The 57009-nt window shown below is 70.1% G+C and carries 50 protein-coding genes and 1 pseudogene (2 of these 51 running past the window's edge); 31 read left to right on the top strand and 20 right to left on the bottom strand.

Going from position 1 to position 57009, the window contains the following annotated elements; translation table 11 throughout:
• The 3 genes in view from G407_RS0113320 to G407_RS27640 are tightly spaced (at most 37 nt apart) and all read right to left on the bottom strand, a layout consistent with a single transcriptional unit that may run on beyond the window.
• Window positions 1–393, bottom strand: the 5' portion of a protein-coding gene (locus G407_RS0113320; protein WP_043539741.1) for a DUF6065 family protein. It extends 315 nt beyond the left edge of the window; the window shows 393 of its 708 coding nt (coding positions 1–393); it begins with the start codon at window positions 391–393; its stop codon lies off the left edge, out of view.
• A gap of 37 nt (window positions 394–430) precedes the next feature.
• Window positions 431–1213, bottom strand: coding sequence for a hypothetical protein (locus tag G407_RS30500; protein ID WP_052341334.1), 783 nt, complete (start codon window positions 1211–1213; stop codon window positions 431–433).
• Window positions 1210–1779 (bottom strand): RNA polymerase sigma factor, encoded by a 570-nt coding sequence (locus G407_RS27640; protein ID WP_245259085.1) that lies wholly within the window; start codon window positions 1777–1779, stop codon window positions 1210–1212. The genes G407_RS30500 and G407_RS27640 overlap by 4 nt, the downstream gene beginning before the upstream one ends.
• A 185-nt stretch (window positions 1780–1964) precedes the next feature.
• On the opposite strand from G407_RS27640, the gene G407_RS27635 reads away from it, so the two are divergent.
• The 6 genes from G407_RS27635 (at window position 1965) to G407_RS27630 (ending at window position 9287) form a co-directional block, all read left to right on the top strand.
• Complete coding sequence (locus G407_RS27635) at window positions 1965–3434, top strand: S8 family serine peptidase (RefSeq protein WP_052341333.1); 1470 nt, start codon at window positions 1965–1967, stop codon at window positions 3432–3434.
• Window positions 3435–3738: 304 nt separating this feature from the next.
• Window positions 3739–4038, top strand: coding sequence for a hypothetical protein (locus tag G407_RS0113300; protein ID WP_029031188.1), 300 nt, complete (start codon window positions 3739–3741; stop codon window positions 4036–4038).
• 71 nt (window positions 4039–4109) lie between these two features.
• Entirely contained in the window at window positions 4110–4391 is a 282-nt protein-coding gene (locus G407_RS0113295) for a hypothetical protein (RefSeq protein ID WP_029031187.1), read from the top strand.
• Window positions 4392–4479: 88 nt separating this feature from the next.
• Entirely contained in the window at window positions 4480–4818 is a 339-nt protein-coding gene (locus tag G407_RS0113290; RefSeq protein ID WP_029031186.1) for a GPW/gp25 family protein, read from the top strand.
• Window positions 4819–5152: 334 nt separating this feature from the next.
• Window positions 5153–6817 (top strand): methyl-accepting chemotaxis protein, encoded by a 1665-nt coding sequence (locus G407_RS0113285; protein WP_043539740.1) that lies wholly within the window; start codon window positions 5153–5155, stop codon window positions 6815–6817.
• 1063 nt (window positions 6818–7880) lie between these two features.
• A complete protein-coding gene (locus G407_RS27630) occupies window positions 7881–9287 on the top strand; it encodes a pilus assembly protein TadG-related protein (RefSeq protein ID WP_052341332.1) in 1407 nt (468 codons plus the stop codon).
• Window positions 9288–9408: 121 nt separating this feature from the next.
• Here the strand turns inward: G407_RS27630 and G407_RS0113270 are convergent, their stop codons facing one another.
• Window positions 9409–9675, bottom strand: a complete 267-nt coding sequence (locus G407_RS0113270; protein WP_029031183.1) for a hypothetical protein — start codon at window positions 9673–9675, stop codon at window positions 9409–9411.
• Between the two features lie 182 nt (window positions 9676–9857).
• On the opposite strand from G407_RS0113270, the gene G407_RS31185 reads away from it, so the two are divergent.
• The 5 genes from G407_RS31185 (at window position 9858) to G407_RS30495 (ending at window position 14207) form a co-directional block, all read left to right on the top strand.
• Entirely contained in the window at window positions 9858–10268 is a 411-nt protein-coding gene (locus G407_RS31185) for a helix-turn-helix domain-containing protein (RefSeq protein ID WP_169728786.1), read from the top strand.
• A 372-nt stretch (window positions 10269–10640) separates the two neighbouring features.
• Window positions 10641–10997, top strand: coding sequence for a response regulator (locus tag G407_RS31180; RefSeq protein ID WP_084327516.1), 357 nt, complete (start codon window positions 10641–10643; stop codon window positions 10995–10997).
• Between the two features lie 195 nt (window positions 10998–11192).
• On the top strand, window positions 11193–11684 hold the full coding sequence (locus G407_RS0113260; protein WP_029031181.1) for an AAA family ATPase: 492 nt from the start codon (window positions 11193–11195) through the stop codon (window positions 11682–11684).
• Between the two features lie 258 nt (window positions 11685–11942).
• Window positions 11943–12287, top strand: coding sequence for a response regulator (locus G407_RS27620; protein WP_052341331.1), 345 nt, complete (start codon window positions 11943–11945; stop codon window positions 12285–12287).
• Between the two features lie 366 nt (window positions 12288–12653).
• Window positions 12654–14207, top strand: a complete 1554-nt coding sequence (locus G407_RS30495; RefSeq protein WP_210163113.1) for a sensor histidine kinase — start codon at window positions 12654–12656, stop codon at window positions 14205–14207.
• A 117-nt stretch (window positions 14208–14324) separates the two neighbouring features.
• Here the strand turns inward: G407_RS30495 and tnpC are convergent.
• The 5 genes and pseudogenes from tnpC to G407_RS0113230 all read right to left on the bottom strand — a co-directional run.
• Window positions 14325–15514 (bottom strand): annotated as a pseudogene (gene tnpC / locus G407_RS31175) (IS66 family transposase); the annotation flags it as partial.
• Window positions 15515–15518: 4 nt separating this feature from the next.
• On the bottom strand, window positions 15519–16106 hold the full coding sequence (gene tnpA, locus G407_RS32880; RefSeq protein ID WP_425337498.1) for an IS66-like element accessory protein TnpA: 588 nt from the start codon (window positions 16104–16106) through the stop codon (window positions 15519–15521).
• Window positions 16107–16420: 314 nt separating this feature from the next.
• Window positions 16421–16813 (bottom strand): YbaN family protein, encoded by a 393-nt coding sequence (locus G407_RS0113240; RefSeq protein WP_029031180.1) that lies wholly within the window; start codon window positions 16811–16813, stop codon window positions 16421–16423.
• A gap of 362 nt (window positions 16814–17175) precedes the next feature.
• A complete protein-coding gene (locus tag G407_RS27605; protein WP_084327514.1) occupies window positions 17176–17667 on the bottom strand; it encodes a DUF2155 domain-containing protein in 492 nt (163 codons plus the stop codon).
• A gap of 117 nt (window positions 17668–17784) precedes the next feature.
• Window positions 17785–18198: an NADH:ubiquinone oxidoreductase subunit NDUFA12 gene (locus G407_RS0113230; protein WP_043539762.1), complete on the bottom strand. Its 414-nt coding sequence runs from the start codon at window positions 18196–18198 to the stop codon at window positions 17785–17787.
• A gap of 223 nt (window positions 18199–18421) precedes the next feature.
• Between G407_RS0113230 and G407_RS27600 the strand changes: the two genes are divergently transcribed.
• From G407_RS27600 to G407_RS31165, 6 genes are all read left to right on the top strand, one after another.
• Window positions 18422–23683 (top strand): alpha-2-macroglobulin family protein, encoded by a 5262-nt coding sequence (locus G407_RS27600; protein WP_043539738.1) that lies wholly within the window; start codon window positions 18422–18424, stop codon window positions 23681–23683.
• 13 nt (window positions 23684–23696) lie between these two features.
• Window positions 23697–25817 carry a penicillin-binding protein 1C gene (pbpC, locus tag G407_RS0113220; protein WP_029031178.1) on the top strand — a complete coding sequence of 707 codons (2121 nt, stop codon included), beginning with the start codon at window positions 23697–23699 and terminating at the stop codon, window positions 25815–25817.
• A 216-nt stretch (window positions 25818–26033) separates the two neighbouring features.
• The gene (rplM, locus tag G407_RS0113215; RefSeq protein ID WP_029031177.1) at window positions 26034–26495 is read left to right on the top strand and encodes a 50S ribosomal protein L13; all 462 of its coding nucleotides are present in this window, start codon (window positions 26034–26036) and stop codon (window positions 26493–26495) included.
• 2 nt (window positions 26496–26497) lie between these two features.
• Entirely contained in the window at window positions 26498–26977 is a 480-nt protein-coding gene (rpsI, locus tag G407_RS0113210; RefSeq protein ID WP_029031176.1) for a 30S ribosomal protein S9, read from the top strand.
• Window positions 26978–27126: 149 nt separating this feature from the next.
• Complete coding sequence (locus G407_RS31765) at window positions 27127–28176, top strand: AbiJ-related protein (protein ID WP_156917582.1); 1050 nt, start codon at window positions 27127–27129, stop codon at window positions 28174–28176.
• A 4-nt stretch (window positions 28177–28180) separates the two neighbouring features.
• Window positions 28181–28477, top strand: a complete 297-nt coding sequence (locus tag G407_RS31165; RefSeq protein ID WP_084327513.1) for an abortive infection family protein — start codon at window positions 28181–28183, stop codon at window positions 28475–28477.
• Window positions 28478–28492: 15 nt separating this feature from the next.
• On the opposite strand, the gene G407_RS27595 is transcribed toward G407_RS31165, so the two are convergent.
• On the bottom strand, window positions 28493–28732 hold the full coding sequence (locus G407_RS27595) for a type II toxin-antitoxin system Phd/YefM family antitoxin (protein WP_043539737.1): 240 nt from the start codon (window positions 28730–28732) through the stop codon (window positions 28493–28495).
• Between the two features lie 84 nt (window positions 28733–28816).
• Window positions 28817–30010, bottom strand: a complete 1194-nt coding sequence (locus G407_RS27590; RefSeq protein WP_052341327.1) for a YbfB/YjiJ family MFS transporter — start codon at window positions 30008–30010, stop codon at window positions 28817–28819.
• 221 nt (window positions 30011–30231) lie between these two features.
• Between G407_RS27590 and G407_RS0113195 the strand changes: the two genes are divergently transcribed.
• From G407_RS0113195 to G407_RS0113185, 3 genes are all read left to right on the top strand, one after another.
• Complete coding sequence (locus G407_RS0113195) at window positions 30232–32004, top strand: SLC13 family permease (RefSeq protein WP_029031175.1); 1773 nt, start codon at window positions 30232–30234, stop codon at window positions 32002–32004.
• 61 nt (window positions 32005–32065) lie between these two features.
• Complete coding sequence (locus tag G407_RS0113190; RefSeq protein WP_245259084.1) at window positions 32066–33757, top strand: bifunctional GNAT family N-acetyltransferase/carbon-nitrogen hydrolase family protein; 1692 nt, start codon at window positions 32066–32068, stop codon at window positions 33755–33757.
• A 179-nt stretch (window positions 33758–33936) separates the two neighbouring features.
• Window positions 33937–36684: an HAD-IC family P-type ATPase gene (locus G407_RS0113185; protein ID WP_029031173.1), complete on the top strand. Its 2748-nt coding sequence runs from the start codon at window positions 33937–33939 to the stop codon at window positions 36682–36684.
• Window positions 36685–36741: 57 nt separating this feature from the next.
• On the opposite strand, the gene G407_RS0113180 is transcribed toward G407_RS0113185, so the two are convergent.
• Window positions 36742–39156: a transketolase gene (locus tag G407_RS0113180; RefSeq protein WP_043539736.1), complete on the bottom strand. Its 2415-nt coding sequence runs from the start codon at window positions 39154–39156 to the stop codon at window positions 36742–36744.
• 87 nt (window positions 39157–39243) lie between these two features.
• Entirely contained in the window at window positions 39244–40026 is a 783-nt protein-coding gene (pcaD, locus tag G407_RS0113175; protein ID WP_029031171.1) for a 3-oxoadipate enol-lactonase, read from the bottom strand.
• A gap of 113 nt (window positions 40027–40139) precedes the next feature.
• Here pcaD and G407_RS0113170 point away from each other — a divergent pair, with 113 nt between their 5' ends.
• The 10 genes from G407_RS0113170 to G407_RS32565 all read left to right on the top strand — a co-directional run bounded on the left by G407_RS0113170 (window position 40140) and on the right by G407_RS32565 (window position 50403).
• A complete protein-coding gene (locus tag G407_RS0113170; RefSeq protein ID WP_052341326.1) occupies window positions 40140–40694 on the top strand; it encodes a GNAT family N-acetyltransferase in 555 nt (184 codons plus the stop codon).
• A 230-nt stretch (window positions 40695–40924) separates the two neighbouring features.
• Window positions 40925–41419, top strand: a complete 495-nt coding sequence (locus tag G407_RS0113165) for a (2Fe-2S)-binding protein (protein ID WP_029031169.1) — start codon at window positions 40925–40927, stop codon at window positions 41417–41419.
• 127 nt (window positions 41420–41546) lie between these two features.
• Window positions 41547–43910, top strand: a complete 2364-nt coding sequence (locus G407_RS0113160; RefSeq protein WP_029031168.1) for a xanthine dehydrogenase family protein molybdopterin-binding subunit — start codon at window positions 41547–41549, stop codon at window positions 43908–43910.
• Between the two features lie 69 nt (window positions 43911–43979).
• Window positions 43980–44783 (top strand): FAD binding domain-containing protein, encoded by an 804-nt coding sequence (locus G407_RS0113155; RefSeq protein ID WP_029031167.1) that lies wholly within the window; start codon window positions 43980–43982, stop codon window positions 44781–44783.
• Window positions 44784–45053: 270 nt separating this feature from the next.
• Window positions 45054–45962 (top strand): AAA family ATPase, encoded by a 909-nt coding sequence (locus G407_RS0113150; protein WP_029031166.1) that lies wholly within the window; start codon window positions 45054–45056, stop codon window positions 45960–45962.
• A 193-nt stretch (window positions 45963–46155) separates the two neighbouring features.
• Entirely contained in the window at window positions 46156–47376 is a 1221-nt protein-coding gene (locus tag G407_RS0113145) for a vWA domain-containing protein (RefSeq protein WP_029031165.1), read from the top strand.
• A 19-nt stretch (window positions 47377–47395) separates the two neighbouring features.
• Window positions 47396–47737, top strand: a complete 342-nt coding sequence (locus G407_RS0113140; protein WP_029031164.1) for an XdhC family protein — start codon at window positions 47396–47398, stop codon at window positions 47735–47737.
• Window positions 47738–48086: 349 nt separating this feature from the next.
• Entirely contained in the window at window positions 48087–48779 is a 693-nt protein-coding gene (locus G407_RS0113135) for an XdhC family protein (RefSeq protein ID WP_029031163.1), read from the top strand.
• A complete protein-coding gene (locus G407_RS32570) occupies window positions 48776–49813 on the top strand; it encodes a molybdopterin-binding protein (RefSeq protein WP_029031162.1) in 1038 nt (345 codons plus the stop codon). Before G407_RS0113135 ends, G407_RS32570 begins: the two co-directional genes overlap by 4 nt.
• Complete coding sequence (locus G407_RS32565) at window positions 49810–50403, top strand: nucleotidyltransferase family protein (protein WP_029031161.1); 594 nt, start codon at window positions 49810–49812, stop codon at window positions 50401–50403. The genes G407_RS32570 and G407_RS32565 overlap by 4 nt, the downstream gene beginning before the upstream one ends.
• Here the strand turns inward: G407_RS32565 and G407_RS27585 are convergent.
• The 5 genes from G407_RS27585 to G407_RS30480 form a co-directional block, all read right to left on the bottom strand.
• Entirely contained in the window at window positions 50389–51027 is a 639-nt protein-coding gene (locus tag G407_RS27585) for a pyroglutamyl-peptidase I (RefSeq protein WP_043539733.1), read from the bottom strand. The two genes, G407_RS32565 and G407_RS27585, sit on opposite strands and share 15 nt — an antisense overlap.
• Window positions 51024–51566: a metallophosphoesterase gene (locus G407_RS0113115; RefSeq protein ID WP_029031160.1), complete on the bottom strand. Its 543-nt coding sequence runs from the start codon at window positions 51564–51566 to the stop codon at window positions 51024–51026. The genes G407_RS27585 and G407_RS0113115 overlap by 4 nt, the downstream gene beginning before the upstream one ends.
• Window positions 51567–51594: 28 nt before the next feature.
• On the bottom strand, window positions 51595–53997 hold the full coding sequence (locus tag G407_RS0113110) for an ATP-dependent helicase (RefSeq protein WP_043539732.1): 2403 nt from the start codon (window positions 53995–53997) through the stop codon (window positions 51595–51597).
• 46 nt (window positions 53998–54043) lie between these two features.
• Entirely contained in the window at window positions 54044–54829 is a 786-nt protein-coding gene (locus G407_RS0113105) for a DUF3750 domain-containing protein (RefSeq protein ID WP_043539759.1), read from the bottom strand.
• 138 nt (window positions 54830–54967) lie between these two features.
• Window positions 54968–55591 carry a YcbK family protein gene (locus G407_RS30480; RefSeq protein ID WP_052341325.1) on the bottom strand — a complete coding sequence of 208 codons (624 nt, stop codon included), beginning with the start codon at window positions 55589–55591 and terminating at the stop codon, window positions 54968–54970.
• Window positions 55592–55828: 237 nt separating this feature from the next.
• Between G407_RS30480 and G407_RS0113095 the strand changes: the two genes are divergently transcribed.
• Window positions 55829–56143 carry a hypothetical protein gene (locus tag G407_RS0113095; protein WP_029031157.1) on the top strand — a complete coding sequence of 105 codons (315 nt, stop codon included), beginning with the start codon at window positions 55829–55831 and terminating at the stop codon, window positions 56141–56143.
• Here the strand turns inward: G407_RS0113095 and G407_RS0113090 are convergent.
• The gene (locus G407_RS0113090) at window positions 56124–56888 is read right to left on the bottom strand and encodes an ABC transporter ATP-binding protein (RefSeq protein WP_029031156.1); all 765 of its coding nucleotides are present in this window, start codon (window positions 56886–56888) and stop codon (window positions 56124–56126) included. The two genes, G407_RS0113095 and G407_RS0113090, sit on opposite strands and share 20 nt — an antisense overlap.
• A 25-nt stretch (window positions 56889–56913) precedes the next feature.
• Window positions 56914–57009 carry the 3' end of an ABC transporter permease gene (locus G407_RS27575; protein WP_043539729.1) on the bottom strand. Its footprint extends 645 nt past the window's final position, so 96 of the gene's 741 nt are visible here — the last part of the coding sequence; its start codon lies beyond the right edge, outside the window — the gene reads right to left on this strand; its stop codon occupies window positions 56914–56916.

Raw genomic sequence — 57009 nt, 5'->3', positions numbered from 1 at the left:
CGGAGGCGTGACGATCGTCCAGTAGTTGTGGAACTTACACGGCGGCCTCGGGGAAGACGGATGCCCCGCCACCTGGTGCGGGCCGTGATTGCTCACGAGCGTCCGGTCCAGGTCCCAGCCCGCACGGACGCTGCGCCCGCCCTCTGCGATCTCGAGCCGCACCGTGCCCGCCAGCGGGAGGATCCAGCCGGTCGTCATCGCATCGAGAAACGGCATGCATCGCTTGACCGTGAGACCGGTGTCGCCGGTGGAGAGCCGGCTCTCGTCGATCGCTGGGAGCTTTCGAAACCACTCCGGCAGGTAGGCCTTCGCCGGCACCGGAGGCGGGAGGACGCCCTCGTCCTCCGGCCGGCACAGGAAGCGGATCGAGCCCACGCGCTTTCGGAACACCATGATCCGATCTCCTTTGGATGGATGTGGTAAGCCGTGCTCAGCCTCCGCCCGGCGCCGCGAGCGCCGCGCGCTCCGCGTCGGCGTCCAGCGGCTCGCCGGCGTCGATGTCGGCGAGGAAGGCATCGAGCGTCTCGAGGCTGCCTGCGGGAACGTAGCCCGCTCCGGACGCGGGCACCGTCATCGAGAAGCGCACCGACCAGGTTTCGTCCCGTCGGCAGGCGACCGCGAGGACCGCATCGCCGTCGCTCGCGCCGTCGATCTCGAGCTCCCGGCAGACATCGCCGCGGCGATCACGGAACGTGGCGACAGCCCTCAGCGCGCGCCCGTCGGCGAGGGAGGCCATGCCGCCGGACGGCGTCGTGGTGAGGACGCTCGCGAGGTCATCCCCAATCGTGCCGGCAAGAACGATCGCAGACGCCTCCTCGCCGCCGCCGCGCGCCCCGAGCCCGAACCCGATGGCGCTGCCGACGAGAAGCGCGAGCACCACGGATGCCGCCATCGGGAGATGGAGGCGCTGCCGGAAGGCGCGCGCGCGCCGTGCCGGCAAGAAAGGATCCGGGCGGTCAACAGTGCGTGCGAGCGTCTTCGGCGCCGGGGCCGCCTCTCGGACGAGGCGCGCGATCCGCTCCTGGAGGTCGTCGCCCTCGGCGTCGAGCTTGGCGTCACGCGCGACCCGCGCCGTGTCGCGATAGGTCGCGATCCGGTCGGCAAGATGCGGATCGGCGGCCGCGGCCTGCGCGACCGCCTCGGCGCGTTCCGGATCCAGCTCCCCGTCGGCATAGGCCATCAGGATCTCATCGTCGAAACCGGCCCGGTTCATGACCCTGCTTCCTTCGTTGCGTGGGGACGGCTCGCCGCCGCATTCAGGCCGAGATCGTCCGCGAGCCGGCTCCGCGCGCGGGCGAGGCGGCTCATCACGGTTCCGATCGGGATGTCGAGAAGCGCCGACGCCTCGCGATAGGACAGTTCCTCGACGCAGACGAGGAGAAGCACCTCGCGCTGCTCTTCCGGAAGCCGCATGATCGCGCGCCCGGCCGCATCGAGGAGCAGGCGGCTCTCCCCCGTGCGCACGCGGTCCTCCCCCGCGACCTCGCTTGCCGCGTCGATGTCGACGACGACGCCCTCGGCGCGGGTCCGGCGAAACCCGTCGATCCAGGCGTTCCGCAGGATACGAAAGAGCCAGGCGTCCATGCGCGTGCCGGGCTCGAAACCCTGCTGCCCCGCAAGCGCGCGCTCGCAGGTCGCCTGCACGAGATCGTCGGCCACATCGCGCGAGCGGCATAGGGCAAGGGCGTAGCGGCGCAGGTTCGGGACGAGGGCGACGAGCGCGCGCGCGAAGCGATCGCGATCGTCGGGCGTCGAATCAGGCGCAGCCGCTGGCATCATCTCGAGCCCTCATGTCCATACGCTCTCCCATGCGACCGCGCGCATCGTGCGTAACGGCGGCGGCGCAGCCTTATTCCCGAGCGCCACGAAAAAATGCCCATGCGCCGCGCGCGCCGGAATAAGCACGCGCGCTCGCCGTTGTCGTCGCGCGTGCGAGACGCCAGGATGGGTGTGGAGGTTGAAACATGGCTGTGAGCCCCATCGTCGCCCTGCTTGGTCTCGTCCTCGGTCTGCTCGCGCTGGAACCGCGCCTCGTGCGCGATCCGCATAATCCGCACGCACGTGCCGAGATGGCGATCCTCGCCTCCGCGCTCGCCGACGATGATGACGACGATGACGGAGGGTCCGCAGGACTCGGAGGCCCGTCCTCGGACGCCTCGTCCTCGCGAGGCTCCTCGGACGGCACGGCGGCGCCAGCTTGGCGACCGCCGCAGGGCGAGGGGCTGCGCCCCTTGATGCGCCTTCTCGGCGTGGAGCCGCGACGTCCCGCCCGCCCCGCGCCACCGCGCGCGCCGCTGCCGCTTGCCGCAGACCGCGAGATAATCGCCGTCGGGCTGTCGGAGCCGCTTCTGAGCGCTCTCGTCGCCGAGGGATACGTCCTGCTCGAATCGGTGCTGCTCGAGCGCCTGGGCGCGCGCCTCGTGCGGCTTCGCCTGCCGGAGGGCGTCGGGCCCGAGGAGGCGCGGGACGGCATCGCGGCGCGTGCGCCCGCCGCGCGGGTGGATCTCGAGCATTTCTACCGCCGGGGCAGCGCACCTGCCGTCCACTCGCCCCGATCGAGCGTCTGCGCTGGGCCGGCTTGCGCCGCGCCCCGCCTCGTCGCCTGGCCGGAGCGGCCGGGCGTCCAGCCCGCGTGCGCGCGCGACCTGCGGATCGGCATGATCGACAGCGGCATCAACGTGGCGCACGAATCGTTGCGAGACGCGCGCATCGCGACCGTTGTGCTCGACCCGGACGCGGAGGGATCGGACGCGGTCCACGGGACGTCCGTCGCCGCGCTCCTCGTCGGTGCCCCGGAGAGCCGAACCCCGGGCCTCCTCCCGAAGGCGCAACTCCTTGCGGTCGACATCTTCCAGGGCGCACCGGAAGACGATCTGCGCGCCGGCGCCTTCGCCTTCGCCCGCGGGCTCGACCGTTTCGTCGGGGCGGACGTGCCGGTCGTCAATCTCAGCCTTGCGGGGCCGCCCAACGCCGTCGTCGAGCGGCTCGTCGCGCGGCTGGTCGCCGACGGCGTCGCGCTGGTCGCCGCGAGCGGGAATGCCGGGCCGCGCGCGGCGCCGGCCTATCCGGCCGCCTACGAGGGCGTGGTCGCGGTGACGGCCGTCGACGGATCGGTGCGCGTCTACCGCCGCGCCGGCCGAGGGGCGCATATCGACGTCGCCGCGCCCGGCGTCGATGTCTGGGCGGCCGCGTCGATCCGCGGCGCGCGTCCGCGAACGGGAACCTCCTTCGCCGCGCCGTTCGCCACCGCCGCGATCGCCCTCGCCCTCGAGGCCGGCGTCGCCTCCGACGCACAGGCCGCGCGTGCGCTTCTCGCCGCGAACGCGCGCGATCTCGGCGATCCCGGGCATGACGAGGTCTTCGGCGCGGGCCTCCTGCAGGTGGGGCGGCTCTGCGATGGCGCGCGCATGACGCAGGACGCCGGGTCGCCCTGATTGCGCCGTGCGGGCGTCGCCGCGAGACGTCCTCCTCGTCCGCTACCGATGGATGAACGGCGTACAGGCCGCATTACTCCCAGCGACGCACAATGGGTCCGGCGGAAGACGCCGGCCACGGGCACTGGTGCGGCAGCGTCGTGCGAGAGATCCGCACGAACGTGCGGGCTTCGGCCCATGCCTCGGGCCAGCCTGTGGGCCAGTCCGAACCGTTACGCTCCATCGACACTTCACAAGTGAAATCCGCTATGATGGCGACAACATTGGGAACGCGCCCTAACTCCCAAGCTTGTCGGTAGGTACGATGTCAGACCTCAGTGATAGCGATCGCATCCAGCTTGAGCGGCTGCTGTTCGGCGCGCGAGAGCGCCTGGACACATGCCGGACGGCCCTGCTCGGCATGCGCCTTGACGCGGCTCGCCTGGAGGAAGAGGCGCAGACGCGCGCGGCCGAGCACGAGAGCAAGGACGTTGCGCTCTTCGGCAAGCACCATGTCAAGCGGTCACTTGCCTCCGTGCAAGAAAATATTATTCGAATGGAACATATGGTTGCCCAATTCGAGGCGCTAGTCGACGAAGCGGAGCGCCGGCTGCGGGCATTGTGAGGAGAGCATCACTGGCCCGCGTTGGGCGGTTCCGTGCCTGTTCTTTCGATGTCCGCAGGACGGGAGGCCAGATGACGGCCGTCTGGGAAGACTGGATCGAGTTCTGGGCCGCGGACGCTGCCAGTTGCATGCACCGGGGCAAGATGCTCTCTGCGCGAGCTGCGCTCAACAACCTGGTCGCAGTTGCAAGGAACACCGCTGACGTCCGGTGGGAGCACGATGCGCTCACCCGACGGCTTCTGGATTTCTCCGGACGCCCGCGGGCTGACATCGTCACGGCAATGCAGCCGCTCATCGCGGCGATTCATGCAGCGGGCCCGAGCCAAGAGGCGCGCGCGCTTCTGCCCGACTGACGTGCGATCATGTTCTGGATTACCGCCTCTTGATGTCTTCCGCGAGACCAGATGGGCCGGAATAGGTTGCCCATGAGAGGAGACGACGATGGCCGGCACCGACAGGAGGACCGGGAAGTGTGCGGAGAGAATGCCGCGCCTTCGCGAGTCGATCGAGACCCTCCTGAAAGTTCCGCTCGGCGCTCACGTCATGCGCCATGGGTTCGGCTTCGCGGCGCTCGCCGCTGACGGCTCACCGAAGCGAGAGCTGCGACCCTCTGAAGTGGACGACATGGTGCGATGCGCGGTCGCCTCGCACGAACCTCGAGTCGTGGTCGCCTGCGTCTCGTCCATCTTCGAGAAGGATGGGCGGCTTTGTTCGGTCCAGGTGCGCTACGAGGATCGCGAGAGCGGCGTATCAGACGTCGTGACTGTCTCCTATTCCTGATCCAATTTGTCGCAGCCACCCGATCCAAGCCTTGGTCTGGCCGCCATTACGATTATTTATCATTCGATAAATATTGGAGATAGTATTGATCACAATATTCTCATGAGCGGTTCACAAGATAGATAATTTAGGTTGTGCAAGTAACCATCGACGAATGGGATAATTATAAAATCGAGAAATGTAGATTGCGTAGAAGCATGTATTCGGAGAATAGATTCACTTTTGATAAATCTGAATGGCTTAAATGACGAGGACCGATAGGACGACCGCGCAAGCGCCGGGGTAGCTGACGTGGTCTTGAGGTCGCGGTGGGGCGACGACCAGGAGCACACCCATGATCACGTCTTTCTCCAAAGCCTCGATCAAGCTGAAGATCGCAGCTGGTTTTGCGCTCATCCTCACAGTTATGGCCTTTGTCGCTGGAAAGGCGACTTGGGATCTGAATGCCGCAGGGGATCTCTTTCACGGGTATCGGGAAACTGCGGAAGTTGCAGGCGCGGTCGACGAGATGCGTTCGGGCATCTACAATCTGCGTCTCGTAGGTGAAACCTATCAGCTCACCGGCGATGCATCGCTGGTCGACGCCTTCGAAACTCACCTCTCTCATATCGAAGCCGCGCTCGCGCATGCCCGTGCTGGGGCAAGGGAGCCTACCGTGCGGGAGGTTCTCGCGCCGCTCGCAGGTGTCCACGGCGCTTACGTTCGCCAATTCGAGGCCCTTCGCACGACTGGCGAGCGCGGTGTGACGAGCGAATACGAGGATCTCGTGCGCTTGGGCCGGGAGGCGTCTGCCACCGTGGTAAGCGTCGCAGAAGCCCTCGATGCGCGTCGCGCCGAAGTCGGCCCCGTCATCGAGGCCAAGATTGATCTCTCGGCACAGATCGCCATCGTTGCAACGGGCTTCGCGGTCGTGTTGGGCGGCGCACTCGCGTTTGTGTTCGGCCGGATTATTGCCAAGCCGCTCGTTGGCATGACCGGCGCCATGCAGCGGATCGCCGACGGCGACCTAGAGGCCGACATTCCCGGCCGCGGTCGCGGCGACGAGATTGGCGCTATGGCGGGCGCGCTCTCCGTCTTTCGCGACGCCTTGGCGCGCAACCGTCGCATGGAGGACGAGGCCCGCGAGCGCGACGCACGCGCCGCCGTGGAAAAGCGTCGGGCGATGGCAGCTCTCGCCGATGAGTTTGAGAGCAAGGTCGGAATCCTCGTGCGCAGCCTCGGAGCGTCCGCGACGGAGATGGAGGCGACTGCGCGTTCGATGTCGGCGACTGCCGAGGAGACGAACGCCCAATCGACGGCCGTCGCCTCGGCCGCCAGCCAGACGTCGTCAAATGTCCAGGCTGTCGCGACCGCGACCGAGGAACTCGCTGCCTCTGCCGGCGAGATCGGCGGCCAGGTCGGCCTGACCGCTACCAGGTCCAGCGAGGCCATGGAGGCGGCACGCATTACGAACGCCTCGGTCCAAGACCTCTCGGACGCCGCTCGTTCGATCGGAGAAGTCATCGACCTGATCCGGACGATCGCCGAGCAGACCAATCTGCTCGCGCTCAACGCCACGATCGAGGCGGCGCGCGCCGGCGAGGCGGGCAAGGGCTTCGCCGTCGTCGCCGCCGAGGTGAAGGCCTTGGCAGGGCAGACTGGCAAGGCGACCGACGAAATTGCTGCCCAGATCGCCCGTGTTCAGGGAACGACCGACCAGGTCGTGACCGCAATCGCCGACATCGCCAAGACGATCGAGGACATGAACGGCGTTGCGATCCAGGTCGCCTCGGCGGTCGAAGAGCAGCAGGCAGCGACCCGCGAGATCGCCCGCAACGTGAACGAGGCCGCGCGCGGCACCGAGCACGTCACAGGCAACATCGTCCAGGTCCGCGAGGCGGCTACGGCGACCGGCAGCGCCGCCGCGCAGGTCCTCGCCTCTGCCAATGAACTTGCCCAAGCGGCGGACATGCTCTCGGGCGAGATGAACACGTTCCTCGCGACCGTTCGTGCAGCATGAGGAGACAGGATGTCGGATGGGCCATTCGGCTCATCCGACCGCCGCTTTCCGGGCATCCGTTGGCTCTGCATCTCGACGGCAACGCGGCGCGCGGCTATACTTCGGTTGTTATGTTTGGCGAGCTATGCCATCCTTCGGCTGAGCAGCATCTGCCGGACAAAAGCAAAGCTTGCAATTTTCTGAATTTGGATTAAGACTGACGAAAGATACTCCCGCTGAATTATGATCAACTAGGAACGCCCCTATGCGCTTGGTTGGGTCCAATGATGATACGGCCAGCGAAGCGCGACGTACGGCGTTCACCTGGGAAGCCGTGCTTCTGGGAGCGACGGCCGCCACCGAGGCGCTCGTCTACCTGGCACGAAGCGATGACGAGCGTGAGAAGGCGCTGAACGCCTTTCAGCTGCTCGCCAGCATGACCAAGGCCGCACGGGTTCAGATCGCCCGCGAGACAACCCAAGCGTACCTACGGGACCACCAGAGGCACGCTGCTGACAACCCTGCGAGCGCCCAACCTGCGGCAGGTCATGATGTTCACGATCCCCGTTCCTAGCTGGCTGGGGCCGACGGGGGTACTTTATCGCGCTGAGATCGCTCCTCTTGCCGCACCACCGCGCCTGCCAATAGCGGGCGGGTTTCTGGTGGTACGCCTGCAGGAGAGTGGATCTTCGTCTGTGGTGTACGGGGGGGTACGCGCACGATCTCGGCCACCATTCTCGCGCATGACGCCCAGGACGTGCTGAGACGCGCCCGCGCTCTCGGAGCATCCGAACTGCATTACCACCTCGTGCACGGCAACACATGGCCCAGGACTATACAGGAGGCGTTACTCTGGAGCGTCCATGCCGACTTAGGCAGCGCACCAACCGCCCTTGAATGCGCCGACCGGGCACAGCAGCGGTTAAGGCGCAAGCGGCGACGGGTTCGCTGTTATTGAGTTCATGAACGAAGATCCTCACACACACTAACAAACGCTAAGCTAAGCCTTACGCGCGGGTTTAGTAATGCTTAGGAACTTTTCGCCAGCAATCATGTCATGAAGCACACATTTGGGTTTGCTGTCATGGCTGCCTTGCTCCGGGCCTTCGCGTGTGATCGGCGCGGCGCCCTCGGCCTCGCCTTGGCACTCGCCGCGCCGCTCCTCTTCGGCGTAGCCGGCGTCGCGATCGACTACACCTCCCTGAGCGCACAGCGCACGCGCATGCAGTCGCTGGCCGATACCGCTGCCCTTGCCGGCGCGGTCGAGCTGCAGATCGGCGCGGACGAGCGCCAGATCCGGGCCCTCATCACCCGCATGGTGGAAGCGAGCGAGCTGGCACGCGAAGGCCCCATCGTCGCCGAGAGCACGCTTGTCGAGAGCAGCTCCGGCGTGCGCGTCGAGCTGGCTCGGCCGGTGACGGAGAGCTTCTTCGCGGGGCTCTTCACGCCGGAGGACTTCACGCTCCGGACCTCGGCGACCGCGATGCGCAGCGGCACCTTGATGCTCTGCGTCCTGAGCATCGACGAGGCCCGGGCGGCGTCGCTCGACCTCGACACTGAGGCTAAGCTGGAGGCGCGCGAGTGCTCCATCCACGCCAACTCGCGCTCGCCCGCCGCGATCCGCGCTCAGGACCGGGCCAGCGTCGTCGCCCTGAGGACCTGCACCGCGGGTGGGTTCGAGCAAGGCGCTGCGCGCAACTTCGATCCTCGCCCGTTCACCGACTGCCCCCCGGCCGCGGATCCGCTGCTCAGCCGCATCCCGCCGAGCGTCGGCCCCTGCACCCACACGAACCTGCACCTCACGAACACGCGGCGCACGCTCTACCCCGGCACCTATTGCGGCGGGCTCATCGTCGACAAGGGCGCTGACGTGACCCTCCAGCCGGGCGTCTACGTGATGAAAGACGGGCCGCTCATCATCGGCCCTGGCTGGCAAGAGGCGCGGCTGCCGGGCGGCCGGCGCGGCGATGATGACGACGACGATGATGACGACGACGACGATGACGATGATGACGATGATGACGATGATGACGATGATGACGACACCTCCGCAGCCCGTTTCCGTGGCCGGCTGGTCGGCGAGGGCGTCGGCTTCTACTTCACCGGCCACGTGCCGGCGGGGCCCGATGGCCGCACGCTCGCCATGCACATCATGCCGAACTCGCTCGTGGAGCTGACGGCGCCGCGGGATGGTGCCATGGCGGGGCTGCTGCTGTTCGAGGATCGCGCCGCCGCGACCGATCGCGTCTTCCGGATCGAGAGCAACGATGCCCGCCGGCTCGTCGGGACGATCTACGTCTCGCGCGGCGTGCTGGAGATCGACTCCGACCGGACCATCGCCGACCGCTCCGAGTTCACGGCGATCGTCATGCGCCGCCTCGACATGACCGGGCGCTCGCGCCTGGTGATCAACGCCGATTACGGCGCGTCCACGGTGCCGGTGCCGTTCGGCATCGGGCCAACGGCGGGCGAGGTCCGAGTCGTCGACTAGATGAAAACGGCGCTCTGCCGTTCAAGCAGAGCGCCGAAGGGACTGGAAACAGCTCGAAGACACCGCCAGGCGATTCTACAAGACCTTGAGCCCACCTGGTGGTGCGGAGCCTATCACGTCATCAGCGCAGCGCCGAGAGCGTCTCCTCGCTCAAGCAGAGCGGCACCACGTCCGGCTCTCCGTGCAGCAGCTCGAGATGAAGGCGCTTGATCGTGCCCTCCAGGACCAGTTCGCTGACGCCCGTGCGCCTTGCTGCGCTCGCGACGATGCGCTGCCGCTCGCGTGGTGCAAGCGTAGGCCAATGACGGATCATCGCTTCGGCAAGCACGGTCATCATCAGCTGGCGGTTGTTACCTTCGAGGGGTGAAGAGACCATCGACGCACTCATCTGATCTCCCTTCAGCACGCGACACACGAACAGATCTAGGCAGGTCTCGGCCCGATCCGACGTGCGGTAAGCACGCTGTGGGGGCCAGTCGAGCGAACCGGGCCGAGATCCTCAAGATCTACGATGTTCGCTAAGCTTTGATGAAGCGTGGCTGCCCAAACCGTCTTTTGCGTGTATGCTTCATGCGGCTCAAGCAAAAGGGGCAAGCCATGCGAACGCCACACGATGATCCCCGCTCTCCGAACCAGATCGATCGGCTCCTGGGCCAACGGCTCAAGGTCGCGCGCAAACGCAGGAAGCTTTCGCAGTCAGAGCTGGGCCGCGCGATCGGCGTAACCTATCAACAGGTTCAGAAGTACGAGAACGGCATGGATCGGATTGCCGTCTCGCGCCTGGTGCGCGTTGCGGAGGCGCTTGAGGTCTCGCTCGCCGAGCTGCTCGACGAACCTGCAGAGGGCTGCGCACCGCTTCTTAGTGAGGACGCTCTCGACCTAGTAGCGAGGTTCGCGCAGCTTGAACGCCCGCACCTTCGTGAGACGGCAGTGAACCTCGTGCGCATCTTATCGCAGGCGGATTATAGCCTTGCAAGATAAAGGCTCTGAGAAGTCTGCCTCCAGATTAAGAGCGAAGGGCGGGGTACCTTCGCCCCGCGCAGCCTGAGGCCCGGTAGCCGCCGTGACCGAATTAATTCTACTCTGGAAGCGCGTATGACTACGCGCAACGTACACACCTTGTCCAAAATTTGTACGACTGATATTCTCTTATGTCGTGTAACGTAAGGAATAGGTTTCCCTATACGTTCTCACGCACCAAAACTGTTATTTGAATGCGTGATCTTGGCGGTCTTAGTATGTGCATTGGTGCAGATCCACCTCTGAGTCGCCACACGGGAGCCTCAGCTTCGTCTCATTGCTCCGCTTGACAAGTTGATGTTTAAGATTGCTCTAGCTCCATAGGATTCGGCTATGGCGACCATCTTGATTGTAGAAGACGAAGGTGTGATCGCCCTCGACCTCGAATGCCTCTGCATCGAGGCTGGATGGTCCGTCGCTGGACCATTTTCTAAGCGAACTCAAGCCCTTGCATGGCTTGAACAAAATGCGCCAGATGCTGCAATTCTCGATACAGGCTTGGCTGATGGGTCATGTGCTGAGATCGCACGGCTTCTGGAGGAGCGAGGCGTTCCCTGGGTGATCTTCTCTGGCTCTGCGTCTGATCACGCGCCTGATATGCCGCGCGGGACAGTATGGATAGAGAAGCCGGCAACAGACGACGTAATCCGCGACGCGCTCAGCTCCCTGTTGAAGGCAGATAAGAGCTGAATCGGGCCCACCTCTAGCGCTTGCGGTCCTCGCATGGGATGGGGTCGCCTTGATTTTCGGCCACTCTGCAACCTCTGACCATCTGTCACCGCCCGACCGTTCTGCTATACATTCCGCGGAATCTCTCGCGATGCTCAGGGTAGAATTGAAGATGGAGAAGGTGGCACGCAGCACCCGCACGCCTACCCTGGCGGCATGAAGGTGCTTATCACGGGCATGTCTGGCTCCGGCAAGTCGACCGCGATAGCGACGCTGCGGAAGATGAGGTACCGGGCGATCGACCTCGACGATGACGGATGGTCGAGCTGGCAGCCCTGCACCGGCGATCCGACGGGCGCGAATCCGGGGCACGACTGGCTTTGGGACGAAGGCCGTCTTTCGGCACTTCTCGACGATATCGGCGACGAAATGCTCTTCCTCGCAGGCTGCGCGCCGAACATGGGCCGCTTCGCTGCGCGTTTCGACCGGATCGTGCTTCTCACCGCTCCGATCGAGGTCTTGCTCGACAGGGTTTTACGGCGCTCGGGCAATGATTATGGGAAGTCTCCAACGGAGGCCGAGCGGATTGCGGAGAACGCACGCGAGATCGAACCGATCCTTCGGCGGATCGCAACCGATGAAGTCAATACGAATAGGCCTGCCAACAACGTGCTTATGACTGTCTTGCAGATCGCTAATTGTTACTAAAGAGGGCTACCCGAATAATTTCTGCGGCGCCGATGTTCGATGATGTACATTTTCTGAATTTGACAATGGCCTATCTGTAAAAACTCGGTCTAAAGGGCAGCTCCACTACTAAAAGTTCGCATCATCAGCCATAGCAATCTTCCTATACGTATGAACACGTACTATTTGGAACCAAAATTTTCTATGACGGTTTCAGTGTTCTGCGCTGGCAAGTAGCGCCATTGGAGGGCGCCTGTGCCGCACTGCGTGAGTCCGTCGATGCGCGTGATGATTTGTGAGGACCAGCCTTTGATTGCTTTTGATTTGCAAGAGATCCTCGAAGCGGAAGGGCATGAAGTGATCGGCGTCTACGATCGGGCCGCCGACGCCGAAGCTTGTCTGGATGACGTTGAATTCGCGCTGCTCGACGTCGATCTCGCCGACGGCCCGAGCTACGCCTTCGCCCAGACGCTCGAAGATCGCGGCGTACCTTTCGCCTTCGTCACCGCCTCTCGGCTATCCGATATTCCGGTTCCTCTGCGGGGCGCGCAGGTTGTCGCCAAACCTTACCGCCACGATGCGATCCTCGCCCTGTTTCCACGTGGAGAGGGATCAAAGAGATAGGAATTTAAGTCCAATTCTTTGTGTTACCAATGAGACACGAAGGCGCCGACGCGATAACAGCACTGCCGCGCCGCGAATAATTTTCCCTTGCAGCGCATTAGGAATTAGCTATGGCTTGATAAGCATAAGTACATACACTCGGAACGGTCACGTATGAGGGGGCGCGCGACGGCCGTGCTTGTGTTCACAAGTGCGCTGTATCCACGGCCGCGAACGTGTACCGCTTGACGCATCAGCGAACCGTGCTTTTCGTCGTAGGCTGCCGACGGACTAGGGGTGAGAATGGACGTCGTCTCTGCGCGGTCGCGTGCGCCATCGGGGAGCTTGCGCGGAAATCGGGCTGCCCGCACCATCGCGACTGTTGCCGTGGCAGCCTCTCTGGCGCTTGCAGGGGCAGTCGTCGGGTTCGGTCTCCAGGCTCGTCATGCGGCCCTGTCTGCCGCTGAAGAAAGCGTGTCGGCACTGTCGATCGTCCTTTCTGACTATGTCGATCGCCTCGTCGAGATCACGGATCTCGTACGCCGCGAGACAGCGGCGGCGCTCCCGGCCGGCGAATCGCCGGTGGAAACGCGCGCGCTTCACGATCTCCTCGTCGGTTTGGTCGCCTCGTCCCCGAACATCGCGGACATTTGGATTGGCAATGCATTCGCCGACGCTGTCGCGACGTCCCGCGTCTATCCGGCGCCAGGGCTGAATGCGGCCGATCGCGACTATTTTAAAGCCGTACGTGACGATCCGACGGCCCTCCACATCGGCATTCTCCCCGACAACCGCTTCATCGACGAGGTGACGATCACGACGAGCCGTGCGCTTGTCGCGCCGGACGGGCGCTTCTTGGGCTTCATTCAGGTCTCCCTGCGGGCCGACGCGGTCAGAGACCTCATGACCCGGCTCCGCGGACAACAACAGCTCACCCTCTGGCTGTTCGATGGCCAGGGCCAAAGCCTCCTTCGCGCGCCGAACGCTCCCGGTGGCGTCCAGGACGTGACGGCCGGAGACTTTCTCGACCTCTCCGTTGCCTCCGGCTTGGGGGGCGCGGTCTCACCGATCGACGGGAAAGATTACGTCTACGGCTGGGTCCGCTCCTCGCGCCACGACCTGGTGACCGCAGTTGGGATCTCGCTCGATGCCGCACTCGCCGGATGGCGCGGCGATATGCTGGCGGTCGGCACGGCCGCCGGCAGCATGATCATTGCGATTGGTATCGCCGGCTTCGCCGGCGTCCGTGCTGCCAAGCGGGAAGAAGAGCACACCCGTGCTCTTCAAGCGACCGTCACCGAACGAACGGCAGGGCTCACGGAGGCTTTGGCCGAAAAAGACCTCTTGCTGGCGGAGATGCGCCACCGGGTGAAGAACGCTTTCGCCACCGTGCAGGCGATCCACCGCCAAAGCGCACGTCACGCGACGGATCTGGCGAGCTATTCCGCCGAATTCGACCAGCGCCTGCAATCCCTCAGCACAGTTCAGATCCTCCTCGCCGAAGCTGGCGCCGTCGAGGCCGTGCAGCTGCATGATCTTGTAGGGGCGGAACTCTCGCCTTACGTCGACGCCAGCCGCTGCGATGTCGACGGCGATCCGATCCGTCTCAGCGGGAAGGCCGCTCTCGCCCTCACCCTCGTCATTCACGAGCTGACGACGAATGCCGTGAAGCACGGCGCCCTGTCGGCGGAGTGGGGCATGCTGTACGTCGATTGGATCGTGGATCGGAAGGTCGAGCCGGCCTTGCTGCGCCTCACCTGGCGCGAAGTGGGCGGTCCGCCCGTCCGCCAGCCCGATCGGCACGGCTTCGGCATGCGCATTTTGGAACGGGCGCTACGGAACTTCAGAGGCGGCGTCACCATCCGCTTTGAAGAGTACGGCCTTGTCGCGGATGTGACGCTACCGATCACCGACGACGTCGCGCCATCCCGGAGCGTTTAACCGTCGACGGCGATCGCAAGATCACTGAATTACCCGAACGATGCGCACCGCCCCCGTATCTGTCTTCTGGAGGCAGGTCGACGACGTCCTGGGTTGGGGCAGTGGTAAGCGATGTTCTCAGGCCGCATCGGCCAAGGTGCGGCCGACAGAAGCCCACGGCAGCAAGTCATCCAGCGCGCGGTTGGGATGGCCGTTGACGATGCGGGTGATGATGTCGGCTAGATAGGCGTGCGGATCGACGCCGTTCAGCTTGCAGGTCTCCACGAGCGAGGCGACGACGGCCCAGTGCTCGCCGCCGCCATCGGAGCCGGCGAAGAGCGCGTTCTTCCTAATGAGGGCGAGAGGCCTGATCGCACGCTCGACGACGTTAGAGTCGAGCTCGACGCGCCCGTCATCAAGGAAGCGGGAGAGACCTTCCCCGCGTGCGAGGGCATAGCGGATCGCCTCGGCGAGCCTGGTCTTCCCGCTGATGCGGTCGAGCTGGGCGCGCAGGAAGGCGCCGAGTGCCTCGACGAGCGGTCTCGACGTGGCCTGCCGGGCGGCGCGGCGCTCGTCGGGTGAGAGGCCGCGGATCTCGCTCTCGACGGCGTAGACGGCTCCGATGCGCTGGAGCGCCTCGCTGGCGATCGGCGCCGGGCCGGCGGCGGCGAGCTCGTAGAAGCGGCGGCGCACGTGTGCTCAGCAGAAGGCGAGCGTCACGCCGCGCTCGGCGAGCGCGTTGTAGCCGGCATAGCCGTCGACCTGGAGGACGCCGCAAAAGCCGTCGAGATGGGCGAGCGGGCGCTCGCTCGTCTGGTCGGGCGCGCAGACGAAGACAACGGCCGGCGGGTCCGTTCCCGCCCAGGGCCGGTCGTCACGGGCATAGGCCCAGAGCTGGTCGGTCTTGGTGCGGCCACGCCCGGGATCGAGCACCGGCGCCGTGGTCTCGTCGGCGAAGAGCCTGAGCGAGGCCTTCAGCGCCGCCAGCATGCGCGCATGGACGGGCCTGAGCAGGAAGGCCGCCCGGCCGACCCAGTCCGCCAGCGTCGACCGGTCGAGCGCGATCCCCTGGCGTCGGTAGATCTGCGCCTGGCGGTAGAGCGGCAGACGATCGGCGTACTTCGCCACGAGAACGTGGGCGACGGTCGCCTCCGTCGGCAGGCCGCCCTCGATCAGGCGGGCCGGCGCGGGGGCCTGCCTCACACCGTCCCCGCAGGTCCGGCAGGCGTATTTGGGCCGGCGGACGCAAGCACCCGGAGCTGGGCGGGGATGGCGTCGAGCCGCTCGGAGACGTCCTCGCCGATCCGGTGAAGCGCGCCCCGGCAGCAGGTGTCAAGCGTCAGCCGGAACTGACCCCCTTTCCTCACGAGGACCTGACCCCCTCGCTGGTTGATGTGGTGTTTTGAGGCGCCGGAGCGGCCTTCTGAAGAAGGCCGCTCCGGCGCTTTTCGCGCCGCCGCGCGCGTCGCCTGTTCGGCCGGCGCCTGATCCTCGGCCCGCGCGCTCGCCTCCGCTTCGGCCTGCTCGATCTCCTCGAGCCCGAGATGCAGCTACCGCAGCGACCGTCGCGGCGTCCGCACCGCGCCCAATCCTCACGACCACCCCGTCGATCTCCAGCTCGATCGGCACGGCGCCCCGTCCGGCCCGAGGCGCCCGAGCTCTGCGGTCGCCCGGCTTCGTCGGCTCGGGCGACGTGGCTTCCAGGACCGCCGGCACGAAGGCGGGCCGATCGTCGCCCTCAGCGACGCCGGCCTCGGTCGCCAGGCGCGCCTCGCGGCGCCACGTGAACACCTGCTGCGGGGTTAGGCCATGCCGGCGCGCGACCTCGGACACGACCGCGCCCGGCTCGAGCGTCTCGGCGACGATCCCGGCCTTCTCGTCCGCGCTCCAGCGCCGGCGGCCACCCGCGCCGTTGATCACCTCCAGCCGGCGCACCACGCGCTCCGGCTAGAGCGTAGGCTCAAGTCCAGACACGAAACGATCTCCAATCCACCATTGGACGGGGAGACTCGCCCATCAGCTCTCGGCAAGGAAGGTGCGCCGGAGACACCGCTTACGGGGCATCCACATAAGGCGCGGTTCAGTCGTCCAAACTTTATTTTTCTTGATTGGCGGGCCAGCGCCATGTCGAAGGGCTTACCGTCCAAACTTTCGTTATCCGCTCCGCGTTCCATTATGCGCGAACCTATTGTTTTGTCTCAGGCTCGAGTCCAACCATTATTTTACGCGGATAGTCACCCCGCCCGCGGCGCGTCCGGCCGGCCGAGGATGTAGGCCGCGCAGGCGAGCATCACGACGGCCACGGGAACGATCGCGATCGTCGGCGCGCCGGCGATCGCCATCACCAGGAGCGAGGCGCCCATGCCGAGCACCGCGGCCGCCTTGGCATGGCGCGGGATCGCGCCGGTGCGCCGCCAGGTGACGACCGGCGGGCCGAGCCGCGGGTGCCCCAGGAGCCAGCGCTCGAAGCGCGGCGAGGAGCGCGCGAAGCAGGCCGCGGCGGCGAGCAGGAAGACGACGCCGGGCAGGAGCGGGAGCACGACCCCGAGCGCGCCGATCCCGACGAAGACGAAGCCGAGCAGGAAGAGCGTCCAGCGCGCCCAGGAGGGGAGCGTCAGGCTCTCCATCGCTTCCTCGACGGGCGTGTGCGCTTCGCGCGTCCGCGCGAGCGGAGCATCGGGCTCGCGCGCGGCGGGCTGAGAGGCGCCATCGCGCTGTCCGGCCTCGCTCACGATCTGCCTGCCCTCGTGTCCCGTGCCCGTCCCGGGCGCGCTCGGTAGATAGGAACGCGCGATGCCCCCGCAAACCCCTCCGCGAAGCCGCGGCATCGCGCCCGGCGCCCCAAACCCCCGAGCCCTCTTTGAGCAGACGCCCTGGATTGCGAGGTCGACGACCGGGCGTGCGGCGAAGTGCGACGGCGGCGACGGACACCGAGGCTTTGCCGAACGCGCGTGCCGCGCGCGATCGTCTCGGCGCACGCGACTCCGGCTCAGAGCGCGGGGCGCGGCGGCGGCAGCGGGTGCTCTGCCAGCGTGCCGGCGCGGTCGGGACCGCGGTCCTCCTCCGCGATCTCGGCGGCCGGGGCGGGCAGGCAGTCGACGAGCCAGATGTCGTAGACCGGATGCTCGATCGCGTTGAGCCCCGGCGAGTTGGCGTAGATCCAGCCGGTGAAGATGCGCGCGAGGGCACCGTCGAGGGAGAGCTCGTCCACCTCGATGAAGCTCGTCGTGTTCGGGCTCTCGGTGGGCGGGCGCGTGTAGCAGACGCGTGCGGTGAGCTGCAGCGCACCGAACTGCACCGTCTCGTCGATCCCCGCCTCGAAGCTGATGATTCGTCCCGTGATCTTGTCGAGCCCCGAGAACACTGCGATCGGGTTCTCGATCTTCTGCGCCGACGCCGGCGAGGCCGCGAGCGCGAAGGCGATCGCAGGGAGGGCGCAGGCGGCGAGGGCGAGCGTGCGGTGGCGGTGCGGTCTGCGCATGGGAATCACGGGCCCGGCGTCGGGAGGCGGGGAGAGAAGGCGCCTCCCGCCCTCTCCATCCGTGCGGATCGCGACGGAAACGAGGCGGGCGGGGCGTCGCCTCGATCGCAGGCCGCCTCAGTCACCCGGCGTCCAGGCCACGTAGTCGCCGGTCGCCGCGGGGCGGCGGCCTTCCGAGAGCGTCGACCCGCGGGGGCGGTAGGCGCGGGCGGTGCCGGTGAGGTTCTCCTCGTGCGGCTTCTGCCAGGCGCGGGGCGTGTAGTCCTCCTCGGAGGGCGGAGTGGGGTAGGTGTGGCACAGCCACATCCGCCACTCCATCGGCGTGCGCGAGGCATCGGCGAGGCCGTTGTAGACGACGTAGCGGCGCTCGTAGCCGTAGCCGTCGATCTTTCCGCGCTTGTCGCGATAGTACGTGTTGCCGAACTCGTCCCGGCCCACGAACTCGCCGTAGCGGCGGATCGTCAGCCGGGTGCCGAGCGTCTGCCCGTTCCACCAGGTGAAGAACTCGGTGATGAACTGCTTGAAGGTCATGCGCATCGTCCCTCGTGCGCGTCCTTATGGCGATTGCGCCGCGACAAGTCCAGGGGGAAGCCTCGCTGCGAGCGACGGGCGCGGCGTCGCGTCGGGCCTTCCGGTGCGCGCGTCCTGCACGCCCGGGAGTGCATCCGAGCGCATCCGGGCGAATGCGGATGCGCTCCCGGGCACGGCTTCCGGCTGGTAAGCTCGCGGACACCCGCTCGCCAGAGGCACCGCCATGATCGCTCCCGCGCTCGCCCCCGCGCTCGCCCGCTCGCTCGCCGCTCGTGCCCTCTGCGCGCTGGCGCTCGCCTGGCTCGCCCTCTCCTCGCTGGCGCCGTCGGCCGTCGCGGCGCAGACGCGCGCCTACGAGAACGCCGCGCTCGCCGCGACGACGCGCCAGGTCGAGGCGCAGATCGCGCAGGAGACGCCGCGGCCCGATCGCTCGAGCCGGGAGCTGCTGGTCGAGGGCCGCGGCTTCCTCGCCGCCGGAGCGCCGCGCGACGCGCTGTGGAGCTTCGCCCAGGCGGTCCAGGTCAACCCGGACAGCTACACGCTCTGGAGCGCCTACGCCCGCGCCGCGCTCGCCGTGCCCTACGAGGACTGGAACGAGCGCTGGCAGCTGCGCGAGCGCGCCACCGTCGCGGCCTACATCGCCTACGGCCATGCGGAGGACGACGTCGAGGCGGCCGACGCCCTCGCCGCGCTGGGCGAGGCGTTCGCCGCACGCGAGATGTGGCGCGACGCGCTCACGGCCTACAAGGCGAGCCTCGCGACGCGCGCCGTCCCCGCCGTGCAGAACGTCCACGACTTCCTGCGCGCCCGCCACGGCTTCCGCGTCCTCGATTACCGGGTCGAGTCGGACACGCCCGCGCCGCGGGTCTGCTTCGTCTTCTCGGAGACGCTGCCGCCGGGCGTCGACCTGACGCCCTACGTCGCCGTCGCCGGCGCGAGCGGCTTCGCGGTGACGAGCGAGGGCAGCGAGGCCTGCGTGGACGGTCTCGTCCACGGCGAGCGCTACGCGATCGTGCTGCGGCCCGGCATTCCCTCGACGGTCGACGAGGTGCTGGAGCGCGCCGCCGATTACGAGGTCTACATCCGCGACCGGGCGCCCCAGGCACGGTTCACGGGCCGCAACTACGTCCTGCCGCGGCTGGGCCAGGAGGGCATCCCGGTCGTCTCGACGAACACGGACGCGGTCGCGATCGCCATCTACCGCATCGGCGACCGCAACCTCCTGCCGACGCTGCGCGGCGGCGACTTCCTCGACCAGATCTCCAGCTGGACGGAGGAGCGCATCGCGGACGAGCGCGGCGCGCCGATCTGGTCGGGCACGCTCGACGTCGCCGTGGAGCGCAACGTCGACGTGGTCACCGCCTTCCCCGTCTCGGAGGCGGTCGGCGCGCTCGAGCCCGGCGTCTACGTCATGACGGCGCGGCCCGACGCCTCCGTCGCTCCCGACGACGACTGGAATACCCGCGCCACGCAATGGTTCGTCGTCTCCGACGTCGGCCTGACCGCGTTCTCGGCGAGCGACGGCGTGCACGTGCTCGTCCGCTCGCTGGCGAGCGCCGAGCCCGTCGCGGGCGCGCGCGTGCGGCTGGTGGCGCGCAACAACGACGTCCTGGGCGAGCTCACGACCGACGAGGCCGGCCACGCGCGCTTCGACCCGGGCCTCGCCCGCGGCTCGGAGGGGCTCGGGGCCGGCATGGTCACCGCCGAGATCGGCGGCGACTACGGCTTCCTCGACCTCGGCCAGGCGCCCTTCGACCTGACCGACCGCGGCGTCGCCGGCCGCCCGCCGGCGGGGCCGATCGAGGCGATGGTCTTCCCCGAGCGCGGCGTCTACCGCTCGGGCGAGGAGGTTCACCTCACCGCGCTCCTGCGCGACGGCGCGGCGCGGGCGGTCCCCGCGGTCCCGCTCACCCTCGTCGTGCGCCGTCCCGACGGCCTGGAGCACACCCGCATCCTCACCCGCGATGCGGGCGACGGCGGACGGGTCCACACCCTGGCGCTCCTCGACGACGCCATGCCCGGCACCTGGCGGGTGAGCGCGCACGTCGACCCCAAGGCGCCGGCGATCGGCGAGGCGGCGTTCCTCGTGGAGGACTACGTCCCCGAGCGCATCGCGCTCGAGCTCACCCCGGCCGATGCCGCGCTGGCCGCGGGCGCCCCCGCCGTCGTCGACATCGCCGCGCGCTATCTGTTCGGCGCGCCCGGCGCCGATCTCGCGATCTCGGGCGAGGTCTCGGTCTCCGCGGCCGAGGCGAGCGCGGTGCCCGGCCTCGAGGGTTTCGTCGTCGGCCTCTCGGACGAGCCCGTGGAGGGCGCCTACGCGGCGCTGCCGGAGGACGGGACGACGGGCCCCGACGGATCGGCGAGCGTCACGGTGCCCGTGCCGGCGCCCGCCGCGGCGCGGCCTCTCGCGGCCGAGATCACGCTGCGCGTCGCGGAGCCCGGCGGACGCGCGGTGTCCCGCAGCCTCACCCTGCCGATACTGCCGGACGCGCCGGTGATCGGCGTGAAGCCGCTCGAGAGCGACCTCGCCGAGGGCGACCTCGCGGCCTTCGACGTCGTCGCCGCGCGGCCGGACGGCTCGCGGCTCGCGGGCGAGGCCAGCTGGAACCTGCTGAAGATCGAACGCCGCTACCAATGGTACCGGAGCGGCGGCGAATGGGGATTCGAGCCGGTCACTACGACCGAGCGCATCGCGAGCGGCACGCTCGCGCTCTCGCCCGACGCGCCGGCGCGCATCGAGGCGCCGGTCTCCTGGGGCACGCATCGTCTCGAGGTGGTCGCCGCCGACCCGGCGGTGCTGCCGACCAGCGTGACGTTCGACGTCGGCTGGTCCGGCGACGCGACGGCGCGTGCGCCCGACCTCCTGCCGCTGACGCTGGACAAGGCGGCCTACGAAGCCGGCGATACGCTCGTCGCGACGATCGACGCCGCCTTCGAGGGCACGGCGACGCTCGCCGTCGTCTCGGACCGGGTGCACGCCCTGGAGACGATCGCCGTGACGGGGGAGGGGACGCGCGCCGAGCTCGTCGTCTCGCCGGACTGGGGCGCGGGCGCCTACCTCGTGGCGATCGCCCACCGTCCGCTGGACGCGGCGGCGCGCCGCCAGCCGGGCCGCGCCATGGGGCTCGCCTGGTTCTCCGTCGACCGCGAGGCGCGCGACCTCGCCATGACGCTCGCGCCGCCCGACGAGATCCGCCCGCGCGGGACGCTGACGGTGCCCGTGCGGCTCGACGGCCTCGCCCCCGGCGAGAGCGCGCACGTGGTGCTCGCCGCCGTCGACGTCGGCATCCTGGCGCTGACGGACTACCAGGCGCCGGACGCGACCGAGTTCTTCCTCGGCCAGACGCGTCTCGGCGCCGAGGTGCGCGATCTCTACGGCTACCTCATCGACGGCATGCAGGGGACCCGCGGCGCCATTCGCTCGGGCGGCGATGCCGCGCCCGCCGGCCTCGCCGCCCCGCCGCCGGACCAGCCGCCGCTGGCCCTGTTCTCCGGCATCGTCGCGGTCGGGCCGGACGGGACGGCGAGCGTCGACTTCGCCATCCCCGCCTTCAACGGCACGGTGCGCGTGATGGGCGTCGCCTGGTCCGCGGGCAAGGTGGGCGACGCCTCCGCCGACGTCCTCGTGCGCGACCCCGTCGTCGTCGCGGCGACCGCGCCGCGCTTCCTCAACGCCGGCGACGAGAGCCGCCTGCACGTGCGCCTCGACAACGTCTCCGGCGCACCCGGGACCTACACGATCGAGGCGCTGCCGCTCGGCTCGGTGGACATCCCCGTCGGCCGACGCCTCGCCGAGGTGACGCTCGCCGAGGGCGCGCGCGGCGCGGCGACCTTCCCGCTGAGCGCCGGCGATCCCGGCGCTTCCGGCGTGTCGCTGACGCTGACCGGGCCGGACGGGCTCTCGCTCCAGCAGGACGTGGCCTTCCCGGTCTCTCCCGGGACCGACGGCGTCGTGCGCCGCGAGATCGCGCGGCTCGCGCCCGGCGAGAGCCTGCGCGTGACCACCGATCTCCTCGCCGACATCCAGCCCGGCACCGGCCTCGTCGGCGTCGCCGTGACGCCGATCGCGCGGCTCGACCCGCCGGGCATGATCCAGGCGCTCGCGCGCTATCCCTACGGCTGCACCGAGCAGCTCGTCTCCCAGGCGCTGCCGCTCCTCTACGCCGGAAGCCTCGTCGGGCCCGAGGCGCTGGAGCTGCCGCGCGACCGCGAGGAGACGATCCGCGACGTGGTCGCGCGCGTGCTCGGGCGGCAGACGTCGTCGGGCTCCTTCGGCCTGTGGTCGGCGCGGGGATACGACGACCTCTGGCTCACGGCCTACGCGACGGACTTCCTCACCCGCGCCCGGGAGGAGGGCTTCGAGGCGCCGCAGGCGGCGCTCGACCGGGCGCTGGAGCGCCTGCGCAACCATGTCGCCAACACGACCGAGGTCGAGGGCGACGACGGCACGGCGCTCGCCTACGCCGCCTACGTGCTCGCCCGCAACGGCCGCCCGGTGATGGGCGACCTCCGCTACCTCGCCGACGCGCGGCTCGACGCCTTCGAGACGCCGCTCGCCCGCGCCCAGGTCGGCGCGGGGCTGGCGCTGCTCGGCGACGGGCGTCGCGCCGAGCTGGCCTTCGCCTCCGCCGTGCGCGGCCTCGCCGACGACGGCGGGCGGGCGCGTGGCTGGCGCTCCGACTACGGCTCGCGCCTGCGCGACGCCGCCGGCATCCTCGCGCTGTCGGGCGAGGCGGACGTCGCCGGCGACGCGATCGGGCGGATCGCGGAGGCGATCGACGAGGAGAGCAGCGCGAACCCGCGGCTCTCCACGCAGGAGATGGCCTGGCTCGCGGTCGCGGCGCGCAGCGTCGCGCAGGAGGCGCAGGACATCACGCTCGAGGTCTCGGGCGCCGCCCACCAGGGGCCGCTCTACGAGGGTTACGACGCGGCCGCCCTCTCGGACGGCGGTGTCGCGATCCGCAACACCGGCGCGGGCCCGGTCGACGTCGCGCTGACCGTGACCGGCAACCCGGTCTCGTCCGAGCCGCCGCTCGAGCAGGGCTACGCGGTCACGAGCACCTACTACGACCTCGCGGGCAACGTCGTCGACACGGCGGAGGTCGCCCAGAACACGCGCCTCGTCGTCGTGCTGGAGGTGACCGAGACCGACGGGCTCGCCGGGCGGCTCCTCGTGGTCGACCGCCTGCCGGCGGGCTTCGAGATCGACAACCCGGCGCTCGTCGACGGCAGCGACGTCTCGGCGCTGCCGTGGCTCGTCGAGGAGCGTGAGCCCGATCGCGTCGAGTTCCGCGACGACCGTTTCGTCGCCGCCTTCGACACGCTCGGCAGCAGCATCGGCACCGTGCGGCTCGCCTACATGGTGCGCGCCGTGACGCCCGGCACCTACCTGCACCCGCCGGCCAGCGCGGAGGACATGTACCGTCCCGAGCGCTTCGGCCGCACGGGCGCGGGCGCGGTGACGGTCCTCCCGGCGCGCTGAGAGGAGGGGCGGCGTGCGCGCTCTCCTGCGCCGGCGAGGCGCGCGCCTCCTCGCACGGGCGCTCGCCGTCGCGCTGGTCGCGATCGGCCTCGCCGGGGCGGCGGGCGTGGCCGGCTACCGCCACTTCGCCGCCTCCCTCGGCCCGCTCGATCTCGCGCCCGCACAGGCGCGCTCCGTCCTCGTGCTCGATCGCGACGGGGCGCTGCTGCGCCCCTACGCCACGCCCGAGGGGCGCTGGCGGCTTCCCGTCGGCGTCGCCGACGTCGATCCGACCTATCTCGCCATGCTCCTCGCCTACGAGGACGCGCGCTTCCGCGCGCACGGCGGCGTCGACGGTCGCGCGCTCGCCCGCGCGGCGGGGCAGTTCCTCGCGAACGGGCGGATCGTCTCGGGCGGCTCGACGCTGACGATGCAGGTCGCGCGCCTCGTCGAGCCGCGTGCGGAGCGCAGCCTCGCCGCGAAGCTGCGGCAGATCGTGCGGGCGGGCGAGATCGAATCCGAGATGGGCAAGGACGAGATCCTCGCCCTCTACCTCACGCTCGCGCCCTACGGCGGCAATCTCGAGGGCGTGCGCGCGGCGAGCCTCGCCTATTTCGGGCGCGAGCCCAAGCGGCTCTCGCACGCCGAGGCGGCGCTGCTCGTCGCCCTGCCGCAGAGCCCCGAGACCCGCCGGCCCGATCGCTTCCCGGAGGCCGCCCGCGCGGCGCGCGAGCGCGTCCTCGATCGCGCGCTCGCCCGTGGCGTGATCACGGCCCGCGAGCGCGAGGCGGCCTCGCGCGAGCCCGTGCCGCAGGGCCGCATCGCCTTCCCGATGCTGGCGGCCCACGCGGCGGACGCCGCCCTCGCCGAGCGGCCGAGCGAGGACGTTCATCGGCTCACGATCGACGGCGCGCTCCAGGCGACGCTCGAGCAGATGGTCTCCCGCAGGCTGGTGCGGCTCGGGCCGGATCTCTCCGCGGCGATCCTCGTCGTCGAGAACGCGACCGGCGCGGTGCGCGCCCATGTCGGCTCCGTCGGCTATCTCGACCACGCCCGGCGCGGCTCGATCGACATGACGCGCGCCGTGCGTTCCCCGGGCTCGGCGCTCAAGCCCTTCATCTACGCACTCGCCTTCGAGACCGGGCTCGCCCATCCGGAAACGATCCTGGAGGATCGGCCGGTGCGCTACGGGGTCTACGCGCCGGAGAACTTCGACCTCGGCTACCAGGGCGCGGTGACCGCGCGCCGCGCGCTCCAGGAATCGCTCAACGTGCCCGCGGTGGCGCTGCTCTCCGAGCTCGGACCGGCTCGCTTCGTGGCGCGGCTGCGGCAGGCGGGCGCGCGGGTCGTGGTGCCGCGGGAGACCGCGCCGGGGCTCGCGGTGGGGCTCGGCGGGCTGGGCATCACGCTCGAGGACGTCGCGCGCCTCTATGCCGGCCTCGCCCGCGGCGGCTCGGTGCCGATCCTCGCCACCCGCGCCGACGAGCCTCCGGTCCCCGGCGTATCGCCGCCGTCCGTGGCGGACCCGGTGGCGGCCTGGTACGTCTTCGACGTGCTGCGCGGCGCGCCGGCGCCGGAGAGCGCGCTCGGCGGGCGAATCGCCTACAAGACCGGCACGTCCTACGGCTTTCGCGACGCCTGGGCCGTGGGCTTCGACCGGGGCCTGACGATCGTGGTCTGGGTCGGGCGTGCGGACGGCGGAGCGACGCCGGGCCTGACCGGCCGCAACGCCGCGGCGCCGCTCCTCTTCGACGCCTTCGCCCGCACCGGGCGCGAGCCGCAGCCGCTCGCCGTGCCGCCGCACGCGCTCCTCGTCGGCACCGCCGACCTGCCGCCCCCCTTGCGCCACATCCGCCGCGATCGGCCCAAGACCATCGCGGCCACCGCCGTCGCGCGCCTCGCCATCGCCTTTCCGCCGGACGGCGCGCGCGTCGATCTCGGACTCGTCGGTGCGGACGGCGCGCGCGAGCCGCGCCTCGCGCTCAAGGCCCAGGGCGGCGCGCTGCCGCTGACCTGGCTCGTCGACGGCATGCCGGTGGGCGCGGCGAGCCTGAGGCGCGAGGCCGACTGGCGCCCCGACGGCGCCGGCTTCGCCCGCATCACGGTGATCGACGCGGCCGGCGCGACGGACACGGTCTCGGTGCGGCTGGAGTGAGACCGGGCGCACGGTATCATGGTACGTATAGATGTGGTATCACGGTAGGAGCGCTTCGAGCCGTTGCGCTGCAAGGCTTTTGGCCGGGCCATTTCGTGCGAAAGGGCTTGACCGGCCGGTCGTTCGCGCATAGACACCGCCCACCTGCCGCCGGGTCCGCCCGGCGGCTTCTCGTTTCGAACGGGGCCGAACGGCCCCCCACAGGGAACCAGCGCGATGAAGACCTTTTCGCTGAAGCCCGCCGACGTCGAGAAGAAGTGGGTCGTGATCGATGCGGACGGGCTCGTCGTGGGCCGGCTCGCCTCGATCGTGGCGATGCGCCTGCGCGGCAAGCACAAGCCCGCGTACACGCCCCACGTCGATTGCGGCGACAACGTCATCGTCATCAATGCCGACAAGGTGAAGTTCACCGGCCGCAAGCGCGAGCAGAAGGTGTACTACCACCACACCGGCCATCCGGGCGGCATCAAGGAGCGCACCGCGCGCTCCATCCTCGAGGGCCGCTTCCCGGAGCGCGTCGTCGAGAAGGCCGTGGAGCGCATGCTGCCGCGCGGCCCGCTCTTCCGCAAGATCATGGGCAACCTGCGGGTCTACCCCGGCACGGAGCATCCCCACGAGGCGCAGCAGCCCGAGGTGCTCGACGTCGCGGCGATGAACTCCAAGAACGTGAGGATCTGACGATGGCGACCCTGCAGTCCCTCTCCGATCTCGGCCAGGCGCAGACCACGACGCCCGCCGAGGAGCGTCCGGTCCACGTCCAGAAGCTCGACCCCTACGGTCGCGCCTATGCCACCGGCAAGCGCAAGGACGCCATCGCCCGCGTCTGGATCAAGCCCGGCACCGGCAAGATCACCGTCAACGATCGCACGCTCGAGGTCTACTTCGCGCGCCCGGTCCTGCGGATGATCCTCAATCAGCCGCTCCAGCTCACCGGCCGCGTCGACCAGTACGACATCACCGTCACGGTCGCCGGCGGCGGCCTGTCGGGCCAGGCGGGCGCGGTGCGCCACGGCCTCTCGAAGGCGCTGACCTACTACGAGCCCGAGCTGCGCGGCGTGCTCAAGAAGAACGGCTTCCTGACGCGCGACTCCCGCACGGTCGAGCGCAAGAAGTACGGCAAGGCCAAGGCCCGCCGCTCGTTCCAGTTCTCGAAGCGCTGATCGTCCGGCCGTTTCGGCCAGCGGTTCAATGGGAAAGGCGGTCCTCCGGGGCCGCCTTTTTCCGTTCTGTGTTGATCGCTGGCTTGGGCGCTGCTTTCTTGTGGACATTGGTTTGGTGAGCCTACGGACTAACGCAATATCTGATATCTATGCGCGAGCATGGCATCTGCGACGAGAACGGTGGGCCCTCAACGACCATGTCTCTCAGTGTTCGACGACAAATAGAAGGTGCGCTGCCGACCGCCGCCGAAGTAGTTCGGGAGAAGGCGCAGAACGCGGCTCTTTCCGTCCTTTCCAGTGCGCAAATCGAAATTGTCCACTCGGGAGACGACAATTGGAACGGAGGTACAGAGCTCTGGACCGTTCGTCTTCGCATACCAGTTAAATCGTTCGTGCTGGTGGAAAACGAAATTGATGAGATTTCAAGTCAAATTGCCGGTGCTCTTTCAATCGTAATTGGAAAGGATGCTGGTTTTTGGGTATCCGTTGAAGTATGTCCGAGAAGTGCGACGGAAAGCCCCTATTCAGCATCCGGGGTTCTGAGTGCCAGGACCCGCGTCGCAATCCTGGATGAATTTCGCGCGAGAAAAATCGTTTGGTATGGAGCTCTCGACGACGTTAGATTTCTGGAGCGAATTTATGATCTTACGCAGATGCCATCGTACGACTCTCGTTATAGAGATGCTTACAGTGATATATATCAACATACAATCAATAATGATGATCACCCGCTCGACTGGGTCTACTCCGACCGCAGAATTAATCTTAAATCTGGAAGCCAGGAGAAATTTCTTGAGTTTGTTTGTCAAGTTGTACACCCGCTTGTTCGCACTGACCCAGAGGAACAAGATATTCTGGTGAGGGCGATCAATGCTCATTTAAACCGTGATGGTTGGGAGCTTGTTGAAGATGTTGTGATCGACGGTCGGCCGAATTTCGTTGCAGAACGCAAGGTACATGGCATTGGAATTGCAATCCAACGTGTCAAAGCTGTTTCTACTTCAATCGGGGCTAAAACGATATACCAGGAACTCGAGCGCTTGCAGCGAATTGGCGATGCGGATCCTGGCGCCGCGATCGGGATAGCGAAGGATCTTGTTGAGAGTTGCTGCAAAATAGTTCTGAACGATCGTGGGCGTAGCTTTCCCGGAAGGGGCAGAAATTCCAGAATTATTGAAACTTCTCCGAACAGTGATTAAGATCATGCCGCAGGAGATCCCGGAGGATGCAAGGGCGGCAAAGGAGATCCGAGATGTGCTTACGAGTCTTGGAAAGATCGCGCATTCGCTTGGTCCGATAAGAAACGCGTATGGCTCGGGCCATGGTCGCGGACGGAATTTCCGTGGACTTGAGCCAAGGCATGCTCGACTAGCTATTGGCGCGGCATCGACCTTTGTCGATTTCGTTCTGGATCGTCATATGGCTCTTTTCAACTGGGAGCAGAAAGATAAAGATACCACAAGCAATACTCCGAAGAAAAATGATAAAGCCGCAAAATAAACTAGAGAATTCTGATCATTCTCCTACGCTGTTTTGGCCGTCTAATTTGGCAACTGAGCCTGCGAGCCGCTCAAGGTTCTTTGATTGCTCGAGCAAATGGACGGTCTCAATAAGACCGGCGTAGTCCTCGGCCGACATTACGACGACAGACTCTCCGCCGGAGTGCGTGACGGCGAGCGGAGTGTGGGTAGCGCAGACCTCCTCGATCAGCTGTTCGAGGCAGTCCCGGAAATCGCCGCAGGTGATGCGCTTCATGGGCAGGCTCCCGTCCCTGAGCAAGAAGTGCGTGGATCGGCGCCTTCGGTCAAGGCGATTTCCCCGAAACCCAGCCGCGCGCCTTCACCCCCGCCCCAGCATCCGCACGGCCGCCATCGCCGCGACCCCTCCCCCCGCGAGCACCGCCGCGCCCGCGGCGAACAGCGGCAGGTGCGAGCCGCTCGACGCGAAGAGCGCCGAGAGCGCGTAGGCGCCCGCCGCCTGGGCGACGGCGAAGGCGATCGTCATCGTGCCGAAGAGCCGCGCCTGGGCCGGGCCGCTCGCGAGGCTCGCGGTCAGCCCGGCGGCGAGGGCGACCATGCCGGGCGTCAGCGCGCCGACGAGGAGCGCGGAGAGCCAGAGCGCCGCGGTCGCGGTCGAGACCAGGGGAAGCGCCACCGCAGCCGCCTTGACGAACAGCGCGCCGACGAGCGCGCGCCCGGCCCCGATCCGCGTCGCCACGAGCCCGCACAGGGGCGCGCCGACGAGGGCGCCGACGCCGAACACGGTCCAAGCGAGCCCGCCCGCCGCCTCGCCCCGGCCGAGCCCGCGGGCGACGAAGTCCGACAGGAAGAGCGTGTGCGGGACGAAGCCGGTGCCGTCGGTCGCGTAGGCGAGGACGAGGAGCGCCATGGCGATCGGCGCCCGCCGGGGCATCGCCCCGCCGGCGGGAGCGCCCGCTCCGTCCGGCCAGCGCCGCCAGGCGATCGCCGTGAGGAGGAGCGCCATGGCGGCCAGCGCGAGCCAGGTGGCGACGAGGCCGAGCGTGGCGAGCGCGGGCAGCAGCGCCCCGGAGAGCACGACGCCGATGCCCACGCCCGCGAAGACGATGCCGGAGACCCGGCTCTTCGCCTCCGGCGGCGTGCGGGAGAGGACGGCGGACGGCCCGAGCACCATGATCAGCCCGCCGGCCACCCCGGCGAGGAAGCGGAACACCGAGAGCCAGAGTGCACCCCACGGCGCACCCAGGGGGACCGCGCAGGCTCCCAGCGAGACGACGGCGAGGGCCAGCGCCGCGTTCAGGATCGCGCCGCGCTCCCGCCGGGCGGCGAGCGCCTGCGCGAGAAGGGCGCCGACGAGGTAGCCCGCGAGGTTCGCCGCGCCCGCGAAGGCGGCCTGCGGCGCGCTCACCCAGCCGCGCTCGACGAGGAGCGGCAGGAGCGGCGTATAGGCGAAGCGCGCGAAGCCGATGCCGACGAGAACGGCGAGCAGCGCCGGAAGCCACGGCGCGAGCCGCCCTCCGGCGGAGGCGCCGCGTGCTCCGATCTCGTTCGCCATGCGCGTCTCCCGCCCGTCTCCCAGGGAAAGGCGTAGGACCCGCGCGGTGCGACCGCAAGGCGCGAGACGGCAAGGTCGGCATGCTCCCGGCGCGTCTCCCGGGGCTTGCCCGGCGTGCCGATGTGTGTTCGAACATCCGCTCGAAGCGCGGCGCTCGCAGACGAGGCGACGCGCGGGAGGCCGTCGCCCTTGCCCGCTGCTCGGATCGGTCGGAACGGCCCATGACGGCGCCTCAGGTCATGATCCTGGCGATCATCGCGGTCGCGATGGGCCTCTTCCTGTGGGGCCGGTGGCGGCACGACCTCGTCGCCGTCGCCGCGCTGATCGCCTGCGTGCTCGCGGGCCTCGTGCCGGCCGAGGCCGCGTTCTCCGGCTTCGGCCATCCGGCCGTGATCACGGTCGCCGCCGTCCTCGTCCTCAGCCATGGCCTCGCCGCGAGCGGGGCGATCGACCGCGTCGTGCGGCGCGTCCTGCACGAGAGCGCCGGGGCATGGGCGATCATCCTCACCATGTGCGCGCTGACCGCGTTCATGTCCGCCTTCATGAACAACATCGGCGCGCTCGCGCTGATGATGCCCGCCGCGCTCGCGGCGGCGCGCCGGGCGGACGTGGCGCCCGGGCAGATCCTGATGCCGCTCTCCTTCGCCTCGATTCTCGGCGGGATGACGACGCTGATCGGCACCCCGCCGAACCTCATCGTCGCCGGCTTCCGGGCGAGCGCCACGGGCACGCCCTTCGGCATGTTCGACTTCGCGCCCGTCGGCGTCGCGGTCGCCGGCGCGGGCGTGCTCCTCGTCGTCGTGGGCTCGCGCTTCCTGGTGCCCGACCGGCCCCGCGGCGCCGGCCAGAACTTCGACATCGGCGCCTACCTCACCGAGGCGCGGGTGCCGGCGCGGGCGCGCGCCGTCGGCATGACGCTCAAGGAGGTGGAGGAGACGCTCGCGGCGGCGGAGGCGCAGGTCGTGGGCCTCGTGCGCGACAACGCGCGCATCCCCGCGCCGCAGAACTGGCGCAGCCTGCGCGAGGACGACATCCTCGTCATCGAGGCGGATTCGAAGAACCTGCCCCAGGCGCTCGCCAAGCTCGGGCTGACGCTCGAGGAGGACAAGCGCATCGGCGTGCGCGCGCTCGAGGCCGAGCACACGGTGATGGCGGAGGTCGTGGTCCGTCCCGGCTCGCCGCTGATCGGCCGCACCGCCCAGCATCTCAAGCTGCGCTCGCGCCACGCGATCAATCTCCTCGCCATATCGCGCCAGGGCCGCCGCTCGATCTCGCGGCTGCGGCAGACGCGGCTCGCGCCCGGAGACGTGCTGCTCCTCCAGGGGACGCCCGAGACGCTCGCCGACTTCTCCGCCCATTTCGACTGCGTGCCCCTGGCGGAGCGCTCGCTGCGGTTCCCCGCCAAGCGCGACGCCTGGCTCGCGACGGGCATCATGGCGGCCGCCGTGGCGGCGACGGCGCTCGGGGTCCTGCCCGCCGAGATCGCCTTCACGCTCGCCGCGCTCGCCTTCGTGCTCGGCTCGATCGTGCCGACGCGCGAGCTCTACGGCGCGATCGAATGGCCGGTGATCGTGCTGCTCGGTGCGCTCATCCCCGTCGCCGGGGCGGTCGCGTCCACCGGCGCGGCGGACGCGGTCGCGCGCGGGATGATGGGGCTGATCGGCGAGGGGAGCCCCGTTCTCGTGCTCGTCGGGCTCATGGTGATGACGATGTGCCTCACCGATTTCATGAACAATGCGGCGACCGCGACCGTTATGTGCCCGATCGCCATCGGGATCGCGGGCGTGATGGGCGCCAACCCGGATCCGTTCCTGATGGCCGTGGCCATCGGGTCGTCCTGTGCCTTCCTGACCCCGATCGGCCACCAGAACAACACCCTGATCCTGGGCCCCGGCGGGTTCCGCTTCGGCGACTACTGGCGCCTCGGCCTGCCCTTGGAGATCGTCGTCCTGTGCGTGGGAATCCCGATGATCCTCCTCGTCTGGCCGCTCTAGGATCGTCGCGAGGATCATGACGAGACCGCCGGCGCGCCCGGCGCAGAAGAGAGAGGCTTTCGTGACCGAGACCGCCGGCGACAAGACCCTGACGAGCCCGCGCGAGACCGCGCGGGAGGAGAGCACGGGGCCGGGCGTGAAGCGCGCGGCCGCCAAGGCCTCGAACGCGCGCTCCGCCAAGGCGCGGCAGCGGGCGGAGACGAAGCCCAAGCTGTTCGTGCGCCCCGCGCTCCTGAAGGACGTGCGCGCCATCCAGGCCCTGTGCCGGCGCGCCTATCCCTCGATGGAGCCCTACGCCCAGGCGCAGCTGCGCGGCCAGATCCAGATGTTCCCGGAGGGCCAGTTCGTCGCGATCTACGAGGACGAGCTAGTGGGCTATGCGGCGACCTTCCTCATCGACGAGAAGACCGCGCTCGCGCCGCACGACTGGAAGACCATCACCGGCAACGGCTTCGCCTCGCGCCACGACGACGACGGCGACGTCCTCTACGGTTTCGAGGTGATGGTCGACCCCAAGCACCGCGGCCTGCGGATCGGCCAGCGCCTCTACAACGAGCGCAAGCGTCTCGCCATCGACCTGAAGCTCAAGGCGATCGTCTTCGCGGGCCGCATGCCGGGCTACGCCAAGGCCAAGCGGCGCAAGCAGGTGGCGAGCGCGGAGGAGTATCTCGAGGCGGTGGTCGAGCAGGGGCTGCGCGATCCGGTCGTCTCCTTCCAGATGCGCAACGGGTTCGAGCCGCTGCGGGTGCTGCACGACTACCTGCCGATCGACCAGGAGAGCCGCGGCAACGCCGTCCATCTGGTCTGGTGGAACCCGGCGGTGGCACCGGACCCGAACGCCCGCGACACCAAGCAGCGCCGCCGGCCGCAGTCGACGGTGCGGGTCGCCTGCATCCAGTATCAGCAGCGCAAGGTGGACTCGTTCCAGGAGTTCGCCGACCAGGTCGAGTATTTCGTCGATGCGGTGGCGGACTACAAGTCCGACTTCTGCGTGTTTCCCGAGCTGTTCACGCTGCAGCTCCTCTCCATCGACAACGAGAACCTGCCGCCGGACAAGGCGATCGCACAGCTGTCGAAGTACACCGAGCGCCTCAAGGAGATGCTCTCGCGGCTCGCGGTGCACTACAACATCAACATCATCGGCGGCTCGCATCCGACGCGCGACGCGGACGGCGACATCATCAATGTCTGCTACGTCTGCCTGCGAGACGGCTCGATCCACGCCCGCGCCAAGATCCACCCGACGCCGAACGAGCGCTATTGGTGGTCGATCGTCGGCGCCGACGAGGCCGACACGATCACGACGGATTGCGGGCCGATCGGCGTGATGATCTGCTACGACAGCGAGTTCCCCGAGCTCGCCCGGCACCTCGTCGACCAGGGTGCGCAGATCCTCTTCGTCCCGTTCTGCACGGACGAGCGCAAGTCCTACCTGCGCGTGCGCTACTGCTGCCAGGCGCGGGCGGTGGAGAACCAGGTCTACGTCGCCCTCGCCGGCAACGTCGGCAACCTGCCCAACGTCGAGAACATGGACATCCAGTACGCGCAGAGCTGCATCCTCACGCCCTGCGATTTCCCGTTCGACCGCGACGGCATCGCCGCCGACACCACGCCCAACTCGGAGATGGTCGCCATCGCCGACCTGAACCTGGACACGCTGCGCCAGGCCCGCGCCAACGGCACGGTCCAGAATCTCCGCGACCGGCGCTTCGACCTCTACTCCGTGCAGTGGCGCAAGGAGAGGACGCGGTGAGATTTCCCTCCCTCTAGGGGGAGGGGAGTGCGCGCGAAGCGTGCCGGGCGCGGGGTCCGTGGATCTCGCGGCCGGCTTCGGCTTCGCCGAACACGCCCGGAGGCGTGCCCATTCGTCACCGGCTTCGCCGGCGCCGCCTTCCCCGAGAGGGAAGGAGATTCGCGTGGAGTTACCTGCCGATGTCCCCCCGAGACGACGCGACGCGCCCCGTCGACGACCACCCGTGGCACGCGCTCGCGCACGACGACGCCCTCGCCCGCCTCGACACCGCACCGCACGGCCTGACGCAGGACGAAGCCGCGCGGCGGCTCGAGCGGCACGGGCCGAACCGGCTTCCGCAGGCGAAGGCACGCGGGCCGCTCCAGCGGCTCGCCGACCAGGTGAACTCCGTCCTGATCTGGATCCTCCTCGTCTCGGCGGCGGTGACGGCGCTGCTCGGGCATTGGATCGACACCGCCGTCATCCTCGCCGTCGTGGTGGCGAACGTCGGCATCGGCTTCGTCCAGGAGGGCAAGGCGGAGGCGGCGCTCGAGGCGATCCGCGGCATGCTCGCGCCCCATGCCGCGACCCTGCGCGACGGCAAGCGCGTCGGCATTCCCGGCGAGCACCTGGTGCCGGGCGACGTCGTCCTCGTCGAGGCGGGCGATCGCGTGCCGGCGGACCTGCGGGTCGTCGAGGCGCGCAACCTGCGCATCGAGGAGGCCGCGCTCACCGGCGAGAGCGTGCCCTCCGAGAAGTCGGTGCACCCCGTCGAGACGGACGCGCAGCTCGGCGACCGCGCCTCCATGGCCTATTCCGGCACGATGGTGACGGCGGGGTCCGGCCGCGGCGTCGTCGTGGCGACCGGCGGGCGCACCGAGATCGGGCGTATCTCCGGGCTCCTCGCCGACGTCGGCGAGATGACGACGCCGCTGCTGCGCCAGATCGACACCCTGGCGAAGACGCTGGCCGTGGTCATCGTCGTCGCCGCGGCGCTCGTGCTCGCCTTCGGCCTCCTCGTGCGCGACTACGCCTTCGACGAGCTGTTCATCGCGGTCGTCGGGCTGATGGTGGCGGCGATGCCGGAGGGCCTGCCGGCGCTCCTCACCATCACGCTCGCCATCGGCGTCCAGGGCATGGCGCGGCGCAACGCCGTCGTGCGCCGGCTCCCCGCCATCGAGACGCTGGGTGCGATCTCCGTGATCTGCTCGGACAAGACCGGCACGCTCACCCGCAACGAGATGATGGCCGCGACCGTGATGACCGCGGACCTCGTCTACGAGGTGACGGGGGAGGGGTATGCGCCGGAAGGGCGGTTCCTCCGCGACGGCGAGGCGGTCGACCCCGACCGCGAGCCGCTGCTCGCGGACCTCGCCCGCGCGGCGCTCCTGTGCAACGACGCGGCGCTCTCGCGGACCGAGCACGGCTGGCGCGTCGAGGGCGACCCGATGGAGGGCGCGCTCGTCGCTCTCGCGGCGAAGGCGGGCTTCGATCCGCGGGCGGAGCGCGCCGCCTGGACGCGGCGCGACGCCGTCCCCTTCGACGCGCAGCACCGCTTCATGGCGACGCTGGACGCGCCGGTGGAAGCCGAGCGCGGCGCCTACGTCTTCGTCAAGGGCGCGCCCGAGCGCATCCTCGCGATGTGCGACGCGGTCCGCGGCGCGGACGGGCAGGAGCTGCCGCTCGACCGCGGGCATTGGCACGCGGCGATCGAGGCGATCGCCGCGAAGGGCCAGCGGGTCCTCGCCTTCGCCGGGCGCCCGGCGGGGGAGAGCGAGGGCGTCGACGAGGACATGCTCGACATCGAGGGCGTCGGCGACGGGCTCGTGCTGATCGGCCTCGTCGGCCTCATCGACCCGCCGCGCGAGGAGGCCGTCGACGCCGTCGCCGAGTGCCACGCCGCCGGCATCGACGTGAAGATGATCACCGGCGACCACGCCGCGACCGCCTCGGCCATCGCCCGCGCGCTCGGCCTCGGCCGCCCGGACGACGTGCTCACCGGTCGCGACCTGGATGGTCTCGACGACGCCACGTTGGCGAAGCGGGTGCGCGAGGTCGACGTCTTCGCCCGTACCAGCCCCGAGCACAAGATCCGGCTCGTCTCGGCGCTGCAGGCGCAGGGGCTCGTCGTCGCGATGACGGGAGACGGCGTCAACGACGCGCCGGCGCTCAAGCGCGCCGACGTCGGCGTCGCGATGGGCCGCAAGGGCTCGGAGGCGGCCAAGCAGGCCGCCGACATGGTGCTGCTCGACGACGACTTCGCGACGCTGGAGGCCGCGGTGCGGGCCGGGCGCACGGTCTACGCCAACCTGCGCAAGGGGATCGCCTTCCTGCTGCCGATCAACGGCGGCGAGTCGGCGAGCCTCGTCATCGCGCTGCTCGCGGGCCTGGCGCTGCCGATCATGGCCGTGCAGATCCTGTGGGTGAACATGGTCTCCTCCGTCATCCTGGGCACGAGCCTCGCCTTCGAGCCGCCGGAGCCCGACGTCATGCGCCGGCGCCCCCGCGACCCGACGCGGCGCATCCTCGACGCGTTCCTCGTCTGGCGGGTGGCATTCGTCTCGGCCCTGTTCACGGCGGGCATCTTCGGCGCCTATCGCTGGGGCGTCGCGCAGGGCCTCGAGCCGGAGGCGGCGCGGACGGTCGCGGTGAACGCGCTCGTCGCGATGGAGATCTTCTACCTCTTCGCGGTGCGCTACCTCGACAGCCCGTCGATGACGCTGGCCGGCGCGCTCGGCACCCCCGCGGTGCTGATCGTGGTCGGCGCCGTGAGCGCGCTCCAGCTCGTCTTCACCTACGCCCCGTTCATGAACGCGATCTTCGGCTCGCGCCCGCTCGGCTGGACGGAGATGGGCGTGGCCCTCGGCGCCGGCGTCGGGGTGCTCGTCATGCTCGAGGCGGAGAAGCTGGTGCGCCGCGGGGTGGTGCGGCTGCGCGGGCGGACTTGACGGCCCCACCGCCCGCGCTTCGCGCGGTGTCCTCCCCTCCGGGGAGGACGCGACGCTTCAGATCGCCTTCAGGTGCCGGATCGGGCGACCCGGCGCGACCGCCTGGGCGGCCTGGACGATGCCCTGCGCGTCGATGCCGTAGTGGCGGTAGAGGTCGGCGAGGGTGCCCGTCTGGCCGAAATGCTCGACGCCGAGCGAGCGCGTGCGGTGCCCGGCCACCGCGCCGAGCCAGGCGAGCGTCGCCGGGTGGCCGTCGAGCACGGTGACGAGGCCGCAATGCGCCGGCACCGCCTCCATCAGCCGCTCGATGTGCGCGAGCGCATGGACCTGCCCGGCCTCGCGGGCGCGCTGCGCCGCCGTCCAGCCGGCGTTGAGCCGATCCGCCGAGGTCACCGCGAGGAGGCCGACATCGCGCCGGTCCTCGGCCATCAGCCCCACCGCCTCGATCGCCTCCGGTGCCACAGCACCCGCATAGGCCACGACGATCTGCGCGTTCGGGCCGGGCTCGCGCAGCCAGTAGGCGCCGTCGACGATGCCCTGGGCGAGCTGCGGCGTCATCGTGCGCCGCGGCTGCTCGATCGCCCGCGTGGTGAGCCGCAGGTAGACCGAGCCGCCGGTGGCGTCGCGCAGCCAGGTGCGCTCGTCGGGCTCGGCGTCGCCGTCGCGCTGCACGTAGGCGAAGGCGAAGCGCATGATCTCGGCGAGCTCGTCGACGAAGGCGGGCTCGAACGAGGCGAGGCCGTCCTGCGCGAGGCCGATCAGCGGCGAGGAGATCGACTGGTGCGCGCCGCCCTCCGGCGCCAGCGTCACGCCCGACGGGGTCGCCGCGAGGATGAAGCGGGCGTCCTGGTAGCAGGCGTAGTTCAGGGCATCGAGGCCGCGGGCGATGAACGGATCGTAGAGCGTGCCGACGGGGATCAGCCGCTCGCCGAAGAGGGAGTGCGAAAGCCCGAGCGCCGAGAGCAGGATGAACAGGTTCATCTCGGCGATGCCGAGCTCGATGTGCTGGCCGCCGGGCCCGTAGTCCCAGGTGAAGGTCGAGGGGATGCGCTCGGCCTTGAACGTGTCGGCGAGCGCCTCGCGGGCGAAGAGCCCGCGGCGGTTCACCCACGGCCCGAGGTTGGTCGAGACGGTCACGTCCGGCGAGGTGGTGACGATGCGCCGGGCGAGCGGCGTGTCGGATCGCGCCAGCTCGTTGAGGACGAGCCCGAAGCCCGCCTGGGTCGAGAGCGTCTCCTGGCGCGGCGCCGCGAGCGTCTCGGGCACGGGGATCGCGGGCGCGGAGAGCCGGCGCCGCCCCTCGGCCGCGAAGGGCACGCGGGCGAGGAAGTCGCGCAGCTCGGCCTCCGGCAGGTCGAGCCCCTCGAACGGCTCCCACTCGCGGCCGTCGCGGATGCTCATCTGCGCCCGGAAGCCCTCCATCTGCTTGGGCGTGAGCAGGCCCGCGTGATTGTCCTTGTGGCCGGCGAGCGGCAGGCCGAAGCCCTTGATCGTGTAGGCGATGAAGACGACGGGTCGATCGTGGTCGATGCCCTCGAAGGCCTCGAGCAGGGTCGGGAGGTCGTGGCCGGCGAGGTTCGTCATCAGCCGGCCGAGCGCGGCGTCGTCGCGCCGCTCGATCAGCGCCCCGACCTCGCCCTGGTCGCCGAGATCGTCCATCAGGCGCTTGCGCCAGGCCGCGCCGCCCTGGAAGGTCAGGGCCGCGTAGAGCTGGTTCGGGCAGGTGTCGATCCACGCCCGCAGCCGCTCGCCGCCGGGCTCGCGGAAGGCCTCCTCCAGCAGCGAGCCGTACTTCAGCGTCACCACCTCCCAGCCGAAGGCGCGGAACAGCGCCTCGAAGCGGGCGTAGAGGCCCTCGCGGATGACGGCGTCGAGGCTCTGGCGGTTGTAGTCGACGATCCACCAGGTATTGCGGACGCCCTGCTTCCAGCCCTCCAGCAGCGCCTCGAAGATGTTGCCCTCGTCCATCTCCGCATCGCCCACGAGGGCGATCATGCGGCCCTCGGGCCGGTCAGCGGCCCAGCCGTGGGCGCGGACGTAGTCCTGCGCCAGCGAGGCGAACAGGGTCTGCGCGACGCCGAGCCCGACCGAGCCGGTGGAGAAGTCGACGTCGTCGCCGTCCTTGGTGCGCGAGGGGTAGGACTGCGCGCCCTTGTAGCCGCGAAACGCCTCGAGCTTCTCGCGGGTCTGGTTGCCCAGCAGGTACTGGATGGCGTGGAAGACCGGGCTCGCGTGCGGCTTGACCGCCACCCGGTCCTGCGGGCGCAGCGCCGCGAAGTAGAGCGCCGTCATGATGGTGGCGAGCGAGGCGGACGACGCCTGATGCCCGCCCACCTTCAGCCCGTCCGCGCTCTCGCGCAGGTGGTTGGCGTTGTGGACCGTCCAGGTGGAGAGCCACAGGAGCTTCTTCTCGAGCGCGGCGAGGACGGGCAGTCGGGGGTCGCTCTTGCGCGGGTCGGTGGTGGCGGGCATCGCGGGAGGGGTCCGTTCGGGGGAGGCGAGGCGACACGGGGCCGGGCGACACTAGGGCCCCGCGCCCGTGCCGCCAAGCGGAGAGGCTCACGGCATCGCGACGAGGAAGTCCGTCACCGCCCGCGAGAAAGCCTCCGGCTGCTCGATGTTGGTGAGGTGCGCGCCGTCGAGCGTCACGGCGCGGGCGCCGGGGATGGCGGCCTCGACGATCGCGCCCGCCTGCGGCGTCGTCGCCGGGTCGTGGGCACCGACGATCACGAGGACCGGGTTCGAGATCGCGCGGATCGATTCGCGCTGGTCCATGTCGCGGATCGCGGCGCAGCAGGCGGCGTAGCCCTCGACGGGGGTCGAGAGGATCATGGCGCGGATCGACGCCACCGCCTCCGGGGAGGACGCGCGGAAGCCGGCGGTGAGCCAGCGCTCGACGGTGGCATCGACGACGGCCTCCATGCCGCCGGCGCGGACGGTGCGGATGCGCTGGTTCCACAGGTCCGGCGGGGGCATCTGCGCGGCGGTGTTGGCGAGGACGGCGCGGTCCACGCGCTCCCGGTGCCGGCGCAGCAGGCTCATGCCGGTCATGCCGCCCATCGACACGCCGCAGAAATGCACCTTGGCGACCCCCAGCGCGTCGAGGATGCCGACCGCGTCGTCCGCCAGGCGATCGATCGTGAAGGGCCGCGGCGAGACCTGCGTCGCACCGTGCCCGCGCTGATCGTAGCGCAGGACACGCCAGCGGCGCGTGAGCGCCTCCATCTGCGGCTCCCACATCGTCAGGTTCGACGAGAGCGAGTTCGAGAGCATCAGGACCGGTGCGGTCTCGGGACCGTCGAGGCGCACGTTGAATCGGATCCCGTCGACGACGATGGTCATGGCGCAGCTCTCCTCCGGCTCGCGCGCGGCCTCTCTTGCGCGGCGCGCCGGCGCACCATAGGGCAGGTGACCCGCGAGGCGAAGACGCGGGGTCGCGAGACGGGATCTGTGTGATGGCGGAGCGGATCGGGGGGGCGGAGGTCCCGGAGGAGGCGGCTCGGGAGGAGGCGGCGTTCTGGCGCCCCATGCGCGACGCGGACCTGCCGGCCGTGACGGCGCTCGCCGCGCGGGTGCACCCGACCTTCCCGGAGCGGCCGGAGGTCTTCGCCGAGCGCCGCGCGCTGGCGCCGGACCTGTGCCTCGTCCTCGACGATGCGGGGCGCGTCGCCGGCTACCTGGTCGCGCATCCGTGGAGGTCCAGCGGCCCGCCGGCGCTCGACACGCTGATCGGACGGCTTCCCGAGGCGCCCGACGCCGTCCAGATTCACGATCTCGTGATCGCACCGGAGCTGCGCGGCCGGGGCCTGGCGGAGCCTGCGATCGCGCACGTCGAGCGGACCGCGCGCGGGTGCGTCGCGCGCCTGTGCCTCGTTGCGGTGTCGGGCAAGGAACGCTTCTGGTCGCGTCGCGGCTTCCGGCCGCAGCCGATCGGCCCGGGCGGGAGCGCGGGCGCGCTCGCGAGCTACGGCCCCGACGCCGTCGCGATGGTCAAGACCATGGCCGGCTAGGCGTCCGGTTGTTCCGAAACGCGCGGGATGAGCCGCGGAACTCGTCCTTTCGTCGAGCGGAACGGCGCTTGACCGGCGATTTCGCGCGGTTCACACTCGAATTCGACGCATTCGAAGGTGGCGCTTCGCGAGAGCCGAGGCCGGCCCCGCTCGTCGTCCAACGAGAGCCGACGGCGCCCGCCGCGCGGCCGAGCCGGCCCACGTGCCGGATGAGAGGAGGAACAACACCCATGGCCATCGTCTCCATGACGGTGAACGGCAAGCCCGTGACCGCCGATATCGATCCGCGCACGCTGCTCGTGCAGTTCCTGCGCGAGCACCTGCGCCTGACAGGCACGCATGTCGGCTGCGACACCAGCCAGTGCGGCGCCTGCGTCGTGCACATGAACGGCGCGGCCGTGAAGGCCTGCACCGTGCTCGCGCTCCAGGCCGACGGCGGGGACGTCGTCACGATCGAGGGCCTCGCCAACGGCGCCGAGCTCCACCCGATGCAGGCGGCCTTCCGCGAGCATCACGGGCTCCAGTGCGGCTACTGCACGCCGGGCATGATCATGACCGCCGTCGACATGGCGAACCGCCTCGGCCCGGATCTCTCCGAGGAGACGATCCGCTCGGAGCTCGAGGGCAACATCTGCCGCTGCACCGGCTACCACAACATCGTGCGCGCCGTGGAATCCGGCGCACGGGCGATGGCGGGCCAGCCGATGCGCGAAGCGGCGGAGTGACGCCGGGCGCCGGCCCCGACTTCCGGAGCTCATCTCGATCGCGCCGACACTGCGCGGCTCCGCCATCCTTTTCATGCACGACTTGGAGAAACGCCCGATAAAGAGGCGTCCCCGGAGGACAAACGCCATGACGGGTACCGGTATCGGCGCGCCCGTGCGCCGCAAGGAAGACCAGCGGTTCATCACCGGCCAGGGCCGCTACACGGACGATCTCGCCCGGCCCGGACAGACCCACGCCGCCTTCGTGCGCTCGCCGCACGCCCATGCGCGGATCCGCTCGATCGACACGTCCGCCGCCTCCGCGATGCCGGGCGTCGTCGCGATCCTGACCGGCGACGACCTCGCGGCCGACAAGATCGGCGGCCTGATCTGCGGCTGGATGATCCATTCCAAGGACGGCACGCCGATGAAGGCGGGCCCGCACCCGGCGCTCGCCCAGGGCAAGGTGCGCTACGTGGGCGACCACGTGGCCGTGGTGATCGCCGAGACGTTCGCCCAGGCGCGCGACGCCGCGGAGAGGGTCGAGGTCGACTACGAGCCGCTCGCCGCGGTGGTCGACACGGCCAAGGCGAAGGGCGCCGGCGCCGTCGTGCACGACGAGGCGCCCGACAATCTCGTCTACGAGTGGCATCTCGGGGAGAAGGACGCGACCGAGGCCGCCTTCGCCCGGGCGGCGCACGTCACCCGGCTCGACATCACCAACAACCGCCTGATCCCCAACCCGATCGAGACCCGCGCCGCCATCGGCGAGTACGACGCCGGGACCGGCGGCTACACGCTCTGGACGACGAGCCAGAACCCGCACGTGGCGCGCCTCGTGCTCTCCGCCTTCATCGGCATCGCCCCGGAGCACCAGCTGCGCGTGATCGCGCCGGACGTCGGCGGCGGCTTCGGCTCGAAGATCTTCATCTACGCCGAGGAGACGGTCTGCGTCTGGGCGGCGAAGAAGGTCGGGCGGCCGGTGAAGTGGACCTCGGACCGTACCGAGGCCTTCCTCGCCGATGCCCACGGGCGCGACCACGTCACCCACGCGGAGCTCGCTGTCGACGAGAACGCCAAGATCATCGGCCTGCGCGTGCACACGACGGCCAATCTCGGCGCCTACCTGTCGACCTTCTCGTCGTCGGTGCCGACCTACCTCTACGCGCCGCTCCTGTCGGGCCAGTACGACATCCCGGCGATCTACGCGGAGGTCGACGGCGTCTACACCAACACCGCGCCCGTCGACGCCTACCGCGGCGCCGGGCGCCCGGAGGCGACCTACGTCGTCGAGCGCCTCGTCGAGGTGACGGCGCGCCAGCTCGGGATGGACCCGGCGAAGTTCCGCAAGAAGAACTACATCAAGCGCTTCCCGCACCAGACGCCGGTGATCATGAACTACGACGTCGGCGACTACGCGGCCTCGCTCGAGAAGGCGATGGAGATCGCCGACGTGAAGGGCTTCGGCAAGCGCAAGCGCGAGAGCGCCAAGCGGGGCAAGCTGCGCGGGCTGGGCTACTCGTCCTACATCGAGGCCTGCGGCATCGCCCCCTCGCAGGCGGTGGGCTCGCTCGGCGCGGGCGTCGGCCTGTGGGAATCCGCCGAGGTGCGGGTGAACCCGACAGGCTCGATCGAGGTGCTGACCGGCTCGCACTCGCACGGCCAGGGCCACGAGACCACCTTCGCCCAGCTCGTCTCGGACCGCCTCGGCGTGTCGATCGACACGGTCAACATCGTCCACGGCGACACCGACAAGGTGCAGTTCGGCATGGGCACCTACGGCTCGCGCTCCGGCGCGGTCGGGATGTCGGCGATCACCAAGGCGATCGACAAGGTCATCGCCAAGGGCAAGAAGGTCGCCGCCTACGCCCTCGAGGCGTCGGAAGGCGACATCGAGTTCGCCGACGGGCGCTTCAAGGTGGCCGGCACGGACCGTTCGCTCGCCTTCGGCGAGGTGGCGCTGCAGGCCTACGTCGCCCACAAGTTCTCCGGCCAGGACCTGGAGCCCGGGCTGAAGGAGGGGGCGTTCTACGACCCCACCAACTTCACCTTCCCGGCCGGCGTGCACATCTGCGAGGTCGAGATCGACCCCGACACCGGCATCACGAAGATCGAGCGCTTCACGGCGGTGGACGATTTCGGCGTCGTCATCAACCCGATGATCGTCGAGGGCCAGGTCCACGGCGGCATCGCCCAGGGCGTCGGCCAGGCGCTGATGGAGGGGGCGATCTACGACGAGTCGGGCCAGCTCGTCACCGCGAGCTACCAGGACTACCAGATGCCGCGCGCGGGCGACCTGCCGTCCTTCCAGGTCGGCATGACCTCGACGCCGTGCCCCTCGAACCCTCTCGGGATCAAGGGCTGCGGCGAGGCCGGCGCGATCGCCGCGCCGCCCGCGGTGATCAACGCCGTCACGGACGCGATCGGCCACGAGGAGATCGCCATGCCGGCGACGCCCCAGGCCGTCTGGCGCGCGGTCCAGCGCGCCCGCCCGGCCATGGCGGCCGAATGAGCCGGACCTGATCCTCGCGGCGCGCCGTCACGGCGCGCCGCCCGCCCGACATCGCGAGGACGAAAACCCATGTACGCCTTCGACTATCACAAGCCGACGAGCCTGCGACAGGCGGCGTCGATGCTGGCCAAGGCCGAGGACGCCAAGATCCTGGCCGGCGGCCACACCCTGCTGCCGACGATGAAGCAGCGTCTCGCCGCGCCCTCGAGCCTGATCGACCTCGGCGCGCTCGCCGAGCTCCAGGGTATCGAGCGCAAGGGCCGCTCCGTCGTCGTCGGCGCGATGACGACGCACGCGGCGGTGGCGTCGTCCGACGTCGTGCGCGAGGCGATCCCGGGCCTCGCCGAGATGGCCGAGATGATCGGCGATCCGGCCGTGCGCACCCGCGGCACGATCGGCGGCTCGGTCGCCAACAACGACCCCGCCGCGGACTACCCGGCCGCCTGCCTCGCGCTCGCCGCGACGATCACCACCAACAAGCGCAAGATCGAGGCCGACGACTTCTTCCGCGGCATGTTCGATACCGCGCTCGAGGAGGGGGAGATCATCACCAAGGTCTCGTTCCCGGTGCCGGCGAAGGCGGCCTACGCCAAGTTCCGCAACCCCGCGTCGCGCTACGCCCTCGCCGGCGTCTTCGTGGCCAAGCGCGGCTCGGAGATCCGCGTCGCGGTGACCGGGGCGGGCGCCGACGGCGTGTTCCGCTGGACCGCGGCCGAGGAGGCGCTGAAGACGCGCTTCTCCGCGAAGTCGCTCGCCGGGATGGCTGCCGACGCGTCGATGATGAACTCCGACATCCACGCGGACGCGGAATACCGCGCCCATCTCGTGGGCGTCATGGCGCGCCGCGCGGTGGAGGCCGCGACGACGCGTTGAGCTTTGTCATCCCGGATTGCGAAGCAAGTCCGGGACCCAGATCCGCCGACGCGAGTCTTGCGGCGCATGCGCCGCATCGCGCAACGTCGGTTAGGTCGAGAAGCGCGGCGCATGCGCCGCGAAGCCGACGTTGGAGGATCTGGGTCCCGGATCGCCTTCGGCGTCCGGGATGACAGCGGATGGCGCGACGCCATCTAAGCTCGCGAGTCCCCCCGGGCGGGCGCGTCCCGCGCCTGCCCGGATCGCGTTCGAGAAGGAGCCCGCGCGCCCGTGCCCGATATCCCCGCCAGCATCGACGCCACCGAGAGCCTGCTCGCGGATGCCGGCTACGTCGCCGACCGCCCGCTCGCGACCGTGCTCTTCCTCGCGCTCAGGCTCGGCCGGCCGCTCTTCCTCGAGGGGGAGGCAGGCGTCGGCAAGACGGAGATCGCCAAGGTCCTGGCCGCCGCGCTCGGCCGCCGGCTGATCCGGCTGCAATGCTACGAGGGGCTCGACGTCGCCGCCGCGGTGTACGAGTGGAACTACGCCGGGCAGATGATGGAGATCCGGCTCTCCGAGGCCGCCGGCGAGACCGACAAGGGCCGGCTCACCTCCGATGTCTTCTCCGAGCGCCATCTCGTCAAGCGCCCGCTGGTCCAGGCGCTCGAGCCCGATCCCGGCGGCCCGCCGGTGCTGCTGATCGACGAGCTCGACCGCACCGACGAGGCCTTCGAGGCCTTCCTGCTCGAGATCCTCTCCGACTACCAGGTGACGATCCCCGAGTTCGGGACGATCAAGGCCGCGCATCCGCCGATCGTGATCCTCACCTCGAACCGCACCCGCGAGATCCACGACGCCCTGAAGCGTCGCTGCCTCTACCATTGGGTGGACTATCCGGACGCGGAGCGCGAGCTCGCCATCCTGCGCGCCAAGGCGCCGCGCGCGCCGGCGAAGCTCTCCGCCGAGATCGTCGCCTTCGTCCAGGCCATCCGCAAGGAGGAGCTGTTCAAGGTCCCGGGCGTCGCCGAGACGCTGGACTGGGCCTCGGCGCTCGTCGAGCTCGATGCGGTCGCGCTCGATCCGCACCTCGTGTCGGACACGCTGGGGGTTCTCCTGAAGTACCAGGACGACATCCAGAAGATGCAGGGATCGAAGGCGAAGGAGGTGCTCGACCGGGTCCGCGCGGAGGCGCGCGGGTGATGGAGGACGCGCGAGGCGTGCTCGTCCCTCCCTGTAGGGGAGGGGACGGCGAGCGAAGCGAGCCGGGGGTGGGGTCCGGACCGGCGACCACGTTGAGTTCGGCTGCGCCGATTGCGCCTGCGGCGCACCCCTTCCGTCTCGGCGCTGCGCGCCGATCCACCTTCCCCGATGGGGAAGGAGCGGGGTGGCGCTCATGACGGACGCGTCCGACCCCACCCCCGGCAAGCTCACCGACAACATCGCCTACTTCGCGCGCACCCTGCGCGCCGCCGGCATCCCCGTCGGCCCCGGCGCGGTCGTCGACGCCATCGCCGCGGTCGAGGCGGCGCGCATCGGCGCACGCGAGGACTTCTACTGGACGCTGCACGCCGTCTTCGTGAAGCGCCACGAGCACACGATCCTGTTCGACCAGGCCTTCCGGCTGTTCTGGCGGCGCCGGGCGCTGATCGAGAAGCTGATCCAGCAGATGTCGCCCATCGCGCCCGGCGCGAAGAAGCCGGAGGACAAGCCGAAGGCCGGCGCCGCGCGGGTCGAGGCGGGGATGAACCCGCCCAGGCAGGAGCGTCCGCCGCCCCGAGAAGAGGAGCGCTTCTCCGCGCGCCTCACGGTCTCCGATCGCGAGGTGCTGCGCGAGAAGGACTTCTCGCAGATGTCCGCCGCCGAGATCGCCAAGGCCAAGCGCCTGATCGCGTCCCTGCGGCTGCCCGACGACGCGCGGCCGACCCGGCGCTTCGCGGCGGACCCGAAGGGCGCCGTCGTCGACATGCGGCGCACGCTGCGCCGCTCCATGCGCGCCGGCGGGGCGTCGATCGACATCGCCTGGCGCGCGCCGGTGATCGTGCCGCCGCCGCTCGTCGCGCTCCTCGACATCTCCGGGTCGATGGCGGACTACTCGCGCCTGTTCCTGCACTTCCTCCACGCCATGGCGGAGAAGCGCCGGCGGGTGCACAGCTTCGTCTTCGCCACCCGGCTGACCAACGTCACCCGCGAGATGGCGAACCGCGATCCGGACGAGGCCCTCGCTCGCGCCGCGGGCCGGGTGAAGGACTGGGAGGGCGGCACGCGCATCGCCACCTGCCTCCACGCCTTCAACCGCGACTGGTCGCGCCGGGTGCTGGGGCAGGGGGCCACCGTGCTGCTCTTCACGGACGGGCTGGAGCGGGACGTGGACACCACGCTGGCGTTCGAGATGGACCGTCTGAAGCGATCCTGCCGGCGGCTGATCTGGCTCAATCCGCTTCTGAGATACGATCGTTTCGAGGCGCGGGCGTCGGGGATTCGTGCGATGCTGCCGCACGTGCACGAGTTCCGGCCGATCCACAACATCGGCTCCATGGAGACGCTCTGCGACGCGCTCTCCGCACGGCGCTCGCGCGACGCCGATCCGCGCGTCTGGCTGCGTGCCGTCGCCTGATCGAGGAGGAGGTTCACGCATGACCGAGCGCCCGACCCCGATCGCCACCGACGAGGACATCCTGAAGGCGGCGCAAGGCTGGCGCGAGGCCGGACGCGGCGTCGCCATCGCCACGGTCGTGGAGACCTGGGGCTCGGCCCCGCGCCCGGTGGGCTCGCACCTCGTCATCGACGAGGAGGGCGAGTTCCTCGGATCCGTCTCGGGCGGCTGCGTCGAGGGCGCGGTGATCGCGGACGCGCTCGACGTGATCGAGACCGGCGCGCCGAAGATGCTCGAGTTCGGCGTCGCGGACGAGACCGCGTGGCGGGTGGGGCTCTCCTGCGGCGGGCGCATCCGGGTCTACGTGGAGCGGGTGGAATGAGCGCGATCCGCCGAGGGCCGGTGCCCGTGTTCGCCTTCCCTGTAGGGGAAGGTGTCGCCGGCGCAGCCGGTGACGGATGGGGCGCGGCGCGCAACGGCGCGTTCCGCGAAGCGGAAGTGACGGCGTCCGGTTTTGCTCGTCCGTTTCGGCTCCGCCGAACGCGCGTTCCGCGCGCCCCATCCGTCTCGGCGCTGCGCGCCGATCCACCTTCCCCTACAGGGAAGGAGAAGAGCCCGCGCAAAGATCTCGCACCTCCACGACGCACCTCCGGCACGACCTCGAGCGACGCAGTCCGATGCATCGAGCGAGGATGCCGGCTTGGCGGATGGCGGACGGGGAGGGCGTGCGCATGAAGCTCCCCCTGCTCTCCGCGCTCAACGCCGAGCGCGCCGCGCGCCGTGCGGCGATCCTCGTCACGTCCCTCGCCTCCGGCGCGCAGCGCCTCGTTCGCGAAGCCGAAATCGATGCCGATCCTCTCGTTGACGCGCTGCACGACGCCCTGCGCAGGGGCAAGTCCGGCATCGTGGAGACGCCGCAGGGCGAGGTCTTCCTCAACGTGCAGGTGCCGCCGACGCGGATCCTGGTGATCGGTGCCGTGCACATCTCGCAGGCGCTGGCGCCGATGGCGCGGATCGCGGGCTTCGACGTCACCATCGTCGATCCGCGCACCGCCTTCGCGACACCCGAGCGCTTCCCAGGCGTCGAGGTCCTCGACGTCTGGCCGGACGAGGCGCTGGAGAGCAGGCCGCTCGACCGCTACACGGCGCTCGTCGCGCTCACCCACGACCCGAAGATCGACGATCCGGCGCTCGACGCGGGCCTGAGGGCCGAGTGCTTCTACATCGGCGCGCTCGGCTCGAAGAAGACGCACGCCAAGCGTGTCGAGCGGCTGCGGACCGCCGGCTTCGACGAGGCGGCGATCGCGCGCATCCATGCGCCGATCGGCCTCGACATCGGCGCCGTCTCGCCCGCGGAGATCGCGGTGTCCGTGCTCGGCGAGATCGTCGGGGAGCTGCGCCGCGACCGCAGGCGCGCGCGATGATCTTCGCGACGCTCCCGGTGCGCGAGGCGGTCGGTGCGCTCTCGGTGCATTCCGTCAAGGCGCCGGGGGTCGTCCTGAAGAAGGGGGCTGCGATCGGGGAGGCCGAGGCGGCGGCCCTCGCGGCGGCGGGCGTGTCCGAGATCGTCGCCGTGCGGCTCGAGCCCGGCGACGTCGGCGAGGACGCCGCCGCCGCCCGGCTTGCGCAGGCCGCGGCCGGGGAGGGGCTGCGCTGCGATGCGCCCTTCACGGGGCGCGTGAACCTGTTCTCGACGACGGCCGGCGTGCTCGTCGCCGACGCCGCGGCGGTCGGGCGGATCAATGCCGTCGACGAGGCGATCACGGTGGCGACGCTGCCCGCCTATGCGCCCGTGGTCGAAGGCGAGATGGTCGCGACCGTGAAGATCATCCCCTACGCCGTGCCGGAGGACGCCCTCGGGCGCGCCGTCGCGGCGGCGGGGCAGGGCGCGCTGCGGATCGCGCCCTGGGTCCGCCGCCGCATCGGCGTCGTCTCGACGCTGCTGCCCGCGCTCAAGCCGACGGTCGTCGACAAGACCCTGCGGGTGCTGGAGAAGCGCCTCGCGCCCACGGGGGCGCGGATCGTCGCGGAGACCCGCCGGCCGCACGCCGTTGCGGACCTCGCCGAGGCGCTCGGCGCGATGGCCGCGCAGGAGGCGGACCTGATCGTCGTCTTCGGCGCCTCCGCCATCGCCGATCGGCGCGACGTCATCCCCGCCGCGATCGAGGCGGCGGACGGACGCGTCGATCATTTCGGCATGCCCGTCGATCCCGGCAACCTGCTCCTCGTCGGCACGATCACCGGGCGGCCCGTCGTCGGCGCGCCGGGCTGCGCGCGCTCGCCCAAGGAGAACGGCTTCGACTGGGTGCTCCATCGCCTCCTCGCGGGGCTCCCGGTGACGCGCGCGGACATCGTCGCCATGGGCGTCGGCGGGCTCCTGATGGAGATCGTCTCGCGGCCGCAGCCCCGCGGCGGCGAGCCGAGCGCGGGGCCGGAGGCCGCGGAGGACGAGCCGTGAGCGTCGCCGCAATCGTCCTCGCCGCCGGCCGCGGATCGCGCTTCGGCGAGGCGCCGAAGCTGCTGGCGACCCTCGACGGCGTGCCCCTCGTGCGGCGGGTGGCGCAGGCGGCGCTCGCCTCCAGGGCGGACCCGGTGATCGTCGTCGTCGGCCGGCGCGGCGAGGACGTCGCCGCCGCGCTCGCCGGGCTCGCGGTGCGGATCGTCGACAATCCCGCCTGGGACGAGGGGCTCTCGACCTCGCTGCAGGCGGGCTTCGCCGCGTTGCCCGACGACGCGCATGCCGCGATCGTGTGCCTGGGCGACATGCCGCTCGTCACGCCCGCGCTCGTCGACGCGCTCGTCGCCGCGTTCGACGAGACGTCCGGTGCCGCCGCGGTCGTGCCGGTCCACGCGGGAGAGCGCGGCAATCCCGTGCTCCTCGCGCGTCGGCTGGCGCCGGAGATCGCCGACCTGGCGGGTGATCGCGGTGCGGGTCCGTTGCTGAAGGGGCGGGCCGACGTGCGGGAGCTGGACTGGGGCGACGCGAGCATCCTGCGCGACGTCGACACGCCCGCCGCCCTCGCCGCGCTTGCGTCAGGCGAGCGCTGACCGCCGACGTCCCGAATGCGCGATGCGCCCCGCGGCCGCTCCGAGCGCGCGCAGCATCAGCCCAGCGTCCGGGCGATCCGCGCCCGTTCCGGCCGGGCGCCCGGCCTCGCGCGGCATCGGCACGTGCACGAACACGAGCGCTTCGGGTCCCGGCTCGGCGAGGGCGGCGTAGGAGGCGCCGTTGCAGAGGTAGCGCCCGGCGTTGCGCGACAGGCGCGTCGTGCCGGGCGCGGCCGCATTCATGGCTGCCAGCAGCGGGCCGATGGCGATGCGCGCGCGCCGGACGAAGGGCTCGCCCGGACGGTAGGCGAGGCGCATCGGCAGGCCGCCGGCGGCATCGGGCAGGAGCCGCCCGACCCGGTTGAGCGCGCGGACCTCGATCGTCACCCGCCGGCGTCGCGCGGCGACGCCGAGCATCAGCACAGCGTCGGGACGGCTCTCGCGCACGTGCGGCAGCAGGATCTCGTCGACGGCCCGCCAGGTCGTCGGCAGGACGAGCGCCTCGGCGACGATGCCCCGCCTGCGCCAGCGCGGATCGGCGGCGAGGCGGCGGGCGAGGCCCTCGGTCGGGTTGCGCGGCACGCCGGGGAAGGGGCCGAAACCGGTGATCAGGAGGCGGGTCATGGCGAGGCGCTCTCGCGGGCGGGTGGCGGGCGCGGCGGTCCGCGCCGGCGGCGCGCGCGGATCGTCTCGAGCGTCACCGGGCGGTGGTCCCAGACGTCGACGCCGACGTCGTACTGGCGGGGGATCGGCGTCAGGCGCCCGTGGCTGTGGCCGTGCAGGTCGATCACGCCCTTGCCGCTGTCGCGCCAGGTGCGGAACGGGTAGTGGCAGAGCACGAGCCGCTGGCCGTCCACCGCGATCTCGGCGTAGTGCCGCACGCTGGCCCAGCCCGGGTCGCGCGCGACGCTGTCGGGGTCGTTGTTGCCGAGGATCAGGTGCTTCTCGCCGGTGAGCTGCGCCAGGATCGCCGCCGCCCGCCCGGCCGGCCGGTCGCGGGCGAAGTCGCCGAGATGCCAGACGACGTCGTCGTCGCGAACGGTCTCGCGCCAGAGCGCGACCAGCGCCGCATCGTGCGCCTCGAGCGAGGGGAACGGGCGGCGGTCGATGGCGAGCACGCGCGGGTCGGAGAAGTGGGTGTCGGCGGTGAAGTAGATGGTCATCGGCGGGGAGGATAGCGCGGATCGCGCCTCAGGTCGGCTCGACGAACGAGTCCAGCACCATCTTGCGGCCCGCCTTGTCGAAGTCGACCGTGAGCTTGTTGCCGTCGACCGCCGCCACCGAGCCCGGGCCGAACTTGACGTGGAAGACGCGGGTGCCGACGCCGTAGGCGGAGGCGGCGCCCGTGGACTTCGCGACGAGCTCGCCCTCGATCACGAGCGCCCCGCGGCGGCCGTCCGAGAAGCCGCCGCGACCGCGGCCGGGGGCCTGCCCGTAGCCGCTGCCGCCGAACTCCGCCTGCGCCCGGGTGTTCGCCTGCGCCCGCTGCCAGCCGGGGGTGGAATAGGTCGAGCCGAAGGGTGCCGCGATCTGGTCGAAGCGCGAGCCGCCGTAGCCGCCGCCGGAGAATTGCGCCGGCGCCTCGCGCACGTCCACCGAGCCCTCGGGCAACTCGTCGATGAAGCGCGACGGCGCCGTCGCGTTCCACATCCCGTGGATGCGGCGATTGGCGGCGAACCAGATCATCAGCCGCCGCCGGGCGCGCGTGAGGCCCACGTGCGCGAGGCGCCGCTCCTCCTCGAGCCCCGCCCGGCCGCTCTCGTCCAGCGCCCGCTGCGAGGGGAAGAGACCCTCCTCCCAGCCGGGCAGGAACACCGTGTCGAACTCGAGCCCCTTGGCGGCGTGGAGCGTCATCAGCGACACCTTGTCCTCGGCGTCGCCCTCGTTGACGTCCATGACGAGGGAGACGTGCTCGAGGAAGGCGGCGAGGTCGGGGAAGTCCTCCATGGAGCGCACGAGCTCCTTGAGGTTCTCGAGCCGCCCGTGCGCGTCCGCGGACTTGTCGCGCTGCCACATCTCCGTGTAGCCGCTCTCGTCGAGCACGCGGCGCGCCAGCTCGGCGTGCGGCAGCGCGTCGATGGCGCGCGCCCATTCGTCGATCTGGCGCACGAACTCGCGGATGGCGCCGCGCGGCTTGGGCTTGAGCTCGTCGGTCTCGACGAGGAACCGCGCCGCCTGGAGAAGGGGGATGCGGGCGGCACGGGCGTGATTGTGCAGGAGCTGGACAGTCGCGTCGCCCAGGCCCCGCTTCGGCGTGTTGATGATGCGCTCGAAGGCGAGATCGTCCGCGGGCTGGGCGACCAGCCGCAGGTAGGCCAGCGCATCGCGGATCTCCGCGCGCTCGTAGAAGCGCGGGCCGCCGATGACGCGGTAGGGCAGGCCGAGCTGCACGAACCGGTCCTCGATCTCGCGCATCTGCGCGGAAATGCGCACCAGCACCGCCATCTGCGAGAGCGCATGCCCCTTGCCGTGCAGGCTCTCGATCTCCTCGCCGATCAGCCGCGCCTCCTCCTCCGAGTCCCAGGCGCCGGTGAGGATCACCTTCTCGCCGGGCTCGTCGTCGGTGCGCAGCGTCTTACCCAGCCGCCCCTCGTTGTAGGCGATGAGGTGCGAGGCCGCCTTCAGGATGTGGCCCGTCGAGCGATAGTTGCGCTCGAGCCGCACCACGGTGGCGCCGGGGAAGTCGTGCTCGAAGCGCAGGATGTTGTCGACCTCCGCCCCGCGCCAGCCGTAGATCGACTGGTCGTCGTCGCCGACGCAGGCGAGGTTGGCGCGCTTCTGGGCGAGGAGCCGCAGCCACAGGTACTGCGCCACGTTGGTGTCCTGGTACTCGTCGACCAGCATGTAGCGGAAGCGGTCCTGGTACTGCTCCAGCACGTCGGGATGCTCGCGGAAGAGGCGCAGCGCCTCGAGCAGCAGGTCGCCGAAATCGGCGGCGTTGAGCGTCTTCAGCCGCTCCTGGTACTGCTCGTAGAGGGCGATCCCCTTGCCGAAGGCGAAGGCGGCGGCCTCGCCCTTGGGCACGCGATGCGGCTCGAGCCCGCGGTTCTTCCAGTCGTCGATGACGCCGGCGAGCTGACGGGCGGGCCAGCGCTTCTCGTCGATGTCGCCGTCGGCCTGGATCACCTGCTTGAGGAGCCGCAGCTGGTCGTCCATGCCCAGGATGGTGAAATCGCTGGTGAGATCCACGAGCTCGGCATGCCGGCGCAGGATCTTGGCTGAGATCGAGTGGAAGGTGCCGAGCCAGGGCATGCCCTCGGCCACGCCGCCGACGAGGGCGGCGACGCGCTCCTTCATCTCGCGCGCGGCCTTGTTGGTGAAGGTCACCGCGAGGATGCCCGAGGGCCGCGCCTTCCCGGTGGCGAGCAGGTGGGCGATGCGGGTGGTGAGCACGCGCGTCTTGCCGGTGCCCGCGCCGGCGAGCACGAGGACGGGGCCCTCGGTGGTCTCCACCGCCTGGCGCTGCTCCGGGTTGAGCCCCTCGAGATAAGCGGCGCGCGGACCCGCGCCGGCGCGCGCGCGAGCCGAGAGCGAACCCTCGCTCGGCCCACGACCAAGGGATGTTTCGGGCCGGATTTCCTCGCTGCGAGTCATGCGTCGGACCATGGAGCAAATCGGGAACGGCGTCGAGTCCGCCGGCTCAGGGCGGCATGCCGATGCGCCCCCACCCCGGCAGCTTCAGCGCCGGCCGGCGCAGGTCGAGCCCGGCGACGAAGCCCATCAGGTTGATCTCGAGGCCTTCGACCCAGCCGATCGTCACGCTCGCCCAGCCCGCGGCGCCGAGGCGAAGCCCCGTGCCGCTCGCCGACAGCCCGGCGCGCACGCTCTGCGGGGTCCAGTCCTTGCCGAGCGCGGTGGGCGGGAGGGCGACGGCGAGCTCCGGGTGGCTGCGCGCCGCCTCCTCCAGGACGTGGGCGACGAACGTGTTCGAGTTCGGGCCGGGCCAGGCGCGGTAGTCGCCCCTTCCGTCGAACGGGTAGGCCTCGATCGCCGCGCGCAGCGCCGGGATCGCGGCCTGCGCCGCGTCCCCGTCGAGCGCGAGGACGACCTGCGGCGGGTTCGAGTACCAGCGCCCGTCCGCCGCCCAGCCGTCGACACGGATCGGCGAGCCCCAGCCGACCTTGTCGAAGCGGGTGTAGGCCGGTGCGCCGGCCTGCTTGATCACGATCCAGGTGTGATGCGCGAAGACGCCGCGCCAGCGTCCCGTTCGCGCCGCGTAGACCCGCACCAGCGCCTGCGGCGCCGCGCGCGCATCCGCCGGGAGCAGCCCCGCGCTCGACCAGTCGGCCGTGCTCCAGCGCGTCGGCATCGCATCGCGCGACATCCACCAGGCCGCGTGCGTGCCGAGGGGCAGGACGAAGAGGAGGAGGACGAGGGCGAGCGCGCCGAGGGCAAGACGCAGGATTCGGCGGAGGGCGAGACGCATGGACGAGGTCTTAGGGCGGGCGTGGACGAGGTCCATCTCACGAAGGCGCGATCGAAAGGGTGCGTCCTCGCCGAGGCCGCCGACCGCTCCGGTGCGAGGCACCGGAGGTGGAGCGTGTCTCTCACCCGCCGAGCGCCCTCACCACGACCGCCGGTCGCCGTTGTCGATGTGGATCAGGCCCGACCGGTAGCGCTTGAGCCCGCCGACGGCGGGATGGTCGCGCAGGTAGGCCATGACGGCGCGGCTCCGACCGGCGACGCGGAAGTCGATCGCGCGGCAGGAGAGATGCATCGAGCGCCGGGCCCCGCCGGCGCGGCGGTTGTGCGCGCGGGTGCGGTGGGTCGACATGATCCGCACCTCGCCGAAGCGCTCAGCCACCTCGGCTACGACCTCCGTGAGATCGCCCGGCAGGCAGCGCGTCGGCGTGCGTGCCCGCACCCAGATCGCGCCGCGCTCGACCTGCGTCGCGAAGGCCGGCTGCGCGCGCGCGACCGAGCCCGTCGTCTCGACGTCGAGGCCGCCCGGCGGCTTGAGCGTGGCGTAGACGTTGGCGAGACCGCCGTCGCCCGCGGCGGGGGGCGCGGGGGCTTCGGCGGTGGCCTCGACGGTGGCTTCCGTCTCGGCCATCTCGCTCTCGGCGGGTGCCGAAGCGGCCTCGTCGGCGGCCGCCTCGCCAGCAGGCTCGGGGTCCACCGGCGGCTTGATCGTCGCGTATACGTGGGAGAGCCCCTCGGCCGTCGGCGCCGACAGCGGCGCGATCACGAGAGTGGCCGTCAGGGCGAGGGCGGCGGGATGGAGCAGGGCACGCGTTCGCGCGCGCCTGCGACGGGGATGAGTACATCGCATGCGGTCGACGTCCTTGTGGGGGCGCCCCCGAGAGCCGGGGCGCGGCCTCTGCGGGCCGTTCGTACGGGCCGGTGCGGCCGTCGCGGATCGATTGCCTCCGCTCGGCCGTTCTTGCCGGACACGCAGCACAAACCCGCCGAGGGAGGCCAAATCATGACGACGCGTGGGACCCGCCGGCTCGCCTGGACGATCGCCTGGATCCTGGTCGCCGTCTTCTCGCTCGTGGCGCTCGCCACCTATGGCGCCGTCGACCTCGTCGGCGGCTTCGCGGTCGACCGGGCGGACATGGCGGCGCGGGACCCCGAGCAGGTGGCCTGGATCGCCTGGATGTTCGACACACTGCGCGACCTCGGCCTCGCCGCCATCGTCGCGATCTGGCTCGTGGCGAGCGCGATCACGCTCGGCGTCGCCGCCGTCGTCTCCAAGGCGACCCGCGACCGCGAGCGCTTCAGCGATGCGAGGAGATGAACTGCCGGAAGCGCTCGCTCTCGGGGTTCGCGAACATCGCCTGCGGCTCGCCCTCGCACTCGACGACGCCCTGGTGCAGGTACATCACCCGGTTCGAGACGTCGCGGGCGAAGCCCATCTCGTGGGTGACGACGAGCATGGTGCGGCCCTCCTCGGCGAGGGAGCGCATGACGCGCAGCACCTCGCCGACGAGCTCGGGGTCGAGCGCGGAGGTCGGCTCGTCGAACAGCATCACCCGCGGGCGCATGGCGAGCGCCCGGGCGATCGCGGCGCGCTGCTGCTGGCCGCCGGAGAGATGGGAGGGGTAGTGCTTCGCCTTGTCGGCGATGCCGACCTTCTCGAGCAGCGCCATGCCCTCGTCGAGCGCCTCCTGCCTGGGGCGCTTCTGCACGTGGATCGGCGCCTCGACGACGTTCTCGAGGATGGTCATGTGGGACCAGAGATTGAAGCTCTGGAACACCATGGCGACCTCGGAGCGGATGCGGTCCACCTGGCGTCCGTCCGCCGGCCGCATGCCGCGGCGGGTGCGCTCGAGGCCGATGGTCTCGCCGCCGATCGTGACCTCGCCGTCGTCGGGGATCTCGAGCATGTTGATGCAGCGCAGCATCGTCGACTTGCCGGAGCCCGATGCGCCGAGGATCGAGATCACGTCGCCCTCGCGCGCCTCGAGCGAGACGCCCTTGAGGACCTCGAGCGCGCCGAAGCTCTTGCGCAGGTTTCGGACGCTGACGGCGACGTCTGTCATGGCGGCTTCTTCGCCTCCTGGCGGGTCATGCCCCGCGGGCGTGGGCGGGGGCGGGTTTCATCGGCGCCTCGCCCTCCGGCGCCTGGCGCAGGTGCGGCGACAGGCGCCACTCGATGACGAG

Origin of the sequence: Salinarimonas rosea DSM 21201, from assembly GCF_000429045.1 — a bacterium.
Classification (GTDB): domain Bacteria; phylum Pseudomonadota; class Alphaproteobacteria; order Rhizobiales; family Beijerinckiaceae; genus Salinarimonas; species Salinarimonas rosea.
This window is presented reverse-complemented; position numbering and strand designations above follow the sequence as displayed.

Bases quoted from the DNA above. Each gene is read 5' to 3' on its own strand.
- G407_RS30500 (WP_052341334.1), bottom strand. From the start codon at position 1,213: ATGAACCGGGCCGGTTTCGACGATGAGATCCTGATGGCCTATGCCGAC.
- G407_RS27640 (WP_245259085.1), bottom strand. From the start codon at position 1,779: ATGATGCCAGCGGCTGCGCCTGATTCGACGCCCGACGATCGCGATCGC.
- G407_RS27635 (WP_052341333.1), top strand. From the start codon at position 1,965: ATGGCTGTGAGCCCCATCGTCGCCCTGCTTGGTCTCGTCCTCGGTCTG.
- G407_RS0113300 (WP_029031188.1), top strand. From the start codon at position 3,739: ATGTCAGACCTCAGTGATAGCGATCGCATCCAGCTTGAGCGGCTGCTG.
- G407_RS0113295 (WP_029031187.1), top strand. From the start codon at position 4,110: ATGACGGCCGTCTGGGAAGACTGGATCGAGTTCTGGGCCGCGGACGCT.
- G407_RS0113290 (WP_029031186.1), top strand. From the start codon at position 4,480: ATGGCCGGCACCGACAGGAGGACCGGGAAGTGTGCGGAGAGAATGCCG.
- G407_RS0113285 (WP_043539740.1), top strand. From the start codon at position 5,153: ATGATCACGTCTTTCTCCAAAGCCTCGATCAAGCTGAAGATCGCAGCT.
- G407_RS27630 (WP_052341332.1), top strand. From the start codon at position 7,881: ATGGCTGCCTTGCTCCGGGCCTTCGCGTGTGATCGGCGCGGCGCCCTC.
- G407_RS0113270 (WP_029031183.1), bottom strand. From the start codon at position 9,675: ATGAGTGCGTCGATGGTCTCTTCACCCCTCGAAGGTAACAACCGCCAG.
- G407_RS31185 (WP_169728786.1), top strand. From the start codon at position 9,858: ATGCGGCTCAAGCAAAAGGGGCAAGCCATGCGAACGCCACACGATGAT.
- G407_RS31180 (WP_084327516.1), top strand. From the start codon at position 10,641: ATGGCGACCATCTTGATTGTAGAAGACGAAGGTGTGATCGCCCTCGAC.
- G407_RS0113260 (WP_029031181.1), top strand. From the start codon at position 11,193: ATGAAGGTGCTTATCACGGGCATGTCTGGCTCCGGCAAGTCGACCGCG.
- G407_RS27620 (WP_052341331.1), top strand. From the start codon at position 11,943: ATGCGCGTGATGATTTGTGAGGACCAGCCTTTGATTGCTTTTGATTTG.
- G407_RS0113240 (WP_029031180.1), bottom strand. From the start codon at position 16,813: ATGGAGAGCCTGACGCTCCCCTCCTGGGCGCGCTGGACGCTCTTCCTG.
- G407_RS27605 (WP_084327514.1), bottom strand. From the start codon at position 17,667: ATGCGCAGACCGCACCGCCACCGCACGCTCGCCCTCGCCGCCTGCGCC.
- G407_RS0113230 (WP_043539762.1), bottom strand. From the start codon at position 18,198: ATGACCTTCAAGCAGTTCATCACCGAGTTCTTCACCTGGTGGAACGGG.
- G407_RS27600 (WP_043539738.1), top strand. From the start codon at position 18,422: ATGATCGCTCCCGCGCTCGCCCCCGCGCTCGCCCGCTCGCTCGCCGCT.
- rplM (WP_029031177.1), top strand. From the start codon at position 26,034: ATGAAGACCTTTTCGCTGAAGCCCGCCGACGTCGAGAAGAAGTGGGTC.
- rpsI (WP_029031176.1), top strand. From the start codon at position 26,498: ATGGCGACCCTGCAGTCCCTCTCCGATCTCGGCCAGGCGCAGACCACG.
- G407_RS31765 (WP_156917582.1), top strand. From the start codon at position 27,127: ATGCGCGAGCATGGCATCTGCGACGAGAACGGTGGGCCCTCAACGACC.
- G407_RS31165 (WP_084327513.1), top strand. From the start codon at position 28,181: ATGCCGCAGGAGATCCCGGAGGATGCAAGGGCGGCAAAGGAGATCCGA.
- G407_RS27595 (WP_043539737.1), bottom strand. From the start codon at position 28,732: ATGAAGCGCATCACCTGCGGCGATTTCCGGGACTGCCTCGAACAGCTG.
- G407_RS27590 (WP_052341327.1), bottom strand. From the start codon at position 30,010: ATGGCGAACGAGATCGGAGCACGCGGCGCCTCCGCCGGAGGGCGGCTC.
- G407_RS0113195 (WP_029031175.1), top strand. From the start codon at position 30,232: ATGACGGCGCCTCAGGTCATGATCCTGGCGATCATCGCGGTCGCGATG.
- G407_RS0113185 (WP_029031173.1), top strand. From the start codon at position 33,937: ATGTCCCCCCGAGACGACGCGACGCGCCCCGTCGACGACCACCCGTGG.
- G407_RS0113180 (WP_043539736.1), bottom strand. From the start codon at position 39,156: ATGCCCGCCACCACCGACCCGCGCAAGAGCGACCCCCGACTGCCCGTC.
- pcaD (WP_029031171.1), bottom strand. From the start codon at position 40,026: ATGACCATCGTCGTCGACGGGATCCGATTCAACGTGCGCCTCGACGGT.
- G407_RS0113170 (WP_052341326.1), top strand. From the start codon at position 40,140: ATGGCGGAGCGGATCGGGGGGGCGGAGGTCCCGGAGGAGGCGGCTCGG.
- G407_RS0113165 (WP_029031169.1), top strand. From the start codon at position 40,925: ATGGCCATCGTCTCCATGACGGTGAACGGCAAGCCCGTGACCGCCGAT.
- G407_RS0113160 (WP_029031168.1), top strand. From the start codon at position 41,547: ATGACGGGTACCGGTATCGGCGCGCCCGTGCGCCGCAAGGAAGACCAG.
- G407_RS0113155 (WP_029031167.1), top strand. From the start codon at position 43,980: ATGTACGCCTTCGACTATCACAAGCCGACGAGCCTGCGACAGGCGGCG.
- G407_RS0113145 (WP_029031165.1), top strand. From the start codon at position 46,156: ATGACGGACGCGTCCGACCCCACCCCCGGCAAGCTCACCGACAACATC.
- G407_RS0113140 (WP_029031164.1), top strand. From the start codon at position 47,396: ATGACCGAGCGCCCGACCCCGATCGCCACCGACGAGGACATCCTGAAG.
- G407_RS0113135 (WP_029031163.1), top strand. From the start codon at position 48,087: ATGAAGCTCCCCCTGCTCTCCGCGCTCAACGCCGAGCGCGCCGCGCGC.
- G407_RS32570 (WP_029031162.1), top strand. From the start codon at position 48,776: ATGATCTTCGCGACGCTCCCGGTGCGCGAGGCGGTCGGTGCGCTCTCG.
- G407_RS27585 (WP_043539733.1), bottom strand. From the start codon at position 51,027: ATGACCCGCCTCCTGATCACCGGTTTCGGCCCCTTCCCCGGCGTGCCG.
- G407_RS0113115 (WP_029031160.1), bottom strand. From the start codon at position 51,566: ATGACCATCTACTTCACCGCCGACACCCACTTCTCCGACCCGCGCGTG.
- G407_RS0113110 (WP_043539732.1), bottom strand. From the start codon at position 53,997: ATGACTCGCAGCGAGGAAATCCGGCCCGAAACATCCCTTGGTCGTGGG.
- G407_RS0113105 (WP_043539759.1), bottom strand. From the start codon at position 54,829: ATGCGTCTCGCCCTCCGCCGAATCCTGCGTCTTGCCCTCGGCGCGCTC.
- G407_RS0113095 (WP_029031157.1), top strand. From the start codon at position 55,829: ATGACGACGCGTGGGACCCGCCGGCTCGCCTGGACGATCGCCTGGATC.
- G407_RS0113090 (WP_029031156.1), bottom strand. From the start codon at position 56,888: ATGACAGACGTCGCCGTCAGCGTCCGAAACCTGCGCAAGAGCTTCGGC.